This window comes from Xenorhabdus griffiniae, assembly GCF_015163655.1.
GTDB lineage: Bacteria > Pseudomonadota > Gammaproteobacteria > Enterobacterales > Enterobacteriaceae > Xenorhabdus > Xenorhabdus griffiniae.
In genome coordinates this window covers 1-50,245 of the sequence record NZ_JADEUF010000013.1, presented here as the reverse complement: position 1 = coordinate 50,245, position 50,245 = coordinate 1, and the positions used below count along the sequence as shown (strand labels likewise).

Below are 50,245 nucleotides of genomic sequence, written 5' to 3'. Positions count from 1 at the left end.
CAATATTCCCCACTGCTGCCTCCCGTAGGAGTCTGGGCCGTGTCTCAGTCCCAGTGTGGCTGGTCATCCTCTCAGACCAGCTAGGGATCGTCGCCTAGGTGAGCCATTACCTCACCTACTAGCTAATCCCATCTGGGTTCATCCGATGGCGTGAGGCCCGAAGGTCCCCCACTTTGCTCCTCAGAGATTATGCGGTATTAGCCACCGTTTCCAGTGGTTATCCCCCGCCCTCGGGCAGATCCCCAGACATTACTCACCCGTCCGCCGCTCGCCGGCAGGAAAGCAAGCTTTCCCCCGCTGCCGCTCGACTTGCATGTGTTAGGCCTGCCGCCAGCGTTCAATCTGAGCCATGATCAAACTCTTCAATTAAAAGTTTGATGCTCAAAGAATTTCACTGTTAGTTCGTAATGAATTAACTGCTTAGTCACTCTTTAAGACTTTAATCTTTTTGCCTTGCGGCGATTCGATAGTCTCTTGCGAGTGCCCACACAGATTGTCTGATTAACTTGTTAAAGAGCGTTGGCAACCGGAAGCGTCTTCCGGGTTGCGAGGCTGCGTATCTTACGCTTTCCTCTTACCGTGTCAAGCCTTATTTTTCAGGGCTTTTCACGTTGTCATCCCGACCGGTTTGTGTGTTTGTCGTGACAACGGAAGCGCATTATAGGGAGTTTTACGGCGCTGACAATAGTTTTTTTTAAATTTCTTTCTGTTCGTGGTTTTTTTCCTCAAAACGAGGTAATAACCAGCAGAAAGACTGTTTTTAAGGCGTTTTATCACACGTTATTTGCAAAAATTTCTCAGAAAAATGATCTACCTGTTCCCAATCGGTGTATTCGACTTCTTTCGTCGTATCTGTTTCTCCTCCGGTCATTCGCATAATGAACTGAATCATGATGCGATCCAACCAACGATAACGTGGATAAAGTAGCGCTCCCGCAAAAACTTCGCATAAATCAGGTTGCCACGGACTTTTTATTAAAAACTTACGTACATAAGCGTTCGTTTCTGGCGTTCTTTTTTCTGGCTTTCTCGCCGTTAAGTTGACGCCAAAGAAAGCTGCTGGCATTTGGTTCAATTGTTGTTGATGGCGAATGACAAAATCATACAATACAGAATTGAAACGGCCATAACGTATCGACGCACCTACCATTACTTTTTGGTAAGGCGTCAAATTGATTTGTTTCACGGTAGAAAGATCTCTTAATTCACACTTAATACCAGCACGACGAAGGTTCTCTGCGATACGGGTAATAATTTTTTTAGTCTGTCCATCTTGGGTAGAATAAAGCAGCAAATAACTCATAGATACGCCCTTATTAAACAGAGAATCACATATAAAAATTCAATCGTTCACTATTCACGCCAAAAAGTCGGTGTAAACAACACCAATAATGTGAACACTTCCAAACGTCCAAATAACATAGTGACAACCAATATCCATTTAGCCGCCGGATTCATGGTTGTAAAGTTATCAGCAACCACTCCCAAACCGGGTCCCAGGTTATTCAGTGTTGCGGCGATGGCAGAAAAAGCAGAAAATTCGTCAACACCCGTTGCGATCAATAACAACATACTGACAACGAAAACCAGTGCATAAGCAGAGAAAAAACCCCAAACTGCTTCAATAATTCGTTCCGGTAATGCTCGCCGTCCCAATTTAATGGTATACACCGCATTCGGGTGCACTAATCGCTTTAATTCACGTGATCCTTGCAAGAATAGCAACAAAATGCGGATAACTTTGAGACCGCCTCCCGTTGAACCCGCACATCCCCCTATAAATGCAGAACATAGCAGCAGAAAAGGCAGAAAAAGAGGCCAATTGGCAAAAGAGTCCGTTGTAAATCCGGCTGTTGTCGCCATGGAGACAACTTGAAAAAAAGCGTGATTCAATGCTTCCCATTCTGATTCATAAACAGAATGTTGCCATAATATCAGCATACAGATTGCCAATAGTGCCAACTGGATAGTAATGAACATCCGAAATTCTGGATCACGCCAATACACGTTCAAGCTTCGTCCAGAAAGAACCGCGAAATGCAAACCAAAATTACAGCCCGAAATCAATAAGAAAATGGCAATAATCGTGTTGATGGCTGGGCTATTGAAAAAACCGATACTGGCATCATGGGTAGAAAATCCACCAATAGCGATGGTAGAAAAACTATGAGAAATCGCATCGAACACCGGCATCCCCGCAGCCCACAATGCCAGGGCACAGGCAATGGTCAACAAGACATAAATCAGCCAAAGCGTTTTTGCCGTTTCTGCAATACGAGGACGCATTTTATTGTCTTTCAATGGCCCTGGCATTTCTGCACGATAAAGCTGCATTCCCCCCACACCAAGCAGAGGTAAGATCGCCACAGCCAAAACGATAATCCCCATCCCCCCCAACCATTGCAACATTTGTCGGTAGAACAAAATAGCCTTGGGAAGGGAATCGAGGCCAACAAGCGTCGTCGCGCCAGTAGTCGTTAGGCCAGAAAATGATTCAAAAAAGGCATCGGTGACTGAAAGATTGGGTTTTTCAGAGAAAATGAATGGCAATGCCCCCACGCTTCCCAACACAGTCCAAAATAGGACAACAATCAAAAAGCCCTCTTTCGGCTTGAGCTCAGATTTTTGTTCGCGATTAGGTACCCACAATATTAAACCAATGACGAGAGCAAAAATGAATGTCTGGCTAAATGCCCTGCCTGCGCCATCGCGATAGATCAATGCGACCAGCCCCGGAATAATCATTGTGACAGAAAAAAGAATGACAAGTAGTCCAACAATACGGGTTATGGCGCGAAAATGCATTCGGCTGGTTCCTTAGAAATCCGATATGAAGAATAGTTATGATTTTGGTGTTAAAAACAAAGCACCACGGCTCAAGTCCCGTAATTTATCACCTATCTCACCAACAAGGGTAGCTGGCAGCGAGACTTGCAACGTGACATTTTCAGCATAATCACTGGCGATCACCTGCCCAGAAAATTGGTGTAGCAACTGTTCTACCATTGAAATATGCGAATACTCACACTGTAACTGGTATAACTTCTGCGGTACTTTGTATTCGGTTTGCAACAACTTCAGAGCTTGTTGTACCCCATTGCCATAGGCTTTGACCAAACCACCCGTACCAAGTTTTATGCCACCAAAATAGCGAACAGATACAGCGGTAATTTCCCCCAGACCACTTCCGATTAATTGGGCAATCATCGGCTTGCCAGCGGTTCCAGTAGGTTCGCCATCATCAGAAAACCCTAACTGTTGGGAATCATCCGGCGCCCCTGCCACAAAAGCCCAACAATGATGCCGAGCATCAGGATATTGCTCTTTAATACTTTGGATAAATAACTTAGCCTCATCCACCCCGCTGGTATGCTCCAGCAGGGTAATGAAACGACTCTTTTTTATTTCTTCAGTAAAGCTGACTGAAGCCGCAGGAATTAAATAAGGCTTCATTACGATAATTGTAATTCTCTGGTCATATTTTCAATTTTTCCATCGTGAATAACGATGTTATCTTCAATACGAATACCACCATAAAGCTTCAACATTTCGATTTTTTTCCAATCAAAATGTTGACGATATTCGCTTTCACGCCACTGCGCTAATAATGTTTCAATGAAATAGATCCCAGGCTCAATGGTCAAAACCATTCTTGGCTCCAGAATACGGGTGCAGCGCAAATAAGGATGCTTCTCCGGTGCTGCCAGATGAGTTCCGCCATCATCTTGCATAAACCCAGCCGCATCATGCACTTGCAAACCTAAAGGGTGGCCGAGTCCATGTGGGAAAAACGGCGTCGTCAATCCTGTCTCAACCATACCTTCTTCACTGATCCCATGAACAATATCATGTTTTTTCAGTATCCTGGCTATACGTTGATGCATATTAATATGGTAGTCGGTATATCGAACTCCCGTTTTAATTGTGCCAATGAGCGCCTGTTGTTCTTCATTCAAATCCTTTATCAGTGAAGCGAAATCGTTATGAGATTTTGCTGCATAGGTTCTGGTGATATCCGCGGCATAACCATGATATTCCGCTCCCGCATCAATCAAGAAACTGCGTATTTCCGAAGGCACTCTCTGCTGTAATTTGTTGTAGTGCAAAACAGCCGTGTTTTCATTCAGAGCAACAATATTATCATAAGGAACATCGGTATCACGGTGCCCTGTTGCCATCAAATAGAACATATTGATTTCGAATTCGCTCACACCAGACAAAAATGCATCATAGGCTGCCAGATGACCATTAACAGCGGTTTTCTGGGCCTCACGCATACAAGCCAATTCATAATCTGTTTTATATGAACGATGATAATGCAAGTAGTCCAAGACAGCTTTTGGGTTGATATTGTGCTCAAGAATACCCAAGGATTTAGCACGCTCCGTTTGTTCACCAATATAAGCAGCGTTCTGTTTTGATAATCCATTCAGTTTAATGCTGATATCTTCAGCTTTTGCCAAATGAATCATTTCTATGTCTTCAGTCCAATAGCCACTAGGTAGTGGCTCTACACTGTGCCAGTAGTCTACCGGTGAATAAAACCAGAGCTTAGGTTTATTGACACCATCAATCCACAACCAGCAATTAGGCACTTTGGTCACAGGTACCCAAGCCTTAAAGTGTGCATTTACCTTAAACGGATAATGGCTGTCATCCAGAAAAACCCGTAATGATTCGCCCGAATGAATAAGCAAGGCGTCAAACTGAGTTCGTTCTAAGATTTCTCGGGCACGTTTTTGTAAAATTTTAATATGTTCTTGGTACAGAGATGCCAACTTTTCCATCTTAATTAGCCTTTTGATTTTTTGGCAGGAGCTTAAATATTACCACAATTCATTATCGTCGGAGCTATCACGTAAAAAACGTACTCTCTACAACCAAACCAATATGGTTATATTTTTCAAAGCATTAACAAAATATATTGTTCTCTGCCATAAATCTTACCTGTGATCCGCCCTACAAAAAATTAATCATCAGTTTGCATTAAATTAACACAGTAATCACAATCAACTGCATCTGGTCATACCAGAAGGTATGCGCTCATTGAGGAGAATGACATGCTCTACCTAAGTGAAACTATTCAAGTAAAATGGCTAAAAGATGGCATTGCTGAACTCATTTTCAATGCACCGGCTGCAATTAATAAATTAGACTCAAAAACGGTCACTTCACTGGATAAAGCCGTTGCGACCCTTGAGCAAGAGACTAAACTAAAAGGGTTACTGTTACGCTCTGAAAAACAAGCTTTTATTGTTGGTGCTGATATCACAGAATTTTTATCGCTATTCAGTTCACCAGCAGAAAAACTGCATGAATTACTGAATCTCGCTAACAATATCTTTAACCGTATAGAAGATCTCCCTGTTCCGACTATTTCGGCTATCAATGGCTATGCCCTTGGCGGTGGCTGTGAATTGGTACTTTCAACAGATTTTCGTATCGCATCCCCCGATCTTCGCATTGGATTACCAGAAACTAAATTGGGCATTATGCCGGGATTTGGGGGTTCTGTTCGCCTGCCACGCTTGATTGGCACAGATAATGCTCTCGAAATCATCTCCGCAGGAAAAGATATTGGTGCTGAAGAAGCGCTGAAAAATGGCTTGGTAGATGCCGTCGTTTCTGCTGAAAAACTGGTTGATTCTGCCGTTTCAGTTCTGGAACAAGCCATTCGAGGAGATTTAGATTGGCAAGCCGCCCGTCAGCCTAAATTGTTGCCTCTGACTCTCAATGAGATCGAACGTACCATGAGTTTCACCGTAGCAAAAGGTATGGTAATGAAGGTTGCTGGCCCGCATTATCCAGCACCAATCACAGCGGTAAAAACCATTGAAAAAGCCGCTACACTCGGTCGCGAGGAAGCCTTAAAACTGGAATCAGCCAGTTTTGTATCATTAGCGCACACCTCTGTCGCTCATGCGTTAGTCGGCATCTTCCTGAATGAGCAATATGTTAAAGGGCTGGCGAAGAAACATCTGCAAACCGTTACAACCCCTGAACATGCGACTGTACTGGGTGCCGGTATCATGGGGGGCGGTATTGCCTATCAATCAGCGCGCAAGGGTATTCCTGTCTTGATGAAAGATATTAATCAAAAAGCGCTGGATTTAGGTATCAATGAAGCGGCCAAATTGCTGAATAAACAGTTTGAACGGGGACGTTTAGATGCCATGAAGATGGCCAAAATTCTGGCATCCATCCAACCAACCCTGAATTATGCTGGTATTGAACAATCCCAAGTTGTTGTTGAAGCTGTAGTTGAAAATCCCAAGATTAAAGCTGCGGTTTTGGTAGAAACAGAATCACATATCAGCGATGACTGCATTCTGACTTCCAATACCTCCACTATCCCAATCACTGAATTAGCAAAATCGCTAAAACGCCCGGAAAATTTCTGTGGTATGCATTTCTTCAACCCAGTACATCGTATGCCGTTGGTTGAAGTCATCCGTGGAGAAAAAACTTCAGAGAAGACTATTGCAAGCGTTGTCGCCTATGCCAGTAAAATGGGTAAAACACCAATCGTTGTTAACGACTGTCCTGGCTTCTTTGTAAACCGCGTATTGTTCCCTTATCTGGCTGGTTTTGGCATGTTGCTACGGGATGGCGGCGATTTCCGCCAAATCGACAAAATCATGGAAAAAGAATTTGGCTGGCCAATGGGCCCTGCATATCTCATCGATGTTGTCGGTATTGATACTGCTCACCATGCACAAGCTGTCATGGCTCAAGGTTTCCCTGACCGCATGAGCCGCGATTATCGGGATGCCATTGATGTACTATTTGAAAATCAGCGTTATGGTCAGAAAAATGGCGTTGGTTTCTATAAATATACTCAAGATAAAAAAGGTAAACCGAAAAAAGAGCTGGATGAAACTACCGATCAGTTACTGGCAAGCATCAGCAAACCGAAACATACTTTCTCTGGTGAAGAGATCATTGCCCGAACCATGATCCCAATGATTAACGAAGTTGTTCGCTGCTTAGAAGAAGGTGTCATTGCCAGCCCAGCAGAAGCAGACATGGCACTGGTATATGGTTTAGGCTTCCCTCCATTCCATGGTGGCGTTTTCCGTTACCTGGATACCATGGGAACCGCAGCCTATGTGAAGATGGCAGAAAGTTATGCTCATTTGGGCGCACTCTATCACATACCCGCTGGCCTGAAAGCAAAATCCGAAAGCAATGAAAGTTACTACCCTGCACCAGCAGAACTTGCTGTTAATCCAGGTGAAAAAGCGTGAGGTCTGAAAACATGGAAAACGTAGTTATTATTGATGGTATCCGTACCCCAATGGGGCGCTCAAAAGGTGGTGTATTCCGTCAGGTCCGTGCCGAAGATCTCTCCGCACATCTGATGAAGTCAATACTCAAGCGCAATCCTGCCGTTAAGCCTGAAGATATTGATGATATCTCGTGGGGATGCGTGCAACAAACACTGGAACAAGGGTTCAATATTGCCCGCAATTCTGCTTTACTGGCGGGCATTCCTCACTCAGTCCCCGCGGTAACCGTTAACCGCCTCTGTGGTTCTTCAATGCAATCACTGCACGACGGTGCCCGCATGATCATGACCGGTGATGCCAGTGTTGTTATGGTCGGCGGTGTTGAACATATGGGACATGTTCCCATGACACACGGTGTCGACTTTCATTCCAAATTAAGCCGTAACGTTGCTAAGGCAGCAGGTGTGATGGGATTGACGGCAGAAATGCTGGCTAAAATGCACAATATTAGTCGCGAAATGCAAGATGAGTTTGCCCTGCGTTCTCATCAACGGGCAGCACAAGCGACTGAATCCAAAGCTTTCGCTAACGAAATCGTTCCTATATATGGACATGATGCTGATGGGAATATGAAACTCGTCGATTTTGATGAGGTGATCCGCACAGATGCTAATCTCAAAGGTTTGGCTGCACTGCGTCCCGTTTTTGATCCTGTCACTGGAAGTGTGACTGCGGGTAACTCCTCAGCGCTTTCCGATGGCGCCTCTGCCATGCTGATCATGAGCGAAAGCAAAGCTAAAGCGTTAGGATTAAAACCTCGCGCCCGTATTCGCTCAATGGCAGTGGTTGGTTGTGATCCTTCGATCATGGGTTATGGCCCTGTGCCGGCCACACAAATGGCCTTGAAAAAAGCCGGCTTAAGCCTGACGGATATTGGCGTCATGGAATTGAACGAAGCATTCGCTGCACAATCCTTGGCCTGCGTAAAAGGGTTGAATCTGCTGGATAGTATGGATGACAGAATCAACCTGAACGGTGGTGCTATTGCTCTCGGTCACCCATTGGGATGCTCTGGTACTCGCATTACAACCACCTTGCTTAACTTGATGGAAAGTAAAGATGTTCAGTTCGGGCTATCAACCATGTGCATCGGGTTAGGCCAGGGTATAGCCACGATTATTGAAAGAGTATAGTCATGAAAATTTGGCTATAAAGCATAGCTGATGATTAACATTGATGACTTTTAAAAATTAACGTTTTTCCCTTGTCTGTCTTATCTATTGCATCACTCTAGTAAGTTGTTGCCATAGTTTCCCGCCTGTCAGGGGCGGGTTTTTTTATTCTTGCGTCTTATCTTTTATCGGCAAATGGCTCAAATAAACTCAAATGCATCCCCATACATGCGTTCGATAGATGCATCACGCTCACTACAGAACCGTTCACGGGCAATTTTAGCCATCTCAAAGCGACCAGCAATGTAGATATCATGGTTTGCCAAACTGCCGAAATCTTCCAAAACCGCACTCAGAACTGTCCCCGTTCTTCCGCGCCAGTGTTCATCAACCTGTTCAACTACCGGTACAATGGTCAAATTAGGATAGTGCTCACTTAATGATTGCAACTCCCCCAAATCATACAGATGTTGCAGCTCTCGTCCTCCCCAGTAAATGGAGATTTCGCGATTAGGATTTTGTTCCAATGCAGACAATAAGATAGAGCGTGTATATGAGAATCCTGTTCCACCAGCAATCAATAACATCGGGTTTTTGCTGTCTTCACGAAACCAGGCCTGGCCATGTGGAATATCAATATCAATGACTTTCTGATCCAGAATTCTATCCATTACCGCCATCGCATAGAGATTTAGCTCAGAAGTACCAATATGCAACTCAATGATCTGTTTTTCTGATGGTGGTGATGCCATGGAGAAAGGACGCTTATCCCTCTCATCCATAATCACCATTAAATATTGCCCCGCACGGAAAGAAAAAGGCGAATCAGGTAATAAACGAACCCGATAAACTGTATCTGTAATGGAGTCAACCGATGTTACTTTACAGCTTAATATTGTCATGCGTTCCCTCTTATCGCTTCAAAATATCTAATTGATCCCAAATTTCATCGACACGGGCCCGAATCTCATCGCTCATCACAATCGGACGCCCCCATTCCCTTTGTGTCTCTCCTGGCCATTTATTCGTTGCATCTAATCCCATTTTTGAACCTAACCCAGAAACAGGGGATGCAAAATCGAGATAGTCAATGGGTGTATTTTCCATTAAGACAGTATCTCTCTGCGGGTCCATTCGCGTTGTTATCGCCCAGATGACATCATTCCAATCTCGCGCATTGATATCATCATCACAAACGATAACAAATTTTGTGTACATAAATTGTCTCAGATATGACCAAACTCCCATCATTACTCGCTTGGCATGGCCTGCATACTGTTTTTTGATTGTAACGATAGCGAGTCGATAAGAGCAGCCCTCTGGCGGCAAGTAAAAATCCACAATTTCAGGAAATTGTTTTTGCAATATTGGCACCAATACTTCATTCAACGCAACCCCTAACACCGCAGGTTCATCCGGTGGACGTCCGGTGTAAGTAGAATGATAGATAGCGTCACTGCGTTGGCTAATATGGGTTACCGTAAATACCGGGAACGTATCTACTTCGTTGTAATAGCCGGTATGATCACCATATGGCCCTTCTGGGGCCATTTCGCCTGGCTCAATATAGCCTTCAAGGATAATTTCAGCACTGGCCGGCACTTCCAGATCATTAGATATACATTTAACGACTTCCGTTTTATGTCCTCGTAATAATCCAGCAAACGCATATTCAGACAAAGTATCAGGAATTGGGGTAACCGCCCCCAATATCGTGGCAGGATCGGCGCCCAAGGCAACGGACACGGGAAAACGTTCCCCCGGATGTGCCTGACACCACTCCTGAAAATCAAGCGCACCTCCACGATGTGATAACCAGCGCATAATCAGTTTGTTTTTTCCCAATACCTGTTGGCGGTAGATCCCCAAGTTCTGGCGCTCTTTATTAGGCCCCTTAGTCACCGTCAACCCCCAGGTAATCAAAGGGGCGGCATCTTCTGGCCAACAATGCATGACTGGAATACGGGTAAGATCCACCTCATCCCCTGCCCAAATTTGTTCCTGACAAGGCGCAGAGCTAAGGCGTTTGGTTGGCATATTCAAGACCTGTTTGAACTTAGGCAGTTTATCGACCAAATCACGAAAGCCTTTTGGCGGCTCAGGCTCTTTAAGGAAAGCCAATAGCTTCCCAACATCATGCAGTGCCTTAACATCATCCTGCCCCATCCCCATGGCAACACGCTTAGGTGTACCAAACAAGTTGCACAAGACAGGCATCGAATATCCCTTAGGATTTTCAAATAATAAGGCGGGACCACCGGCACGAAGAGTACGATCTGCGATTTCAGTCATTTCCAGGTATGGATCAACTTCCATACGAATTCGTTTTAATTCACCTGATTGTTCCAACAAGGAAAGAAAGTCTCTTAGATCGCGATATTTCATAGTGTTCATTCGTGCCGATTTTCAAGGAGGGAAAGCCATTATAATCCCTCCCATGAGGGTTACAAGGAAAACTCATAACCTGCTAAAAAGCAATGAATTTAAGGCAATAATTAATACATATACCAATCGCCTTTCAAGATGCGTCTTATATCTCCCGCTAGGCGGGGAGATATAAACCATCACATTGATGTGCAAGCTGCAACTTGAAGTTGGATTGGCATAAACTTTGACTGAAAATAAGCACGGTAAGAGATAAAAATACGGCTCACACTTTAAATAACTTCTATCTTTATTGATGACCCCTTAGCACTGGTTTTGTTATGCTAAACATTCTACGCAATGGAGTCGAAATATGATGGGAAATTGGTATCTTCTTTACTGTAAACGTGGGCAAGTCTCTCGGGCAATAGAGAACTTAGAGCGACAGGACGTGATTTGCTTAACACCTACAGCCAAAATTGAAAAAATCATTCGAGGTAAACGATCCATCGTTACTGAACCTCTGTTTCCCAATTACCTGTTTGTCCATTTTGATCCCGAAATTATTCATACTACAACCGTTAACTCAACCCGAGGCGTCAATAATTTCGTTCGATTCAGCACTTATCCTGCCATTGTTCCACAAACATTAATTGATGAATTAATGTCTGTTACTGAGCAAGAATATATTGCACCTGAAACCCCAATTACGGGTGATACTGTCCTGATCACTGAGGGAATTTTCGAAGGCATTCAGGCAATTTATAATGAACCGGATGGGGAAACTCGTTCCATTCTCTTGCTAAATATTCTCAACAAAGAAGTTTCTAAAGTTTTAGACAATAAATATTTCATCAAAATTTAATCAGAAGACGGGCAAAATTGCCCGCCTTTATATCCCCTGGCTATTACAATAATCAGTATCTTTGTTCATGCAGCCATTGCGCTACACGCTTGGCAAAATAGGTCAGAACACCATCTGCTCCCGCCCGTTTGAAGCATAATAATGATTCCATAATCACGGGCTGCTCTTTCAACCAACCATTTTGAATGGCCGCCATATGCATGGCATATTCACCCGAAACCTGATAGGCAAATGTTGGTACACCGAAAGTATCTTTTACCCTGCGAATCACATCCAAATACGGCATACCAGGTTTAACCATAACGCTATCTGCACCTTCCTGTAAATCCTGCGCAATTTCCTGCAACGCTTCATCACTGTTCGCAGGATCCATTTGATAGGTCATCTTATTGCCACCTTTCAAGTTACCGCTGGTACCAATCGCATCTCTAAATGGCCCATAGTAACAAGAGGCGTATTTCGCAGAATAAGCCATGATTTGGGTATTCACATAACCAGCCATCTCAAGCTGCTCACGAATAGCACCAATACGGCCATCCATCATATCGCTTGGTGCGACAATCTCAGCCCCAGCTTCAGCATGGGATAATGCCTGCTTGACCAAAATATCTTTGGTCACGTCATTGATAACATAGCCATCCTGATCAATAACACCATCTTGACCATGGGTAGTGAATGGATCGAGTGCTACATCCGTCAAAAGCCCCAATTCAGGAACAGCATCTTTCAGGGCTCGCACAGCACGCTGGATCAAGCCATCTGGATTATAAGCTTCTTTCGCATCCAACGATTTCTTATCCGCTTCAATGGCTGGAAACAGGGACAAAACAGGAATACCCAGTCGGGCAATCTCTTCTGCTTCTTTCAGCAAAAGATCGATTGTCAGACGATACACTCCTGGCATTGAAGACACTTCCTGACGCTGATTTGTTCCTTCCATAACAAATACAGGATAAATCAGATCATTAACAGTAAGTTGATTTTCAGCAACTAAGCGGCGGGAAAAATCATGACGGCGCACACGGCGCATACGACGACCGGGAAACGCCCCCGGAAATACATAGCTCATATTGTTCTCCTAATGTAAAACCCAGCGACAAAGCGCTGGGTTAATAGCCATCGTTTCATGATAATGATATTAACACCATCAATCAGTTCACGATAATTATGAATGCCTGACATCAGATTATTTTTTAAAATTGTCACCAATATCACTGTCTGCTTTATCTTCTGGATTAATAAAATTACGCCGTTCCCATTTACCAGCATAGAACTGCGAAAGCAGAATCCCCAGTTCAAATAGCAAATACATAGGAATAGCCAGCAGAGTCTGGGAGAAAACATCAGGAGGTGTTAACAACATCCCAACCACAAACGCCCCAACTAAAATATAAGGACGTTTTCTCTTTAGTGATTCTGGTGTCACTACCCCGCTCCAGCACAGCAAAATAATGGCAATAGGTATTTCGAATGAAACCCCAAAAGCCATAAATAGCGCCATGACAAAGCTTAAATAATTGCTGATATCCGTCGATATTACGACCCCAGCGGGCACGGTATTGATAAAGAAACCAAACGCAATGGGAAAAACAATAAAATATGCGAATGCCATTCCCAGATAAAACAATATGCTACTGGAAAACAGTAAGGGCATAATCAAACGACGTTCGTGCTTATACAGTGCCGGTGCAATAAATGCCCATACTTGATAGAGGATCATCGGTGCCGAAACAAAAATAGACACCATAATGGTCAGTTTAATTGGGGTAAAAAAAGGTGATGCAACATCTGTTGCAATCATATTGGCGCCTTTAGGCAATTGTTCCATTAAAGGCGCTGCAATAAGCCGATAAATGTCATTGGAAAAATAAACTAATGCCAGAAAGACTACCAGCACAGTAATTAGACTATTTAAAATCCGCTTACGCAGTTCAATTAGATGACTGATAAGAGGTTGGGTATTATCCACAGACATGTTTCAGTGTTCGCCATTTGCTTGTTCAGGAAGTTTTCTTTTCTGCTGCTCTGGTATTGTGCTCGATTGCTCTGCAATCACGGGTTCCAGACTGGCCTGTTCTGAATTCGAGTGCCTTGCAACCGATGGGGACCCAGAAGAATGAAAATGCGTTTCGTCTTCCTCCAACTCCCTCATTTCATCCGGTTTCAACTGATAGGTATTTTTCAATGATTCAGCCGCTTCCTTCAACTCCTCCATTGAGGCTTTCAGTTCTGGCGAAAGTGATTGCAGGTCGGCTTTTTCTTCCATTTTTTTCAATGTGTCCTGAAGCTCTTGCAATTTTAGTTCCTGAGCAAGTTCATTCTGAACATTAGCCGCCAGCGAGCGCAATACTCGAATCCATCCAACCACTGTTTTGACCGCAATAGGCAAACGTTCCGGCCCCAAAACAACCAAGCCAATGATCATCACTAACAGTAGCTCACTAAAACCAATGTCAAACACGGTTTATACCTGCTCTTTGTCTTTACTTTTACTCTCTGATTTTTCAGATTGCGCAGCCGTGGACTTTTCAGTCAGGTTTTTAGTTTCGAACTCGGCATCCTGACTCATTTTTTCCGGCTGCTGTGACTTGTCATCATCACTCATTGCCTTTTTAAAGCCCTTTATTGATTCGCCCAAGTCCGAACCCAAGGTACGAAGCTTATTAGTACCAAATAACAGTACGACAATGACGGCAATGATGAGCAATTGCCAAATACTTATACCACCCATACTGACCTACCTCTATTCATCAGAATATTACTCGTGATTTATACGCATCAAACTTCAAGTCGCAATTTACAACACGCTATGAAACCTGATTACTCCCCGCTTTGCGGGGAGCAATCACACGCATCTTGAAGTGAGATTGGTATAATTATAAACGACGAACTTGATGTTCAAAAATAATGCAATTATATCAAGGTTCGTGGCAAAATTACCTTCATTTAATATTCATCATTACTGAATTATTGAAGTTTACTTAAATGACGCCAGCCCAATCCCCATGATGCAATGCCGGCCCCTATCATTCCCCATGCCAAGTGTTTCTGCTCTATAATGAAAAACAAACTACCACAGATAAAGAGAGTTGCACCAATCCCCAATAAATAAAGAGATTTGCGTTGTCTGAGCTGTTGTTGCCTGAATTGTTGCGATATTTGATCAATGCTGCTCTGCAAACGTCGGTGCTGCTGAAGCGAGCCATATACCAGCTCTGGAAGCTCTGGTAACTTTTCCGCCCAATAAGGCGCTTTTTCTTTAAAGGCACGCACAATAGCGGGAAGCCCAACCTGATCATGCAGCCAATCTTCCAGAAAAGGTTTTGCTGTTTTCCATAGATCAAGCTGAGGATAAAGTTGACGCCCCAAGCCTTCAACATACAACAGCGTTTTTTGCAGCAAAACCAGCTGGGGCTGAACTGTCATATTAAAACGACGAGCGGTATTGAAAAGGTTTAGCAGAACATGCCCAAATGAAATTTCAGCCAGTGGTTTTTCAAAAATGGGTTCACACACGGTACGGATAGCAAATTCGAAATCCTCCACATTGGTATCTGCCGGCACCCAACCAGAATCGACATGCAGTTCAGCGACCCGACGATAATCACGATTGAAGAAAGCAATGAAATTTTCGGCCAGATAGCGTTTATCATCTTTATTCAAAGAGCCAACAATACCGTAATCGATACCGATATAAGTAGGATCTTCTGGTTTGTCATAACTGACGAAAATATTACCGGGATGCATATCTGCGTGGAAAAAACTATCGCGAAATACTTGGGTGAAGAACACCTGAACACCACGCTCAGCCAACAATTTCATATTGGTGTTCTGCGCCTCTAACGCTGCAACGTCTGACACAGGAATGCCATAAATGCGCTCCATCACCAAAACATTTTCTCGGCAATAGTTGGGATAGACCTCTGGCACATAGAGCATAGGACTATCTTCAAAATTGCGCCGCAATTGAATCGCGTTTGCAGTTTCACGCAATAAATTCAGCTCATCAAGCAGGGTTTTTTCATATTCTCTGACAACTTCACGCGGACGAAGACGACGACCATCAGGTAAAAGGGGAACCAAATTTGCCAGACGATACATTAACCGCACGTCAGCTTTAATTACAGGCAGAATATCCGGGCGGATCACCTTTAGGACAACCTCTTTGCCATTCTCCTTCAACCGAGCAGTATGTACCTGGGCAATAGAAGCGGAAGCCAATGGTTGTGGATCAAAATCCTCAAACCACGTTTCCAGTGCTCCCTCTAACGCCGTTTCAATTGATTTTCGTGCCACTGCACCGTCAAAGGGAACCACCCGATCTTGTAACATCGAAAGTTGATCTGCGATGGCAGGTGGGAACAAGTCACGACGCGTGGAGAGCATCTGGCCAAATTTGATCCACACTGGGCCGAGTTCTTGTAATGCTAAACGCAAACGCTCGCCGAGAGGTTTATCCTTATGCTTATTAGGTATCCAAAACAGGAAATAACGCCCAAAACGTAACGGCCAAGTCAAACGAATATTCGGGATGAGTTCATCCAACCCGTAAGAAAGAAAGACCCGGATGATAAAGTAAAGTCGTCTAATTTCACTGGGTGTCATGTTTTCCCTCCAGGGCCGCCAACCGTTTTTCGAGTTGGTTTATCTGATTGGCAACGGCATTAACTTCTTCACTGAAATAAGCCACTTCCAGCGCACTGGGAACCATTTCCCATTCTTCCGTCAATGATTCGGTGAAATGCGTTTTCTTCCTTGCAATGGTATTGCTGGCAAATTCAAAACTTTTCTTCACCATCCGGGTAATGCCTTCCGCAGCAATATCACCAACATAAGGGGAGAGGTAATGCGCAGGATCCCACTCTGACATATCCAACAAAGCAGACCATTGTTGAATCACCTGCATGTCCCCTTCAATGATAATTTCACCGCGGTTAATCAGGGCTGAAAGGCACTGGCGATCCCGTAGCTTAAGTAATGCAGGGAGCGTTGTTTTCATCGAGCAATCCACTGGCTCTGACCATTGACTCAAAACATCCACTCGTTTCTCACTGAATATCAGTATCAAGGGGGAAGCGATTTCTTTCAGTTTGATAGACAGTATCTTACCGGCCAATCTTAAGCGGGCAGGTTTTAATACAGCTTCTCGATATAAAAGATGATTCAAGGTTGTTTCCAGAAAGGCCGTTACTACCGGAAACAACACTTTTTCATTTGAGATCGCAAAAGCCATATTATGGCTTGATGAGGGTATTTCCATCTCAGAATTTGAACCCTTTGTGCAATGCAACAACGCCACCAGTCATATTGGTGTAGTAAACCTGGTCAAAGCCCGCTTCTTCCATCATGCCTTTCAAGGTTTCCTGATCAGGGTGCATACGGATGGATTCTGTCAAATAGCGGTAACTGTCCGCATCATTCACAACGACCTGACCGATTCGGGGCAGAACGTGGAATGAATAAACATCATAAATCTTACTTAACGGTGCCAGTACAGGTTTGGAAAACTCCAGCACCAACAAGCGGCCACCAGGCTTAAGTACCCGATACATGGAGCGTAGCGCTTTTTCTTTGTCCGTGACATTACGCAAGCCAAAAGAAATGGTAATACAGTCAAAATGGTTATCCGGGAAAGGCAGTTCTTCGGCATTGGCTTGAACATAACTGACGTTGCCTACGATACCGATATCGCGTAATTTTTCGCGGCCAACTTTCAACATTGAGTCGTTGATATCCGCCAAAACAACCTGCCCTTTTTCCCCCACAATTCGGGAGAATTTTGCGGTTAGATCGCCTGTCCCACCAGCAAGATCAAGCACCTTATGACCACGGCGGACACCACTTGACTCAATTGTGAAACGTTTCCAGATACGGTGAATGCCAAATGACATCAAGTCATTCATTAAGTCATATTTCGAGGCCACAGAGTGAAACACCTCTGCCACCATCTCTTTTTTTTGTTCTTTGGCTACAGTGCGGAAACCAAAATCAGTGGTTTCTTTTGATTGATCTGCCATATTATTTGTCCGCTTTTTATTCAAAAAAATTTATAGTCAGTGTATCAGCCTTTCCAACAAAACCCTATTCCAGACTTCACTCATTCACCTGCAACGATTGGAAAGATTTATCAATCAACTGTGAATCAATAGGACACTTCACATCCACGCCTAAATCACGAAATCCTTCGGCCTGACTAATTAAATTACCTCTGCCCTCAACAAGCTTTTTCATTGCGAAATGGTAACTCGTCTGTGCTTTGTTAAGACTTTGCCCTAATCCTTGCATATCATCCACAAACAATCGCATTTTGTCATACATTCTGGCGGCTTTATCAGCAATCAAACGGGCATTTTGACTTTGATATTCATAACGCCACAAGTTATTGATAGTACGAACGGCAACCAGCAAAGTTGATGGGCTAACCAGCATAATATTATGTTTCCATGCTTCATCAAGTAATTCTGGCGCCTGATTGAGTGCAACCAAATAAGCGGGTTCCACAGGAATAAACATCAAAACATAATCCAGTGATCGCAATCCGGGTAATTGTTGATAATCTTTTCGGCTCAGGCCGCGGATATGTCCTCTGATAGAGTTGATATGTTCCTGTAATGCTGGCGCCTGTTGTTCTTCACTATCACTGTTGAAATAACGTTCATAAGCGACCAGGGACATTTTGGCATCAATAATGACATCTTTTCCTTGTGGCAGATGCACGATCACATCAGGTTGAAAACGTTCATTGTTTTCAGCCTTAATATTGACCTGTGTATCGAATTCATATCCCTCACGCAAGCCAGAAGCTTCCAAAATTCGAGCCAATATCATTTCTCCCCAATTTCCCTGTATTTTATTGTCTCCTTTCAGGGCTTTTGTAAGATTAATAGCTTCTTTCGCCATCTGTGCATTAAGTTGCTGAAGATTGCGAATTTCATGAGTCAAGGTATGGCGCTCACGAGCTTCTAGCCCAAAACTGTCTTGTACCTGACGGCGAAATCCCTCAAGTTGTTCACGAAATGGCATCAGAAGATGATTGAGATTTTGGCGATGATATTCATCGGTCCGGAGTCGATTCTGTTCAAAGATACGATTGGCAAGATTTTCAAATTGGGTACTTAATCGCTGCTCACTGCTGAGCAATAAACGCTGCTTTTCCTCCGCAGCTAGTCTGGTTTCTTCAAGCCGGGTGCTCAATTCGCGCAACTCAGCTTCCTGCACACTGCTAATTTCGCGTTGCGCCAGTAACTCTTGGTTTAATTGATCGCATTCAGTACGCCAATAGTGGGTTTGCTCCAGTTTTTCATGGCTGACAGCCAGTTGGCTATATAATTCACGCAACTCCTGCTCTTTTTGCTGGAGCCTCTGCTGGACAGAAAGCCAGACGAAGATCCCTCCGCCCAGCAATCCACCCAAGCTACCGATCAGCATGTATAACCACTGGATATCCACCTATACACCCTCACTAACTCTATTATTTTTTATTGGCACGATTACCGATAAATTTCAGACAACTTTTGTGAGTCATTAGCCTCAATGTAAGTTAAATAGAGGCTGTATAGATGTCCAGAGTATTCAATGGCTTTCTTTCAGTTTGCAAAGTAGCTCGCAATTATCCCATCCACTCTGCCAACCAACGCAAGCCAAATGCCCCTGGTGCTAAAATACCGAATGCCCAAATCGATGCAGAAGCTAGGTTAGCAAGCTGAAAATGGCGTTTTGGCATAGCACAGATTCCGGCTACCAGCGGTACAACGGCTCTCAAGGGACCAAAAAAACGCCCAATGAAAACACCCCATACGCCCCATCGTTCAAAAAAACGATGTCCGCGAACCAACGTTTGAGGATGGCGAGAAAGCGGCCACATCTTGCCAACATCTTCTTTGTAATGGCAACCAAACCAGTAAGAAACCCAATCACCAAAGAAAGCACCGGCGGCTGCGGCTATCCATATTGGCCAGAAAGTTAACCCACTTTCACCAATTAACGCTCCTAACCCCAACAAAATGATCGTTGCTGGTAACAATAGGGAAATAAATGCCAACGATTCACCAAATGCCAATAGGAAAATGATGGGAATTGCCCAAACCTCATGGGCTTTTACGAAGTTTATGACCGATTCGATAATTTCATGCAGGCTCACATTAATCTTTCCTGTATTATCAGTGGGAGGTTATAAGGTCAGTCCTGGACAATCTGCCCAATGCTAACCTGATATTTTCATTCAAGAAAATAAGCTTGTAGTTTTTCACGCGCAGCGATATTGAGTCCAATATCTTTTTCCAGCCAAATATCTATGCTGCCATAATGCTGGTTGATGCTATCCAGTGCGGTCAGTAAAAACTCTTCCCGCACTGAATAAACATAGGCAAATTTTTCGACTACACTTTCGCTCATAATTTTTGCGTGTTCATTCAATAAATAGTCGCGGTATGGAGCCAGCGTGACATTGGTCAACAAATAATCTTCCATCACCGTATCCAGATCAGCACCCAATGCGAATAAAACCAGTGCCGAACCCACTCCTGTCCTGTCTTTACCAACCGCGCAATGTTGCACAATGCCGCCTTTCTCTGGTTGCAGCAATAATGTCGCTAACGTCTTATACGCTGGATTATTAATGGGTAACAATTCATATAAGCGAGACATAAATGTTTTCGCGTCGAATTGCTCCAGTATTTTCATGTCTAACTTATCCAGATTAGCATCCACTTCTTTGGAAAGAGGATTGGCAGGAGCATGGTGATAATGCGCCCCATTCCATACTCGATCTGGTTTATCCATAATTTCGCTGCTATCACGATAATCAATGATCTGCAAAAGGTTTTGATCCACTAAAAAAGCCTGATCGTTTTCTGTCAGCCTGTCTAATGAGCCGGAACGAAATAACACGCCTGGTTTTATCCTGACGCCGTTGCTTAGTGTCTTATTACCTAAATCACGAAAATTAATGCCGCCATTCAAAGGAAGTAGTGAAGGATGGGATAGAAATGTTGTGGTCATAGTCACTCTTGTTAGATTAAAAATAGTTAATAGAACACACTATCTATTAGTACAAAGTGCTATGACATTAGCAAATTTTGCAATGAAAGGAAGAGAATATCGCACAAACGATAGGGCCAGAATCATCTGACCCTTGATGAAAGGCATTACAGCAGACGACGAGCTGCCTCCACAACTATCCCCAGCGCATTGCTTTCTGTTTTCTTCAGCAGCTCAACATCTGGGATTTCCTGTTGGGTACGGTTAACAATCACGCCAGCAACCATACCGGCACGCAGTCCCTGACTGGCACACATGGTCAGCAATGTTGCTGATTCCATCTCAAAATTCATTACGCCCATTTCTTGCCATTCTTTCATCGAACCCTGGAAACGACGAACGACACGGCCAGAATAAGTGTCGTAACGTTCCTGGCCGGGATAGAAGGTATCGGAAGATGCCGTAATACCAACATGGGTAGCAGAACCAGAGGCTTTTGCTGCTTCATACAGGGCATTCGTACACTCAAAATCAGCAACCGCAGGGAACTCCATTGGGGCAAAATGCAGGCTGGCGCCGTCCAAACGAACCGCCGCAGTCGTCACCAATACATCCCCTACATTAATATGTGGCTGAATTGCCCCCGTTGTTCCGATACGCAGGAAAGTACGTACTCCCAACTGTGCCAGTTCCTCTACAGCAATCGACGTTGAGGGGCCTCCAATGCCTGTAGAGCAGACAACCACAGCTTTTCCGTTAACTTCTGCACGCCAGGTTGTAAATTCACGGTGGGAAGCCAAATGTATTGGGTTATCCATCAGTCGCGCAATTTTCTCAACACGGTTAGGATCGCCGGGTACAATCGCCAGAGTTGCGCCTTGCAGGTCGCTTTTGGTGATACCTAAGTGAAACACATCAGACATATCAGACTCCTCAACGGACAAAAATATGAATACCTACACCAATCTCACTTCAAGATGCGTGTGATCTCTCCCCGCTTCGCGGGGAGAGATCAGATTTCATATTGTGTTGTAAATTGCAACTTGAAGTTTAATGCGTATAAATTTAGTCAATACTCTGACATTTTTTAGTGATTGAAATCATCTTTAATTGAGACAAGAAAGAAACACATACATGAATTTGTGATAAAAATCACATTTAAAAGGTAGCGCCCGTTACAGAGCACTATCACTATTCACATAAGCCATTCACATGACGAGATTAAGAAGCAGTACACCACACAATCCAATCCCCCATGCAATTGTGGTAGGAATCGACCAAACGATAATCTGCTGCCTTGCACTTTTAATCCCCATCATCCGGTTAACTACCCAGAAAAAACAGTCATTGAAGTAACTGAAAAACAGTGTGCCCATCATCGCAGCTTGAGCCGCCACCAACAGATTAACATCCGGTATCTGTTTGATAACTGGTGCAGAAATAGACGCCGCAGTTATCATTGCCACTGTGCCAGAGCCTTGAATTATGCGTATCAGTGTCGCAATGATAAATGGGATCAAAACAGGTGTTATGGGCAGGCTGGCAATATAGTGCGCCAATATCGTCCCTGTTGCGCCTTCGTTCAACACTGCACCTAATGCCCCTCCCGCTCCTGACACCAATAAAATAATGCCAACAGTTTTTAACCCTGTTTCCAGATGTTCAATTACTTCATGCTTACTGACGTTTGGCATTAAGGTATAAACCGCCAGTAATACACTGATTGCTAGCGCGATAATGGGGGAGCCTAGAAAATCAAAAATCTGAAAATAGAAAGCATTCTCCTTACCGGCAAACTCATCAGTTTTCAGTATCATTCCATTAATTACGCCAATAAAAATCAGAATAATTGGCACGACGATGGGTAAAAGAGAAAGAAATAGGCTTGGAAGTGATTTTTGCTCTTTCTCTTCCAGATAACGCTGATGAACTAGTGATAAGTTTTCTGTTCTTTCTTCTGTATCACCAAGTTGATATTCAGGATATTTAGTCTCCAGCCACTTTGCATAACAGGTAATACCAATAACACAGGGTACCGCCAGTATCATACCTGTCAGCATCATTTTGCCGATACTCACCCCAAATATTCCGGCGACACCAAGCGGCCCTGGCGTTGGCGGAACGATATGGTGAGTGACCACTAACCCTCCTGCCAAAGCAACCCCAAGGGACAATACATTGCGCTTACCTTTCTTCGCCAATGCCTTCACCAGGGGATAGAGGATCACAAAAGCTGAATTTACAAATATGGGGATACTGACAATATAACCGGTAATCGCCAAAGCCCACTCTTCGCGCCTTTTACCTAACCATTTAATCAGGCTATAAGCGATCTGCTCTGTTGCTCCCGATACTTCCAATATTCGCCCCATCATGCATCCCAATCCAATCACAATACCGATGTTGCCTAATGTCGAACCAAATCCTTTAGCGATCACTTCAACGACATTATTCATAGTCAAACCGCCTGATATTCCAGCGATTATCGCTGCAATTAGCATAGCAATCAGGACATGAACACGAGTCCGCAAAACCAGAAAAACCAGCGTAAATACCGCCACTCCCAACCCAATAATTGGAATATAAAACTCCATCACAAAACCTCATCAAAAATGGACAAACTGGAACATGCCATATTTGTTATGCTTTTCGCTATCAGAAATCGATATGGGTAGTTGAAAAACTCAGTGATAAGGAATGAAAATCGCAATTGAAAAAGGAGATTGTTTGAAAATAGTCTGACAATTACCTGAGTAAACTGGAATTATGCATTGAATAATTCCAAATCGGAAGAATTGCATGACAAAGTGATAGGGATGTTTATTGAGCGCATCTAACTATCCAATACATGACCAACTTTTCTACCCGCCATATTGCACTAACTGTAGCGGGCAGTTTTATCACTTATTAAGTTTAAATTAAACAAATAAACCCTTACGCATTAAACTTTAAGTTGCAATTTACAGCATGATATAAAACCTGATTTCTCCCCACTTCGCAGGGAGAAATCACACGCATCTTGAAGTTAGATTGGTATAAGTTAACTATTTAATGAGGAGCGCAAGCGTTTTGCCGCTTCAACCATGTTTGCCAACGCTTGTCTGGTTTCTGTCCAACCACGAGTTTTCAATCCGCAGTCTGGGTTCACCCACAAACGCTCGACTGGAATACGATCAGCCGCTTTGCGTAACAATGCCTCAATCCATTCAACGCTGGGGACGTTTGGTGAGTGAATGTCATACACACCAGGCCCTATCTCATTCGGATAAGAGAAATCTTCGAATGAATCCAGCAATTCCATATCCGAGCGCGAGGTTTCAATGGTGATCACATCCGCATCCAGCGCTGCAATCGACGGCATGATGTCATTGAACTCGCAATAACACATATGAGTGTGGATTTGGGTATCATCTTTCGCAATGGCTGCGCTCAGTTTGAAAGCATCCACCGCCCACTCCAGATATTCCTGCCACTCTTCTCTGCGCAGTGGCAAACCTTCACGCAATGCAGGTTCATCAATCTGGATAATGCCAATGCCTGCCTTCTGCAAATCATCAACTTCATCACGCAAAGCCAGTGCGATCTGTTTAGCAATGGTTTCACGACTAATATCTTCCCTTGGGAATGACCAGCAGAGAATGGTCACAGGCCCGGTCAACATGCCTTTGACTGGCTTATCAGTCAAGGATTGCGCATAGGTCGCCCAGTTTACTGTTATCGCCTCTGGACGGCTAATATCGCCAATGATGACCGGTGGTTTCACGCAACGGGAGCCATAACTCTGTACCCAACCATTTTGGGTAAAGACATAACCGTCAAAGTGTTCGCCGAAATATTCCACCATGTCGTTACGTTCAGCTTCACCGTGTACCAAGACATCCAACCCCAAACGCTCCTGCTCTTGGATCGCCTGTTTAATATGTTCATTGATATTGGTTCGATAGTGCGTACTATCCACCCGACCTTTTTTGAAATCGAGACGTAGGCTACGAATTTCCGTCGTTTGTGGGAATGAACCTATGGTTGTTGTTGGCCACAGCGGTAAATTGTAACGTTGACGCTGGAGCTTAGCACGTTCAGGATATACCTGCTGACGTTCACTGTCCTGTGGCTTAATTGCTGCAATACGCCCAGCGACCGCGGGATTATTCACTCTTGTGGAACTGCGACGGGCGCGAATGGGAGCACTATAGGCATCCAGCTCGGCTTGTTTATTGCCTTCTGGCACATTCAATGCTTGCGACAACAAAGAAAGTTCCGCACATTTTTGTAATGCAAAGGCAAACCAGCTTTTCACTTCTTCATCCAACCCAGTTTCATCATTCAGGTCAATAGGGCTATGCAGCAGTGAACAGGAAGTGCCAATCCACACATTTCTCTTACCAACCCATGGTGCAACAAGCTGATATTTCTCACTCAAATCGGCTCGCCAAACATTACGGCCGTTAATCACTCCCAATGAAAGCAACCAATCTTTCGGCAGAGATTTATCCAAATTCTCAAGTGAATCCCTTCCCGCAACCAAATCAACATGCAACCCCTGCACTGGCAACGATTTGATTGTCTCCAGATTGTGCCCGACGCTATCGAAATAGGTCGTCAGCAACAATTTCACCTGCCCCTCAAGTGCTTGATAAGCCGTTGAGAATGCTGCCAGCCACGTTTCTGGTAATTCCAGTACCAGAGCCGGTTCATCAATCTGTACCCATTCAATGCCACGTTTTGCCAGTTCTGCCAGTACTTGCTGGTATACCGGCAGGATATCTTTTAATAGAGACAGGCGATCAAAAACTTTGCCTTTTACCTTACCAAGCCATAAATAGGTCACCGGTCCCAAAAGTACAGGTTTTACGTTGTGCCCCAGTGCCAGAGCTTCATCAACTTCGTCCAACAACTGAGTCCAACCCAGCTTAAATGCCTGCCCTTCCTGAAATTCAGGCACAATATAATGATAATTTGTATTAAACCATTTAGTCATTTCCGAAGCAGCCGCAGGTGTACCAGTTGGTGCCCGGCCGCGGGCAATACGGAACAGTGTATCCAGATCAATATTGCCATCTTCATTTTGATGACGTGGCGGAACATTGCCCAATAACAGGCTTGTGGTCAATACTTGGTCATACCAGGCAAAATCACCAACGGGGACTAAATCAACGCCCGCTTCTTTTTGTTGTTGCCAGTGACGTGCACGTAATTCACGACCTATCTCCAGCAATTCCTGTTGAGAAATTTTGCCCGCCCAATAGTTCTCTTGCGCCTTTTTTAGTTCTCTTTTCAATCCGATACGTGGAAAACCTAATGTATGATTCAAAACCGTCATGTCGTCACCCGTAATTTTTTAGCCGTCTAGATGTTTACACTTCTATAATCAACAGGTAATGTATAAACCACAAGCGCAAATTATTCATTATCATCTTGAAGGTTTTTCATGATCGAACTAAAACACTTAAAAACACTACAAGCACTGAACCATTGTGGCTCACTCGCAGCGGCGGCAAATTATTTGCATCAAACGCAATCTGCGCTCTCTCATCAGTTCAGTGAATTAGAACATCGGCTGGGATTTAAGTTATTCATTCGGAAAAGCCAACCCCTGAAGTTAACGCCTCAAGGAGAAGTGTTATTAAAATTAGCAGAGCAAGTTTTACCCTTGGTGACAGCTTCCTTACGTCAATGTCATGAACCACAAGAAACAAACTTACGCATTGCTATTGAATGCCATAGCTGTATTCAATGGCTGACACCCGCACTGAAGCGTTTTCGTGAAAGCTGGCCGCAGGTTAATGTGGACTTTAAATCTGGTGTGACATTTGATCCTCAACCTGCTCTGCAAAAACGTGAGCTGGATATTGTCCTGACATCTGACATTATTGCAGACAGTAACCTGCACTATACGCCGCTGTTTGATTATGAAGTGAAGCTGGTGATCGCACCAGATCATCCACTGGCAAATACACGCGATATTCGCCCACAAGATCTCGCTGCTGAAACTTTGCTGATTTATCCGGTCCAGCGCCAACGGCTTGATATCTGGCGACGCTTTCTCCAACCCGCGGAAATTACGCCGACATTAAAAACAGTTGACAATACGCTATTGCTGATTCAGATGGTTGCCGCCCGATTGGGTATTGCCGCGTTACCACACTGGGCCGTGGAAACATTCGAACGACAAGGGTTAGTTGTAACCCAAACGTTAGGAGAGGGATTATGGAGCAGATTGTACGCTGCCAGCCGAGAAGGGGAGCAGCGCCAACCCGCTATCGATACTTTTATTCGTTCTGCGCGCCAGCACGCGGTGGACAATTTGCCGTTGGTGAAACGGGTCTCAGTATCCAACGGTGATGCACCCAAAGTGACGCAACAATCAGGCTGCCTCCAATGGTAAAGCTCAGCCAGTTAGGATGCTGCTGCCAAATTGCAAAATTGACCAATAACCCCGCCGGAACCAACATATTATTCATAATTGCCAGTGTTCCGGCATCCACTTGGGTGGCACCATAGTTCCACATAAAGTAGCCAATCCCCGATGCCCCAACACCCAGCCAAACCAAAACACCCCACTGAAGCTGAGTTGTGGGCAATTTTTGCGGATCACCAAACATTAGCCAGCCGATGATGGCGACGGCACAAGCGCCCAGATAGAACCATGAAAATGCCACTCGTTGTGGAATGGGATGGATCTCCATTAAGCGCTTATAACCGACCTGACCGATCGCAAAGAAAATATTTGCCAGTTGCACTAACAATAAGCCAATCCAGAAAGATTCACTCAATCGGTCATAACGAATAATCGCTGCACCAGCCACTGCCAATAAAGAACTCAAGGCATAACCCCAGCGCAATCGCTGACGCCCCATCAGATCATAAATTAATGTGACATAAAGTGGCGTCATAATGGTAAACAGCAAAAATTCTGCCACAGTCAGATAATGATAGGCATGAAAAACAAACAAATACATCACACCAAGCTGACAGGCACCAACAGCCATATACAGTGAAATAACTTTCAGTGATAACCCACGCCAGCGCAAAAATGGTAAAAATACCATTGCTGCCAACATTACCCTGACAAGAACCGAAAACCAGCTATCAACCTGACCAGCGAGATAAGCGCCAATCAGGCTAAATGAGGCGGCCCACAAAAATGTTGTGATCGTTAACAGCCACATAATTTATTGGTCTTTCACCTTTTATTGATCTTTCTCCACTAAAAGCGCTTCTAACAAATCAAGATCATGTAGCAACGTTTGTAGTGTTTCATTACTAATCTTACGGGTTGCACGCAGGTGATATAACTCCCCGCGTTCAGCCCTCAATGCCGTCAAGCGGAAACGGCGTTCCAAATCTTCAACCATCAGATTATGCTCGATTTCATCCGTTCCCGCGGTACGACGCCGCAAATAACCGGTCACGCGAGACGCAACCTCACTAATGACTTCTGCATCCAATTTTTCTTCAGTACTGGCTGACAGACGCTCTTCCATCTTATTCATACTGACAATAGCAACTTCAGCCATTGCCGATTTTGCCATTCTGATTTCAGTGAGATCTGCCTGCTTATCGCCAACTTTCATGCCACGTAGCAGCAAAGGTAAACCGATAACCCCGACAAAGAGGGAGAACAGAATCACGCCCGCAGCAATGAAAATCAACTGATAACGTGCCGGAAATGGGTCACCATCCGGCAGGAACAGTGGTACAGACAAAGCACCTGCCAGCGTAATTGCCCCACGGACACCCGCAAATGAAGCCAACCACAACTCACGTGTCGTATAGGAAGCAAACTGAAGCGGTCTTTTCTTTATCAGCACCTTGCTGATATTTTTCATCAGCCATAACCAACTGAATCGCAGTAATACCAGCGCAACGTAAATGATGCCAACGGCAGCGAACAGCATCCAGGTTTCAACATTTGGATCAAGCTCAGCCTGATCTACCGATGTTTCCCAAATGCCCGGCAATTGCAGCCCTAGCATGATAAACACCAGGCCATTGAAGACAAAGGCCAGCATTCCCCATACATTATCGGCACGCAGACGCATATCCAGCGGTGCGTTACGGATCACTCCTGCTTTACTGATAGTCATACCTGCGGAAACCGCAGCCAAAATCCCTGATACACCGATATGCTCAGCAATCATATAGGAAGCGAACGGTAACAACATCATAAACATGATTTGAGTTGCAGGATCATCCCCGCTCCAACGACTCATTAAGCGCAATGATTTGCTGTATAACCATGTGATGGCGATGCCCGACAACAAACCACCAATCGCAACCTTGAAAAACTCCACCGTTGCGCCAGTGACAGTAAATACCATCGTGCCCATGGCAATCGCCACCGCAAATTTCAGAGCCACCAGACCGGAAGCATCATTCATTAATGCTTCCCCTTCCAGCACGCTCATCATATTTTTAGGAATACGTCCTTTTCCAACAATTGATGACAACGCCACCGCATCTGTTGGGGACAATACCGCCGCCAGTGCAAAGGCAGCGATAAGAGGGATACTTGGCAATAACCAATAGATCAAATAACCAATGCCAATAACCGTCACCAGTACCAATACTAAAACTAAAATGACGATTTCACGCCCATGCTGGAAAAACTCTCTGGTTGGTGTTTTCCAACCATCAACAAATAACAAAGGAGGGATAAGTAATACGAGGAAGAGTTCAGGATCGAAAGTAACGTGTAAACCAAAATGAGGCCAGGCCAGCAACGCTCCCATTGCTATTTGCACTATCGGCAAGGGGATACGGAACGGAATCATTTTAGTAAGAACACCAGAAACTGACACCACCAAAATCAAGATCAAGATAGTAAAGAATATTTCCATGTTACCCTTACAAATTGCCAAAAATCCGTCAGTGGAAAGATTGTGACTGTTTTTCACTGTTAATAATAGCGCTAATAACCATAAATATTGCAGTTATTAAAGAAAATCAAAAAGCAATCACATTGTGAATCAATGTTTATTGATTCATTTTTCTATTTTATGCTTATTAGCTTGAGTGTGTTGGAAAATTAACGCATTTTAGAATATATCTGGCGGTCACAATATGATTAACCGTGGAATGGAAGGGATGCGCAACGCCTTGTCGTTTACGCATCCTATTTTAATTAGATAGCCCAATTGCCGGCATAAAAGACCACTAATACAATGGCAAGTATAACCGTACCAATATTCAATTTACGCCATTCACCCGAAAAAATACGCCCAACAACCAGTGTACTGAAACCCAGCATAATGCCTGTGACGATATTACAAGTCAGCACAATAAATACAGCACACAGTAAACCTGACATTGCATCAACAAAATCATCAAAATTCAGCTTTCGCACATTGCTCAGCATCAGTAATCCGACATACATCAAGGCAGGAGCCGTAGCATAGCCGGGAACTAAATACGACAGCGGGGATAGGAATAAAATCAACAGGAATAAAATACCGACAATGGAAGCTGTTAAACCCGTCTTACCTCCAGCAGCGGTTCCTGCGGCAGACTCAATATAAACCGCTGCGGGAGAAGAGCCGATAATCCCAGCAAAAATACTACTGACAGAATCGGCTGTCAGCGCCTTGCCGCCATTGATAATCTGGCCTCTCTTATCCAATAAATTAGCTTGCCCCGCCACAGCCCGGATCGTACCCGTTGCATCAAATATAGCTGTCATGACCAGAGCCAAAACACTGGGTAATACAATAGGCTGTAAAGCGCCCATAATATCCATACTGAACATCAGGGACAGACCATCTTCCCCCAATGTAGGAAATTTAAAGAATCCTTGATATTTAACGGCCGGATCAAAAATTAAGCCGATAATAGAAATTACGATAATCATCAGCAAGATACCGCCCGGCACCTTCTTGCGTTCCAGACCGATAATACCCGCCAGCCCCAATAACGTCATCACCACGGGAAATGACGTCAATGAACCAAAGGACACAGGCAAGCCAGCGTTTGGGTTCTTTACCACCAGACCTACGCCATTGGCTGCAATCAACAATAAAAACAAACCGATGCCAATACCCGTTCCATGTGCAATACCCATTGGCATATTACGCAAAATCCACGCTCGCACGCCCGTTACTGAAATTAACGTAAACAAACATCCCATCAGGAAAACCGCACCGAGGGCCACGGGAATGCTGACCTGTTGCCCTAATACCAGGCTAAATGCGGTAAACGCTGTCAACGAGATCGCACAACCAATCGCCATTGGCAAATTAACCCACAACCCCATCAATAACGAACCGATACCGGTCACTAAACAAACAGAAATAAACACGGCAGTATGAGGAAATCCGGCTTGCCCAAGCATCCCTGGTACCACAATAACGGAATAGACCATCGCCAAAAATGTCGTTAATCCAGCGAGAACTTCCTGACGTATTGTCGATCCGCGTTCAGTAATCTTAAAATACCTATCGAGTTTGCATTGAGTTGGTGCCTGCATACCAGACATGTTTTTCCCCTGCTTCTGTTAACTATATCGCTTTAAAAGTTCTCTCCCTATTTCTTCACCTCTTCAAACGAAAACGATTACGCCACAAGATAATAAAAATCAGCGCTGCATCATTGGCTCAACCATTCGTTTGCGCAATCGTTTGGCCTACTGGATAAAGAAACAATGAGAAAATTTGAAGCCAACGATTATCCAGTGAATCAGGGATAAGAATCAAGCAATAATCACATCGAAGGTGATAAAACTCATACTCTGTATTCTGTATATTTACAGGGTTATTGGTTAACAAAGATGTTTTGCTTTCCGAAGCCGAATCGCAGGCCAAATTTACCGTGATAATCCATCTGCTCAAGCGATAACGTGGGCATCAAAACAACATGGTGATAAGGCAATCATGCTATTCGGTGATCGGCTTAAAGAAAATCAACTGTCAGTCTCTATTGAATCACAGCCACTCTGGTCTTCTAACTCAGTTATCAAAGCCGTAGATTTGCTGGCAGATGAAATGGGCCTTATAACCTATAATAATCAAGATATTATCTGATTCCCTCACCATATCGACACATTTTTATGCGGCCTTTAAGCCTGACCTTGTGTAAAATCCCCTCAATTCGACTTTTGACTGCTTCATTAGGATTTCTGTAAGAATTAAGGAGATAAACCATGACAACTTATGCCCTGGTAGGTGATATCGGCGGTACAAATGCACGTCTGGCATTATGTGATGTAGATACCGGGCAATTGAGCGCGGTCGAATTCTATCCCTGTGCACATTATGAATCGCTTGAGATTGTTATCCGCCAATATTTGAAACAGCAGAATTGTGAAGTCAAATATGGCAGTATCGCTATTGCCTGTCCGGTGACGGATGATGTAATCAGCATGACTAACCACAGTTGGCGTTTTTCTGTTAGCCAAATGAAAGCCTCTTTGGGATGGGAACGTTTTGAGGTGATTAACGATTTTACCGCCGTTTCCCTCGCCATTCCGGTTCTGGGAACAGATGATGCAATTCAGATTGGTGGAAAGCAACCTCAAACTAAACGCCCTATTGCGGTTTATGGTGCAGGGACTGGATTAGGAGTCGCGCATCTTGTTCACACAGGCAGCCAATGGATGAGCTTACCTGGTGAAGGTGGTCACGTAGAGTTCGCGCCAGATAGTGCGGAAGAAGATCATATGCTAAGCGTACTGCGCGAAGAATATGGGCATGTCTCCGCTGAACGAGTCCTTTCCGGCCCTGGTTTAGTGAATATTTATCGTTCCCTGATGAAACTCAACGGGCAAGTCGCCGAAGATCTTACCCCTCGCGAAGTTTCTGACCGTGCACTGAATGGAAATTGCTCTATCTGCAAACAAGCGTTAGAACTCTTCTGTACCGCGTTAGGACGTTTTGGTGGGAATTTAGCGCTGAATATGGGTGCATTTGGCGGTGTTTACATTGCAGGTGGGATCGTCCCACGTTTCTTTGATTTCTTCCAAAAATCAGGTTTCCGACAAGGATTTGAAAACAAAGGCAGATTTACGGACTATTTAAAAGATATTCCCGTGTATCTGATTACTCATGACAACCCGGGGTTATTAGGCGCAGGATCTTATATTCGCCAATTGCTGGGTAAAGCGATTGGTTAAATAGAACCAAGATATTTATATATACGCATTAAACTTCAAGTTGCAATTTACAACATGATATGAAATCTGATTTCTCCCCGCTTTGCGGGGGAGAAATTACACTCATCTTGAAGTGAGATTGGTATATGCTCATGCTGTTTGTTTGCTTTGCTGGTGATAATTTTGAGCAATATTATTTAGCATGAATATTTTATGAGTGAGCTAATTAATGACTATTCCTTCCGAAGCAAAGCAAGCATTGTTTATCGTTCAGAAGCGATTAGCCGAATCGCTGGTCGCGGTCTACCTTCATGGTTCGGCTGCGGTTGGTGGTCTTCGCCCCCGCAGCGATGTAGATTTGCTCGTGGTTATTGACCAACCGATGACATCTGAGGTTCGGACATCTCTCGTTGCCGATTTAATGATGATATCAGGCCGATATCCTTTTGATCCTGATGGGCGTCGCCCTATTGAACTGATTGTTTTCTTGGTCGCCGATCTCAGTGCATCGTTTTATCCTGCCCGAAGTGAATTTATTTACGGCGAGTGGCTACGCCATGAATATGAGGTGGGAAATATTCCCAAGTCGGTTTGTGATCCAGAACTTACCTTAGTGTTGGCTCAAGCACGGCAGGAAGCAATACCGCTGCTCGGCCCCAACACAAGCAGTCTTCTAGCCGCTATTCCAAGTTCGGACATTCATCGGGCTATTAAGGATGTCCTGCCGAATTTAATTGAGACGCTACAGGGAGATGAACGTAATGTCCTTCTAACGCTGGCGCGTATGTGGCGGACATTAGTGACGGGAGAGTTTGTTTCTAAGGATGTTGCTGCCGATTGGGCGGCTGCGCGTCTTCCTGCCACACAGGCCGCAGTCTTAGCCGATGTGCGGGAAACCTATTTGAAAGGACATGAAGAAGATTGGCAAAATCGCCAGCAAGAACTTCAAATTACGGTAAGTTCGCTGCACGATTGTGTGCTAACAAATCTAAGTGTGAAACTTAAGACTTGATCTGACAATTATCGAAACAAAAAACAATTGCCAGATCAAAGTTAAACGACTACAGATCGCAAAATCTGTGACTGGTCCTGACCAGAATCAAGCTACTTTTTCAATTCACTCAGAAAGGAATGTCGTCATCGAAATCCATCGGCGGCTCATTGCTCTGTGGCATAGGCGACTGCGCTGGACGAGATGGAGCACCGCCACTGAATTGCTGAGAGGCTTGTGGCTGTTGTGGTTGCCCCCAACCGCCTTGCGCTGGCGCATCCTGTGCTGCACCACTACGGCTACCCAGCATCTGCATTACCCCACCGACAGGATTCACGACAATTTCCGTGGTATAACGGTCTTGGCCGTTCTGATCCTGCCATTTACGAGTCTGCAAAGAACCTTCAATATAAACCTGAGAACCTTTGCGCAAATATTCACCGGCGACTTCGGCTAATTTGCCGAAAAACACGACACGATGCCATTCGGTTTTCTCTCTCATCTCACCGGTTTGTTTATCACGCCAGCTCTCAGACGTTGCCAGGGTAATGTTGGTCACTGCACCGCCATTCGGCATATAGCGAACTTCTGGGTCCTGTCCCAAATTACCCACTAAAATAACTTTGTTTATGCCTCTGCTGGCCATTGGGAATACTCCTGATGAAATGAATTTTGCTAAAAACGGATTTCTCTAATTATAAGCAATGTAGTTTACCATGCGAGGGATAAGTTTAAACAGAGAGCCGTTATATTATACTTTGCGAAGCGCATCGTACTTTACATTGTCATGGTGACAGCATGATTGCCCGTTAAATACTGTATATCCATTCAGCAATGTTTGTGCAATAATAACGCGTTTGTGAGTTTTGCTCTATCAATAATCTGGGAAGTGGTATATGGATAACATCGAAGTTCGGGGCGCCCGCACCCATAATCTTAAGAATATCAATTTAATAATTCCCCGTGACAAGCTGATAGTCATTACTGGGCTATCGGGTTCCGGTAAGTCATCTTTGGCTTTCGATACTCTGTATGCGGAAGGGCAACGTCGCTATGTTGAATCCCTCTCTGCGTATGCGCGCCAGTTTTTGTCACTGATGGAAAAACCGGATGTCGATCATATTGAAGGGCTATCCCCGGCCATTTCCATTGAGCAAAAGTCTACTTCCCATAACCCACGTTCTACGGTCGGCACGATAACTGAAATTCACGATTATCTCCGTCTGCTATTTGCGCGAGTGGGTGAACCACGTTGCCCTGAGCATGATATCACGCTGGCGGCACAAACAATCAGCCAGATGGTAGATAATGTCTTGGCACTACCAGAAGGCCAACGCCTGATGTTACTGGCTCCTGTCGTCAAAGAACGTAAAGGCGAACATACCAAGCTGCTGGATAATCTCGCTGCACAAGGCTATATCCGCGCCCGTATTGATGGCGAAGTGTGTGACCTTTCCGATCCACCAAAACTCGAATTACAGAAAAAACATACCATTGAAGTCGTCATTGACCGCTTTAAAGTGCGTGCTGATCTCGCCCAGCGATTAGCGGAATCATTCGAAACTGCATTAGAACTTTCCGGTGGTACTGCCGTCATTGCCAATATGGATGATACACAGGCCGAAGAACTGATCTTCTCCGCCAATTTTGCTTGTCCAATCTGTGGCTATAGTATGAGCGAGTTAGAACCTCGCTTGTTTTCCTTCAACAATCCCGCAGGGGCTTGCCCTACTTGTGATGGATTAGGGGTTCAGCAATTTTTTGATCCCGAACGCGTTGTCCAAAATGAAGGTATCTCCCTTGCCGGAGGTGCGATCCGTGGTTGGGATCGCCGTAACTTCTATTACTTTCAGATGCTAAGATCACTGGCAGAACATTACAAATTCGATATCGAAACACCGTTTAATCAGTTAAGCCCAACCATTCAGAAAGTGGTTTTATACGGTTCCGGTAAAGAATCCATCGAATTTAAATACACCAATGATCGTGGTGATGTGACTGTTCGCCACCATCCGTTCGAAGGTGTTCTGCACAATATGGAACGCCGCTATAAAGAGACGGAATCCACCGCCGTACGGGAAGAGTTAGCAAAATATATCAGCAACCGATCTTGCGTTTCCTGCGATGGAACACGACTACGTAAGGAAGCGCGTTATGTCTTTATTGAAGATACTACGCTGCCACAAATTTCGGATTTCAGCATCGGTCATGCGATGGCGTTTTTCCAAAATATCAAGCTGAGTGGACAACGCGCCCAAATTGCCGAAAAAGTCCTGAAAGAGATCCGTGATCGCCTGAAATTCTTGGTTAATGTTGGATTAAATTACCTGACGCTCTCCCGTTCAGCAGAAACGCTTTCCGGTGGGGAAGCTCAGCGTATCCGTTTGGCGAGCCAGATTGGTGCAGGGCTCGTCGGTGTGATGTATGTGCTGGATGAGCCTTCCATTGGCCTGCATCAGAGGGATAATGAGCGTTTGCTGGAAACCTTACTTCACCTGCGCAATTTGGGTAACACGGTTATCGTTGTCGAACATGACGAAGATGCCATCCGTGCGGCTGACCATATTATTGACATCGGGCCGGGTGCGGGTGTACATGGCGGCGAGATTGTTGCCGAAGGAACGATTACCGCTATCATGGCAAGCCCAAAATCACTCACAGGAAAATTCCTCAGTGGTGAACGTCAAATTGCTATTCCAGAGCAGCGCGTGTCTGTTAATCCAGATAAGATGCTGAAATTGATTGGCGCAAAAGGCAATAACCTGAAAAAGGTGACATTAAATCTCCCCGTCGGCCTGTTCACTTGTATCACAGGCGTTTCTGGTTCCGGTAAATCAACGTTGATCAACGATACGTTATTTCCTATTGCACAGCGTCAGTTAAACGGAGCAACAAATATTAGTCCTGCCCCTTATATTGATATCCAGGGTCTTGAGCATTTTGATAAGGTGATCGATATAGACCAAAGCCCGATTGGCAGAACCCCACGTTCAAATCCTGCCACTTATACGGGTATATTTACGCCTGTCAGAGAGTTATTCTCAGGCGTTCCTGAATCCCGTACCCGTGGCTATACACCGGGGCGTTTCAGTTTCAACGTTAAAGGTGGACGTTGTGAAGCTTGTCAGGGCGATGGCGTAATTAAAGTTGAGATGCATTTCTTACCTGATGTTTATGTGCCTTGCGATCAATGTAAGGGCAAGCGTTACAATCGAGAAACGCTGGAAATCAAATATAAGGGCAAGAATATTAATGAAGTGCTGAATATGACCATCGAAGAGGCTCGTGAGTTTTTTGACGCAGTCCCTGCGCTTTCCCGCAAGTTGCAAACTTTGATAGATGTCGGCCTTTCCTATATTCGCCTGGGGCAATCCGCAACAACACTTTCTGGCGGGGAAGCGCAGCGGGTAAAACTGGCACGGGAATTGTCTAAACGGGGTACAGGCCAGACACTGTATATCCTTGACGAGCCAACAACCGGCCTGCATTTTGCGGATATTCAGCAACTATTATCCGTTCTGCATCAATTGCGGGATCAAGGAAATACAATTGTCGTCATCGAACATAATCTGGATGTAATCAAAACGGCTGACTGGATTGTCGATCTTGGCCCTGAAGGTGGTAGCGGCGGTGGTGAAATATTGGTTTCAGGAACACCCGAAGAAGTTATTCAATGTGAAAAATCTCATACTGCTCGTTTTTTGAAGCCATTAATTCAATATAAGTTAGGATAATATTACTATTTTGATGCTATTATCTCCTTGGGAGGAGATTGAAATTTAGTCACATCATCCAGTTTTTTCCCCGCTACCATGTGCGGGGATAAACCAACAGAATGTTTATCTTTATGGTGAGAAACCAAATGTTCCCCGTGTAAACGGGGATAAGATTTGTGGCCTTTCTTCTAATTCAAGAATAATAAAGACAGACTGTTTCTCTTTGTTGTTAAAAGATTTAACAAATATATTATATAATTATTTTAATGTTTAACCATACTGTCTAATAGCGCTAAAAATCATATTGAGGTGAAATTTCCGATGACAAAAAAATATATCTCACACTTTCAAAGAAATCGCCACAAAAAATTAAAAATAACATTTAAAATCATGGAGATAAATATTAAAATTCACGTTATACAGTTAAAAAATGAGGAGAAACAACTAAATAGGAAGATAATTCAATTAACAAATTATTGGTAGTCCCAAGACTTAACTAATTACATTATAATTTCAATCTGAGCCTATCATGATAATGAACTAAAATTGAAAGAAATTTATGTTAAATTATTCCTTATATTTATTATTTAATGAACACTCAACACAGTCTTCTACAAAATTGAAATTTTCCTAGCTATTTATTACGTTTATTCCTGAAAATAAGTTCATTTTTCACTCAAAAACCAGCTTCCTATAAGACAAAAGGATGAATAAAAAAGGATGAATAAATAACCGATCAAAATAATTTTTTGGTGATCTCATAATGTATTGTTGATCTAATATTATTAATACTCACATTGCCGAAGCATTAGTGCCATAATGGCATAACATATGCTTAAAATTTATAATGGAGATTAAACATGTATATGTTTTTACCGTTCTTAATTGCGCTAATTATCATCGTCACAGTTGTTACCGATAAGAAAAAGCTGACGTATACCCTGTGGTTTGCTTTATTCATCATCACGGTATTTTGGTTTAAATATCATGCAACTGATGCATTGAACCTTTCTTTCTAATCGGAGGCCGTAATGAATAATACAATGTCAGCACCGCGTAATATTAATCTTGCAATGGCCTTAAATATTCTGGGGCTGTTCGGTATTAGTGTGGTTTTGATCGTCGCGTTTTATTATCAATTAGCACGCTTTGAACTTCCCTGCCCGTTATGTTTATTGCAGCGAGCAGGCATTATCATGATTGGTTTTGGCTTTTTGTTTAATCTTTATTTCGGCATAAAAAATGCCCATTATAGCCTTTCACTGCTTGGCTGTATTATAACTGGTTTCATTGCCATGCGTCAGGTGTCTCTCCATATCATGCCGGGCGATACGGGGTATGGTTCAGCTTTCTTCGGTCTGCATTTTTATACCTGGGCTGCCATTCTATCTATTCTGACTATTATTGCCATCGCCGCTATCATGCCCCTGAAAGCAGGCAATGTTGATTCAGCAAGATACACACCACCAACTTCAGGCAAAATTGTCATGGGCTTATTCGCATTTTTGATTGCAGCTAATCTGGTTTCCACCCTATTAGAGTGTGGTGGCGGACAATGTGATGATAACCCAACGTTCTATCAGTTATTGCAAAAGTAATCTTTATTTATATTGAAACTATTAAAACAGAAGGCTGCATAATTCCAGCAACCTTCTGTTTTTACAACGGAATGTTTTTAAGCCGGTTTTTTCACCAAAATCCCCAGCAACATATTTGGCAGTTATCGATTTAACATCTCCGAATCAACGAAATAACCGACTTCATGCGCCTCTTCAGGTGTCGGCACCTCTAACTTACCCAGCATCCGATCCATCACCTTATCCGGTACTGCATATTGACGATCCCTGTTCTGTCGACGCCAGCGTTGATAGTCTTGTTCAATATAAACAAGCCTGACTCTGGCTCCATAACTCACAAACAAGTTGATCAGTTGCTGGCGCATCTGTCTTGTCAAATTTGTGGCATTCCAAATAAAATCTTGCCTGCTACGCAATTTATCTTTGGCCTGCTGCTTTGCTTGCTGTACAACCCAACCATTGGCTTTCTTATCTTCTGGGCTAATTTGATGATCACGACGAATCGTATCCAGACTAATCACGGGCATACCTTGACCATGCCGCTGGATAAAATGGTCTTTGCCCATACCCGGTAATCCACACAACAAAGTTACCTGACTGCCATAATTATCATAAGGCTGATAATTAGGTTGTTCACTCTCCGTAGAAAAGTAATGGAAACAGGCATCGCTGGAAGAAAATCCCCGTGGCTCCCTCCAGCAGCCTTGCTCACGACAGTAAAGTTCAAATAATTCAATACGTCCCAGTAATTCCTGTGCATCATGGCAGATGCGCCCCAATACATCTGCTTTTGCCAATAAGGCCAGTAAATAAGTATCGACACGCAATGATGCTGCCAATAATGCCTTTTGTGGGTTAGGTTTTTCCATTAACCACAATGGTAAGCCGTGAAAACGTACAAGTGCAGCTATTTGTTCCCGTATTGCAAATGGGGTTGGTATTTGCTGAAACAAAATTTGCCTGGTTGTTAACTCTCCCTTGCGCGCATGTCCCGGAGAAATAATGCGCCCATCCCAATCTACCCGCGTCGTATTACGTTTTTCTACATCGTGTAACAATGCTGCCGCCCAAAGAATTTCCTGTTCTTCTGGAACCAATAATGAATATTCAGGCAATTGCTCCAATGCAGCCAATACCATTTGAGTGTGGATCGCAACATCACCTTCGGCATGATGAATAGGATCTTGTTGAACCCCCGCCATATCAGCGATAAAAGAGAAAGTTGAAGATAAATAATCCCATGATTTATGGTGGCTAAATACCCAATCCATTCCCTTTCTCCTTTTGCTCGAAATATAAAGGTGCCCTTTGCCAGTTCCGCTTCCAATGAATATCCGTCTTGACGTGATTCTTTCGTACATATTTAAAAACATGATGCGGAAAATCAGTCACCAAATATTCACCAGCGTCTCGACTGACAATGCCTTCCATTGAGCATGGCTTCCCGGTTTGTGTATCCCACGAAGAAAAACAACTCCTCTGCTTTGCCGTTTCAATCATATTTTGCATAAATGCAGATTCATTCTGTATTTCAGGAAAGTTGATTTCAGGCACTGTCGGAAAATCAAATAATTCCGCATAAAATTTGACTTCTTCCCAACTGAGCCAGCAATCTTTAATACGCACTGCAAACACAAAGAAATATTCTTCAATATGAAGATATTCAATGGAGTGAATGGCGTAAAGATTTTCACCAAAGATCTCAATATCACCTAAATCATCTTTAATTAACTGCCAACGCTGACGAATTTGTTGTGTCCATGCCGATTGTGTTGGTGCAACATGTGAACGGGAAAATACACCATAGCGATTCAAACAATTGTTCTCACCATCCAATTTTTCGGTATGAATAAGCTGCTTAATTTTTTTCATATCGTGCCACCAATGATGATTAATACGATCATCACTGGTCGTGCCTGGCGAGAACGGGTAATGGAACGTTCTACCGTACTTTCTTGATTGCATATCCATAATACTTTGACTCTTTTGATAATTATTCCAATAAAAACAATAGTGCTTTTACAGATTAATGTTCATCTGAATAACCGATGAAAGAGCTCAAGAGTTAGTATTACATTTTCTTTATTTCCATTCAGTTAACCTTTTCATAGGAAAAAGTTAAGTTAAATATTCGATTAGGTTTTTGATATTGAAGTCAAAGGAGAGTATTGAATTTTCAGGCAGTTACTGTATATGAATCTGTCATAAATTGACACAACGAACAGGTTTAGACCACAAATAACCAACAAACATCTTCTATTTTTGGCTACAGTAGGCATAACTATAATATGGCACACCACTTTAACTCATTATACGAGATATTCTATAAAGCCGCTCAGTGAACGGCTTGGAATGGTTATCAATCGTTTTTCTAATTTTCTTGGCGGCAAACAATAAAAATTATTAACTCACCGCAGCAAACGCTTCTGCAATGCGTTGCACGTTATGATGATTCACGCCAGCCATACAAACACGGCCAGAACCGACCAAATAAACGCCAAATTCTTCACGTAATCTATCCACTTGTGTCTGACTGAATCCGGTATAACTGAACATTCCACGCTGTTGCAGTAAATGGTCAAAGTTTTTTTCTGGTAGTGCTTGTTGCAGGGCATTGACCAATACTGTCCGCATTTCCAGAATACGCAAACGCATCCGTTCAACTTCGTCCAACCACTGGTTTTTTAATTCAGGGTGACTCAATACTCTGGCTACAATCTGCGCACCAAAATTTGGTGGGCTGGAGTAAATACGACGCACCGTCGCTTTCAATTGTCCCAAGACATGTTCAGCCGCTTTTACATCGTCACAGATAACTGATAATCCACCAACACGCTCACCATACAATGAGAAAATTTTCGAAAATGAGTTGCTGACCAGGCAAGGCAACCCCGCATTGGCCATTGCGCGGATAGCGTAGGCATCTTCCTTCATACCATCGGCAAATCCCTGATAAGCGATATCAAGGAAAGGCAGCAATCCCCGCTCTTTAGTCACCTGAACCACCTGATCCCATTGGTCATTGGTGAGATCGGAACCTGTTGGATTATGGCAACAAGGATGCATCAAAATAATACTTTTTGCCGGCAATTGCTTGAATGTTGCCAGCATTTCGTCAAACTTTACCCCTTTGGTTTTATCATCAAAATAAGGGTAATAGTTCACTTTGATGCCTGCTCCGGCAAAAATAGTGGCATGGTTTTCCCACGTCGGATCACTGCACCATACTTCAGAAGCAGGAAAATAACGATGTAAAAAATCAGCCCCTACTTTTAATGCGCCTGAACCACCCAGTGTTTGGATCGTGGCAATACGTTGTTGGCTTAATAATGGGTGATCTTTGCCAAACAGTAATTCCTGAATGGCTGTGCGATAGGCAAACAACCCTTCCATTGGGAGGTAAAGGGAAGCAGACTGTGGCAAGGCGTTTATTTGTTTTTCAGCAGTTGCAACAGCCTGTAATTTTGGCGTTATACCCTGTTCATCGTAATACAACCCGATGCTGAGATTTATTTTTTCTGCGCGGGGATCGTTTTTGAATTCTTCCATTAACGACAGGATAGGATCGCCCGCATACGCATCAACATTCTGGAACATTACGTTATACTCCCTGCTATTGAATTATTTATTAAAAGTGCAATAACAGACAATATAACTTACCCGGATTATTCGTCTAGATATTCCATCGCAACACGTGAAGTCAGTTTCGTAATTAGCTCATAAGCGCTGATCCCCGAATGCGCTGCAATTTTTTCAACGGGCAGGGCATTCCCCCAAAGGATAACTTCATCTCCAACTTTATCCTGGCATGTTGGTCCCAAATCCACAGTAATCATATCCATAGATACACGGCCAACAAGTGGCACTTCTCGACCATTAATAAATACTGGCGTACCGACAGGTGCACTGCGGGGATAGCCATCACCATATCCCATTGCTACAACGCCAAGATAGGTGTCTTGTTCACTGCTCCACGTACCTCCATATCCTACTGCTTCACCCGCTTTGTGTTTACGGACGGCGATTAAGCTGGATTTAAGTGTCATGGCAGGGAGTAAATTAAAATCGGCAGCGGTCTTATCTGCCATCGGCGAAGCACCATACATCATGATGCCGGGACGAACCCAGTCCAAATGCGCCTTTGGCCATAATAAGATCCCCCCTGATGCAGAAATGGATTTTTCGCCAGATTTATCCCCAATAAATGCCATAAAACGCTCAATTTGTTGCTGAGTCGTTTCAACTGTGGGTTCATCTGCACGGCTAAAATGGCTAATGATATTAACGGGTTGCTCAACATGACGACAGCGGCTGAGACGTTGATAAAATGCGTCTGCTTCATCGATCCTGACTCCCAGACGATGCATACCTGTATCGAGTTTCATCCACACTTTAATGGGATGGGATAAATCCGCCTGTTCCAATGCTTCAAGCTGTTCAATGCTATGCACCACAGTTTCAATATGATTGACGACTAAAACGGGGAGATCTGCCGCTTCAAAAAAACCTTCTAATAGCAAGATTGGCTTGACGATCCCACCACTGCGCAAAGCCAGCGCTTCCCCAATACGGGCAACACCGAAACAATCAGCATCTTCCATTGTGTAAGCAGTTTCTAATAAACCATGTCCATAGGCGTTTGCTTTCACAACTGCAATTAACTTACTGTCAGGAGCTTGTACTCTCACCTGTTGCAGATTGTGTCGCAGAGCGCGGCGGTCGATAACAGCAGTTGCCGCTTTCATTCCATCCCCTTTTATCATTTTTCAGTCAGGTTTGATAATAACAGCCTATCTTCGATATTGATGATTGAAGCTATTTGAACACGAACGATAGGCACTTGGATTTATTCGTCACTGTAACTTGGTCCAGCATAATTATCGAATCGTGACCATTGGCCATTAAATGTCAGCCTTACTGTGCCGATAGGGCCGTTACGCTGTTTACCAAGAATAATTTCTGCCACGCCTTTCAGTTCACTATTATCGTGATAAACCTCGTCACGATAGATAAACATGATCAAGTCAGCATCCTGTTCGATAGAACCTGATTCACGCAGATCGGAGTTAACCGGACGCTTATCGGCTCGCTGTTCCAAGCTACGGTTAAGCTGGGAGAGTGCAACAACCGGCACTTGAAGCTCTTTTGCCAATGCTTTTAATGAGCGGGATATTTCCGCAATCTCCAGCGTTCGGTTGTCAGATAATGAAGGTACTCGCATCAATTGCAGGTAGTCGATCATAATCAAACTGAGTCCACCGTGTTCGCGGAAAATACGTCGCGCACGGGAACGCACTTCTGTTGGCGTCAAACCAGATGAGTCATCGATATACATATTGCGTTTTTCCAGCAAGATCCCCATCGTACTGGAAATGCGCGCCCAATCCTCATCATCAAGTTGACCGGTACGAATACGTGTTTGGTCTACGCGGGACAGGGAGGCTAGCATACGCATCATGATCTGGTTGCCGGGCATCTCAAGGCTGAAAATTAAGACAGGCTTATCCTGCATCATGGCCGCGTTTTCACACAGGTTCATCGCAAAAGTCGTTTTACCCATTGAAGGACGCGCCGCCACGATGATTAAATCTGATTTTTGCAATCCTGCAGTTTTTTTATCCAGATCTTGGTAACCGGTAGAAACGCCTGTTACGCCATCATGTGGGCGCTGATAGAGCTGTTCAATCCGTTCAACGGTTTCTTCCAGGATCTGTTCAATGCCTTTCGGACCTTCATCTTTATTTGCCCGATTTTCTGCGATCTGGAATACTCGTGATTCTGCCAAATCCAACAGTTCTTCGCTGGTTCGTCCTTGTGGATCATAGCCTGCATCGGCAATTTCATTGGCTACCGCGATCATATCGCGTACTACTGCACGTTCGCGGACAATATCGGCGTAAGCATTGATATTCGCCGCGCTTGGGGTATTTTTCGACAATTCAGCAAGATAGGCAAACCCACCGACATTATCGAGTTCGCCATTCTGTTCAAGAGATTCCGATAACGTGATCAGGTCGATAGGTTTGCCCGTTTCGAGCAAACGCTGCATTTCAGCGAAAATACGTCTGTGTGGTCGGCTAAAAAAGTCATTGCTAGTAACCCGTTCGGATACATTATCCCAACGTTCATTATCCAGCATCAAACCGCCTAACACGGATTGCTCTGCTTCCAAAGAGTGTGGTGGAAGTTTCAGCCCTTCCACTTGGCGATCTTTTGGTTCAGCCATACTGTTGTTAGTTGGTTTTTTTCCAGCCATGTATACCGCATCAATCCACTAAACAAAAAACGAAATAGGGTATCAGTATACGCCATGAAAACAGCCTTGAGTAATTATATATATACCAATCTAATTTCAAGATGCGTGTGATTTCTCCCCGCAAATCGGGGGAAATCCGGTTTCATATCGTGTTGTAAATTGCAACTTGAAGTTTAATGCGTATAGTCTGTAATGATTTCAGATACATTAACGTTATTTGCAGTTATTTCATTGCAAACGTGCGAAGCTGTTCCCAGTATTTCTAATATAATGAGAGCGTTACCATGGCAAAACACATCGAATTATCCGCCACTGGCGGCCCAGAAGTACTCCGATATTGTGAATTTACACCTGCTGACCTTGCTCCCGATGAAGTACAAGTCGAAAACAAAGCTATCGGTATTAATTATATTGATACCTACATACGCAGTGGGTTATATCCACCAGCTAGCCTGCCTTGTGGCCTGGGAACGGAAGCCGCAGGCATTGTCACGAAAGTTGGCTCCAGTGTGACATCAATTAAAGTCGGTGATCGTGTGGCTTATGCTCAGTCAGCCTTAGGTGCTTACAGTGAAATACACAACGTTCCTGAAAGCAAAGTCGCGCTGTTACCGAATGAAATTTCGTTCGAACAAGCGGCTGCATCATTTTTAAAAGGACTGACTGTTTACTATCTGTTCAATTTAACTCATAAGCTCCAGACAGGCGAAACAATTCTATTTCATGCTGCCGCCGGTGGTGTTGGTTTGATTGCCTGCCAATGGGCAAAAGCACTGGGTGCGAAATTGATTGGTACAGTAGGCTCAGACGAAAAAGCGGCACTCGCCAAGGCAGCAGGGGCATGGCAAACCATCAACTATCGTCGCGAAAATATTGCAGAACGTGTCTTGGCCATTACTGGCGGGGAAAAAGTTGGTGTCGTATACGATTCTGTTGGCAAAGAAACTTGGCTGGATTCACTGGATTGCCTGAAACGACAAGGCTTGATGGTCAGTTTCGGTAACGCTTCAGGCCCCGTAACTGGCGTTAATTTGGGTATCCTCAATCAGAAAGGTTCACTGTTCCTCACCCGCCCTTCCCTTAATGGCTATATCACTACTCGCGAAGAGTTAGCTGAAGCCAGCAAAACATTATTTGCTTTAATTGCCAGCGGCAAAATTAATGTGGATGTACCAGAAAACCAGAAATTTCCACTGAGAGAAGCAGTAAGAGCACACCAGACGCTGGAAAACCGCGCAACCCACGGTTCCAGCTTATTAATTCCATAATTTCAGACAAAACTTCTGAGCGGATTTACATCCGCTCCGTCACCATTTCCAACGCTTGTTCAACAACCATAATATCAGCGCCCGACTTATGGGCGTTTTCACTTAAATGGCGACGCCACTGACGTGCCCCAGGGATCCCCTGGAAAATGCCTAAAATATGGCGGGTGATATGTCCTAAATAAGTGCCTTTAGACAGCTCTTGTTCGATATAAGGATAAAGCGCTTTAACGGCCTCAACCGTATTGGTCACTGGAACTGTTTGGTCAAACAATTCACGATCCACATGTGCCAGAATGGATGGATTTTGGTAGGCTTCTCGTCCAACCATCACACCATCCATATACTGTAAATGCTGTTTGGCTTCTTCCAACGATTTAATGCCGCCATTAATTGAAAGCGTCAGTTGAGGAAAATCCCGTTTCAATTGATAGACTCGCGGGTAATCCAAAGGTGGAATTTCACGGTTTTCTTTCGGGCTTAAACCCGACAGCCACGCTTTACGTGCATGGATAATAAAATTATCGCAATCGCTGTTTTTCACGACAATATCTATGAAATCACACAAAAACTCGTAGCTATCCTGTTCATCAATTCCGATGCGAGTTTTAACGGTAACAGGAATATCCACGACATCCTGCATTGCCTTAATACAATCAGCTACCAGCACTGATTCTCCCATCAGGCAAGCACCGAAACGCCCATTCTGCACACGATCAGAAGGACAACCCACATTCAGATTGATCTCATCATAGCCTCTTTCCTGTGCGATCCTGGCACATTGCGCTAATGCCTGTGGATCACTTCCCCCCAATTGCAGTGCGACTGGATGTTCTTGCTCGTTATAGGCCAGATAATCCCCTTTGCCATGAATAATCGCCCCCGTTGTAACCATTTCCGTGTAAAGCAGCGCTTCCTTGCTTAATAAACGATGAAAGTAACGGCAATGGCGGTCAGTCCAGTCTAACATGGGCGCAACGGAAAAGCGGGATGATGGGTGCATATCACAAACCTCGTTTAAAAATCAAAAAGATAGCGCCGATATCGCCACTTTGTATTCTGGTTCATTTCGGCTTATTCAGCCATTAGGAAATATTAATGGGGGGAGCACAAACTCCCCTAAATTATCCAAGGCGGGCGATTATACAGAGCGAAAAGGATCGCTTCAAACTCAACCAAAAATGAATACTTGAATTAGCTCCATTTAAAGCGTAGTGACGAGAATTTCTCATGGATTTCATCAATAAATCGAGTTGTGCTAGAAAGGCTCCAATTTCTAGCGATGTAATACTCCTCACCTTGATAAGCAAACTCAGGCTCTAACTGTGTACGATACTTTTTGTATTTGTCTTCAGTTCCTTTAATTTCTTCATATTTTTTCAGCAACTGAAACGAACAAGTTTTATTATTTCGGAGATAGTGAAAACCAGACTCATCAATTAATTTATGCTCTTCAAGTGCCTTAACTGTATAAAAACCAATATCTGACTTACGGAAACCTTGCTGGTAAAGAATTCCATTAACATACAGATTAAGTGATGAGTGATCTTTTTCATTGCTCACAACTCTCTTTTCCCGATTTTTATGGCGTACCTCTATCTGGTAATCTACCGCTTCGGGAAGAGGAATAATTTGCTCAACATTCAATAAAAGTTTTTCATTGACTCGAAAAGGTTGAAGACGAACACAAGTTATATCCAGCCCTATATCATTCAGCCATAAAACCGATGTTGTGATCTCTTTAGAAAAACTAAAAGCAGCTAAAACGATACGCGTTTCTTTGGCAAAATCATTATGTTGCGGAGAGTCCCAAGCCAGAAAATCCAACAACGAACTTTCAGCATCAATATCCTGTCCCATTCGACTCAAAAATTCTCGGTAGGCACTAACAGCCTGCTCCCACGTTAGATTTGAAACCATGGCGGCGTACCGAATCGCCTGAAGTTCCATATGACCACCGTCGTCATCCCGCTTAAGCTCTATGACGACGAGATTGGCAGACTTATCGATACCAAGTAAATCAACGCGGCGATTAGAGCCAACAAAATGACTATATTCTTCTGCAATCACTAATGTATCTGGGCTAATAGCTCCAATTTGTGATTTTAAAAGACGCTGAATGTCTTGTCGTTCCTTTAGCTTCTCTGCCTCAAATGAAGTCATTTTAACTTCTATTAACGTATCCTGTGTTAATTCATATATTGCCATGTTTGTACTTATATTACTTTTTTGTCATTGTCCCTTGGTGCCATATAGTATACATCAGGCTGTTAGTGCAAAACGCGGATTTCAGTATGGCTATATTCCTCATCCATGACTTCGTCGTCGTCGAGTGGATCTTCCATTTGTTGATCGCGTAACATAGAATTGACCACATCAGCAAAACCCTCTTTCATATATTGCTCCATAAAGATACCTTTCGGGTTTGGCCAGGGTAATTGAGCCATCGGCCAGTCACAATGTTCCTTGTAAAACAAAAACGCTTTCAGGCGTCCTTTCGTTGTGTCAAAATCCCGACTCCAATAGGCATTACCTAACCGATAATTCGTATAGAATTCATCGAAGCTGCCAAAAATTTCATAAACATAATCAGCTGTTTTTAGTATATTTTTCCACGCCGTTTCTTCACTAATATAGCCCGCCGCAAAACAATTTCGGCTCAAAACAATCGCGCGCCAGAGATCGAATCCCCAAAGTAAAGCGGGCGGGCGTCCATTAATTGAGCGAGAACATTGCTGTACATATTCTTCTGGCTCTTCAATTAAACTGCCAAGTATCTTAAACATTTCGCCATCAGTAAAAACCGCATCAACTGCAAAACGTTCTGAGTGTATTCCTGCCCATAAATCATGCACTACTTTCCAATAATCTTTTTCATTAAGTATTCCCCAATCTGTGTAGACTTGGGACTGATGAGGCTCTGCATCAGATAAGGGCAAGATACGGTATTGGTAATTATCGTGAGAAACTCGGCTTTTTAAAGGGTAATGTTCTAATGTTTCTGTCCAAAAACCCTCGTAATAACAGTTAACGATATGCAAACGCAATGCCTGACGCTTTTCTTCCGGTAAAACAGAATACTTTGCCTGTAAGTAATAACGTTTTTGTTCGGTAATAGGGAGATTTTTGATACGTTGGAAAGTATAAGTGGAGAGATATATACCAAGTAAGCTCAAGCCAATCATACTAGCCCAAAGTATATATCCCTTTGAAGGTACGTTATTAGCATCAAAGATCAGTATCGTTATTCCGACCGATAATACCCCTAAAAAAAGTGTCACAATCCAAAGAGCACTTAAGCCAATTACCTGAATAGGCTTGAGAAATGCCACGCCTCTTCTTTCCTTGAGGATATTTTTGATTATCCTAAAACCATTAACAGGAAATCTTCTATTATTCGGGTGGTTTTGCAATAATTCTTTCATTTTTAGTCCATGAATTAAGTAAGATGTATTTATACGCATTAAACTTCAAGTTGCAATTTACAACACGATATGGAACCTGATTTCCCCCGCTTCGTGGGGAGAAATCACACGCATCTTGCAGTTAGATTGCTATAGAATTTTTTAATGTTGAGATCTCTTTCTTCCCTAAGTGGAACTATTAGAATAAACAGATTTTATTATTAAACATCTCTAATAAGTCCTCAAGAGAAATTAACTGCAAATTGGTGACCATAGCCTGCTAATAATGTATTAATTTCATCTTCCATGGTCTCCTGAGTCCAGGTAATAAAACGTTGCCAATGG

At 43.7% G+C, this 50,245-nt stretch carries 41 protein-coding genes and 1 rRNA gene; 10 read left to right on the top strand and 32 right to left on the bottom strand.

Going from position 1 to position 50,245, the window contains the following annotated elements; genetic code table 11:
- The 5 genes from IQ211_RS04005 to pepQ all read right to left on the bottom strand — a co-directional run.
- Window positions 1-369 (bottom strand): 16S ribosomal RNA (locus IQ211_RS04005); the annotation flags it as partial.
- A 391-nt stretch (window positions 370-760) separates the two neighbouring features.
- Entirely contained in the window at window positions 761-1,303 is a 543-nt protein-coding gene (hemG, locus tag IQ211_RS04000; RefSeq protein ID WP_189759031.1) for a menaquinone-dependent protoporphyrinogen IX dehydrogenase, read from the bottom strand.
- 50 nt (window positions 1,304-1,353) lie between these two features.
- Window positions 1,354-2,805, bottom strand: coding sequence for a Trk system potassium transporter TrkH (trkH, locus tag IQ211_RS03995; RefSeq protein WP_189759032.1), 1,452 nt, complete (start codon window positions 2,803-2,805; stop codon window positions 1,354-1,356).
- A 36-nt stretch (window positions 2,806-2,841) separates the two neighbouring features.
- Window positions 2,842-3,453 (bottom strand): IMPACT family protein, encoded by a 612-nt coding sequence (locus IQ211_RS03990; protein WP_099131520.1) that lies wholly within the window; start codon window positions 3,451-3,453, stop codon window positions 2,842-2,844.
- Window positions 3,453-4,787 (bottom strand): Xaa-Pro dipeptidase, encoded by a 1,335-nt coding sequence (pepQ, locus tag IQ211_RS03985; RefSeq protein ID WP_189759033.1) that lies wholly within the window; start codon window positions 4,785-4,787, stop codon window positions 3,453-3,455. Before pepQ ends, IQ211_RS03990 begins: the two co-directional genes overlap by 1 nt.
- A 273-nt stretch (window positions 4,788-5,060) precedes the next feature.
- Between pepQ and fadB the strand changes: the two genes are divergently transcribed.
- The gene (fadB, locus tag IQ211_RS03980) at window positions 5,061-7,247 is read left to right on the top strand and encodes a fatty acid oxidation complex subunit alpha FadB (protein ID WP_189759034.1); all 2,187 of its coding nucleotides are present in this window, start codon (window positions 5,061-5,063) and stop codon (window positions 7,245-7,247) included.
- 11 nt (window positions 7,248-7,258) lie between these two features.
- On the top strand, window positions 7,259-8,422 hold the full coding sequence (gene fadA, locus IQ211_RS03975; RefSeq protein ID WP_189759035.1) for an acetyl-CoA C-acyltransferase FadA: 1,164 nt from the start codon (window positions 7,259-7,261) through the stop codon (window positions 8,420-8,422).
- 179 nt (window positions 8,423-8,601) lie between these two features.
- Here fadA and fre read toward each other — a convergent pair whose 3' ends face one another.
- Window positions 8,602-9,303 carry an NAD(P)H-flavin reductase gene (gene fre / locus IQ211_RS03970; protein ID WP_189759036.1) on the bottom strand — a complete coding sequence of 234 codons (702 nt, stop codon included), beginning with the start codon at window positions 9,301-9,303 and terminating at the stop codon, window positions 8,602-8,604.
- 10 nt (window positions 9,304-9,313) lie between these two features.
- Window positions 9,314-10,786 carry a 4-hydroxy-3-polyprenylbenzoate decarboxylase gene (gene ubiD / locus IQ211_RS03965; protein ID WP_189759067.1) on the bottom strand — a complete coding sequence of 491 codons (1,473 nt, stop codon included), beginning with the start codon at window positions 10,784-10,786 and terminating at the stop codon, window positions 9,314-9,316.
- Window positions 10,787-11,141: 355 nt separating this feature from the next.
- Here ubiD and rfaH point away from each other — a divergent pair, with 355 nt between their 5' ends.
- Window positions 11,142-11,630 (top strand): transcription/translation regulatory transformer protein RfaH, encoded by a 489-nt coding sequence (gene rfaH / locus IQ211_RS03960; protein WP_189759068.1) that lies wholly within the window; start codon window positions 11,142-11,144, stop codon window positions 11,628-11,630.
- Between the two features lie 52 nt (window positions 11,631-11,682).
- On the opposite strand, the gene hemB is transcribed toward rfaH, so the two are convergent.
- The 13 genes from hemB to metE form a co-directional block, all read right to left on the bottom strand.
- On the bottom strand, window positions 11,683-12,699 hold the full coding sequence (gene hemB / locus IQ211_RS03955; protein ID WP_189759037.1) for a porphobilinogen synthase: 1,017 nt from the start codon (window positions 12,697-12,699) through the stop codon (window positions 11,683-11,685).
- A gap of 117 nt (window positions 12,700-12,816) precedes the next feature.
- Window positions 12,817-13,605: a Sec-independent protein translocase subunit TatC gene (gene tatC / locus IQ211_RS03950; protein WP_189759038.1), complete on the bottom strand. Its 789-nt coding sequence runs from the start codon at window positions 13,603-13,605 to the stop codon at window positions 12,817-12,819.
- Window positions 13,606-13,608: 3 nt separating this feature from the next.
- Complete coding sequence (tatB, locus tag IQ211_RS03945) at window positions 13,609-14,091, bottom strand: Sec-independent protein translocase protein TatB (RefSeq protein ID WP_189759039.1); 483 nt, start codon at window positions 14,089-14,091, stop codon at window positions 13,609-13,611.
- A 3-nt stretch (window positions 14,092-14,094) separates the two neighbouring features.
- Window positions 14,095-14,361 (bottom strand): Sec-independent protein translocase subunit TatA, encoded by a 267-nt coding sequence (gene tatA / locus IQ211_RS03940; protein WP_189759040.1) that lies wholly within the window; start codon window positions 14,359-14,361, stop codon window positions 14,095-14,097.
- Window positions 14,362-14,597: 236 nt separating this feature from the next.
- The gene (gene ubiB, locus IQ211_RS03935) at window positions 14,598-16,235 is read right to left on the bottom strand and encodes a ubiquinone biosynthesis regulatory protein kinase UbiB (protein ID WP_189759041.1); all 1,638 of its coding nucleotides are present in this window, start codon (window positions 16,233-16,235) and stop codon (window positions 14,598-14,600) included.
- Window positions 16,222-16,890, bottom strand: coding sequence for a ubiquinone biosynthesis protein UbiJ (gene ubiJ, locus IQ211_RS03930; protein WP_223281638.1), 669 nt, complete (start codon window positions 16,888-16,890; stop codon window positions 16,222-16,224). Before ubiJ ends, ubiB begins: the two co-directional genes overlap by 14 nt.
- A gap of 1 nt (window position 16,891) precedes the next feature.
- Complete coding sequence (gene ubiE / locus IQ211_RS03925; protein ID WP_189759042.1) at window positions 16,892-17,647, bottom strand: bifunctional demethylmenaquinone methyltransferase/2-methoxy-6-polyprenyl-1,4-benzoquinol methylase UbiE; 756 nt, start codon at window positions 17,645-17,647, stop codon at window positions 16,892-16,894.
- Window positions 17,648-17,723: 76 nt separating this feature from the next.
- On the bottom strand, window positions 17,724-19,079 hold the full coding sequence (gene rmuC / locus IQ211_RS03920; protein ID WP_189759043.1) for a DNA recombination protein RmuC: 1,356 nt from the start codon (window positions 19,077-19,079) through the stop codon (window positions 17,724-17,726).
- 160 nt (window positions 19,080-19,239) lie between these two features.
- The gene (locus IQ211_RS03915; protein ID WP_189759044.1) at window positions 19,240-19,770 is read right to left on the bottom strand and encodes a DedA family protein; all 531 of its coding nucleotides are present in this window, start codon (window positions 19,768-19,770) and stop codon (window positions 19,240-19,242) included.
- A 77-nt stretch (window positions 19,771-19,847) separates the two neighbouring features.
- Window positions 19,848-20,630, bottom strand: coding sequence for a tyrosine-protein phosphatase (locus tag IQ211_RS03910; RefSeq protein ID WP_189759045.1), 783 nt, complete (start codon window positions 20,628-20,630; stop codon window positions 19,848-19,850).
- Between the two features lie 146 nt (window positions 20,631-20,776).
- The gene (gene udp / locus IQ211_RS03905) at window positions 20,777-21,532 is read right to left on the bottom strand and encodes a uridine phosphorylase (RefSeq protein ID WP_189759046.1); all 756 of its coding nucleotides are present in this window, start codon (window positions 21,530-21,532) and stop codon (window positions 20,777-20,779) included.
- Between the two features lie 285 nt (window positions 21,533-21,817).
- Complete coding sequence (locus IQ211_RS03900; protein WP_189759070.1) at window positions 21,818-23,203, bottom strand: GntP family permease; 1,386 nt, start codon at window positions 23,201-23,203, stop codon at window positions 21,818-21,820.
- 446 nt (window positions 23,204-23,649) lie between these two features.
- On the bottom strand, window positions 23,650-25,929 hold the full coding sequence (gene metE, locus IQ211_RS03895; RefSeq protein ID WP_189759047.1) for a 5-methyltetrahydropteroyltriglutamate--homocysteine S-methyltransferase: 2,280 nt from the start codon (window positions 25,927-25,929) through the stop codon (window positions 23,650-23,652).
- Window positions 25,930-26,037: 108 nt separating this feature from the next.
- Here metE and metR point away from each other — a divergent pair, with 108 nt between their 5' ends.
- A complete protein-coding gene (gene metR / locus IQ211_RS03890; RefSeq protein WP_189759048.1) occupies window positions 26,038-26,994 on the top strand; it encodes an HTH-type transcriptional regulator MetR in 957 nt (318 codons plus the stop codon).
- Here metR and IQ211_RS03885 read toward each other — a convergent pair.
- From IQ211_RS03885 to IQ211_RS03875, 3 genes are all read right to left on the bottom strand, one after another.
- Complete coding sequence (locus IQ211_RS03885) at window positions 26,879-27,778, bottom strand: carboxylate/amino acid/amine transporter (protein WP_189759049.1); 900 nt, start codon at window positions 27,776-27,778, stop codon at window positions 26,879-26,881. The two genes, metR and IQ211_RS03885, sit on opposite strands and share 116 nt — an antisense overlap.
- A gap of 21 nt (window positions 27,779-27,799) precedes the next feature.
- Window positions 27,800-29,449 carry a Na+/H+ antiporter gene (locus IQ211_RS03880; RefSeq protein ID WP_189759050.1) on the bottom strand — a complete coding sequence of 550 codons (1,650 nt, stop codon included), beginning with the start codon at window positions 29,447-29,449 and terminating at the stop codon, window positions 27,800-27,802.
- A gap of 284 nt (window positions 29,450-29,733) precedes the next feature.
- Complete coding sequence (locus IQ211_RS03875; RefSeq protein WP_189759051.1) at window positions 29,734-31,080, bottom strand: NCS2 family permease; 1,347 nt, start codon at window positions 31,078-31,080, stop codon at window positions 29,734-29,736.
- Window positions 31,081-31,743: 663 nt separating this feature from the next.
- Here IQ211_RS03875 and glk point away from each other — a divergent pair.
- On the top strand, window positions 31,744-32,712 hold the full coding sequence (glk, locus tag IQ211_RS03870) for a glucokinase (RefSeq protein ID WP_189759052.1): 969 nt from the start codon (window positions 31,744-31,746) through the stop codon (window positions 32,710-32,712).
- A gap of 208 nt (window positions 32,713-32,920) precedes the next feature.
- On the top strand, window positions 32,921-33,703 hold the full coding sequence (locus IQ211_RS03865; RefSeq protein WP_189759053.1) for an aminoglycoside adenylyltransferase family protein: 783 nt from the start codon (window positions 32,921-32,923) through the stop codon (window positions 33,701-33,703).
- Between the two features lie 109 nt (window positions 33,704-33,812).
- Here IQ211_RS03865 and IQ211_RS03860 read toward each other — a convergent pair whose 3' ends face one another.
- Window positions 33,813-34,328 (bottom strand): single-stranded DNA-binding protein, encoded by a 516-nt coding sequence (locus tag IQ211_RS03860; RefSeq protein ID WP_189759054.1) that lies wholly within the window; start codon window positions 34,326-34,328, stop codon window positions 33,813-33,815.
- Window positions 34,329-34,578: 250 nt separating this feature from the next.
- On the opposite strand from IQ211_RS03860, the gene uvrA reads away from it, so the two are divergent.
- From uvrA to IQ211_RS03845, 3 genes are all read left to right on the top strand, one after another.
- A complete protein-coding gene (gene uvrA, locus IQ211_RS03855; protein WP_189759055.1) occupies window positions 34,579-37,416 on the top strand; it encodes an excinuclease ABC subunit UvrA in 2,838 nt (945 codons plus the stop codon).
- A gap of 842 nt (window positions 37,417-38,258) precedes the next feature.
- A complete protein-coding gene (locus IQ211_RS03850; protein WP_189759056.1) occupies window positions 38,259-38,417 on the top strand; it encodes a DUF5993 family protein in 159 nt (52 codons plus the stop codon).
- A gap of 12 nt (window positions 38,418-38,429) precedes the next feature.
- A complete protein-coding gene (locus IQ211_RS03845) occupies window positions 38,430-38,996 on the top strand; it encodes a disulfide bond formation protein B (RefSeq protein WP_189759057.1) in 567 nt (188 codons plus the stop codon).
- 122 nt (window positions 38,997-39,118) lie between these two features.
- On the opposite strand, the gene IQ211_RS03840 is transcribed toward IQ211_RS03845, so the two are convergent.
- The 5 genes from IQ211_RS03840 to dnaB all read right to left on the bottom strand — a co-directional run bounded on the left by IQ211_RS03840 (window position 39,119) and on the right by dnaB (window position 45,231).
- Entirely contained in the window at window positions 39,119-40,246 is a 1,128-nt protein-coding gene (locus tag IQ211_RS03840; protein ID WP_189759058.1) for an AAA family ATPase, read from the bottom strand.
- The gene (locus IQ211_RS03835) at window positions 40,230-40,946 is read right to left on the bottom strand and encodes an RNA ligase family protein (RefSeq protein WP_189759059.1); all 717 of its coding nucleotides are present in this window, start codon (window positions 40,944-40,946) and stop codon (window positions 40,230-40,232) included. Before IQ211_RS03835 ends, IQ211_RS03840 begins: the two co-directional genes overlap by 17 nt.
- 432 nt (window positions 40,947-41,378) lie before the next feature.
- Entirely contained in the window at window positions 41,379-42,572 is a 1,194-nt protein-coding gene (locus tag IQ211_RS03830) for an amino acid aminotransferase (protein ID WP_189759060.1), read from the bottom strand.
- A 68-nt stretch (window positions 42,573-42,640) separates the two neighbouring features.
- Window positions 42,641-43,720 carry an alanine racemase gene (gene alr / locus IQ211_RS03825; RefSeq protein WP_189759061.1) on the bottom strand — a complete coding sequence of 360 codons (1,080 nt, stop codon included), beginning with the start codon at window positions 43,718-43,720 and terminating at the stop codon, window positions 42,641-42,643.
- Between the two features lie 101 nt (window positions 43,721-43,821).
- A complete protein-coding gene (gene dnaB, locus IQ211_RS03820) occupies window positions 43,822-45,231 on the bottom strand; it encodes a replicative DNA helicase (RefSeq protein WP_189759062.1) in 1,410 nt (469 codons plus the stop codon).
- Window positions 45,232-45,515: 284 nt separating this feature from the next.
- Here dnaB and IQ211_RS03815 point away from each other — a divergent pair, with 284 nt between their 5' ends.
- Window positions 45,516-46,499: a quinone oxidoreductase gene (locus tag IQ211_RS03815; RefSeq protein WP_189759063.1), complete on the top strand. Its 984-nt coding sequence runs from the start codon at window positions 45,516-45,518 to the stop codon at window positions 46,497-46,499.
- A 25-nt stretch (window positions 46,500-46,524) separates the two neighbouring features.
- Here the strand turns inward: IQ211_RS03815 and dusA are convergent, their stop codons facing one another.
- From dusA to IQ211_RS03800, 3 genes are all read right to left on the bottom strand, one after another.
- Complete coding sequence (gene dusA, locus IQ211_RS03810) at window positions 46,525-47,499, bottom strand: tRNA dihydrouridine(20/20a) synthase DusA (protein ID WP_189759064.1); 975 nt, start codon at window positions 47,497-47,499, stop codon at window positions 46,525-46,527.
- Between the two features lie 191 nt (window positions 47,500-47,690).
- On the bottom strand, window positions 47,691-48,704 hold the full coding sequence (locus IQ211_RS03805; protein ID WP_189759065.1) for a PDDEXK family nuclease: 1,014 nt from the start codon (window positions 48,702-48,704) through the stop codon (window positions 47,691-47,693).
- Window positions 48,705-48,766: 62 nt separating this feature from the next.
- Window positions 48,767-49,828 (bottom strand): DUF1266 domain-containing protein, encoded by a 1,062-nt coding sequence (locus IQ211_RS03800; RefSeq protein ID WP_282885525.1) that lies wholly within the window; start codon window positions 49,826-49,828, stop codon window positions 48,767-48,769.
- Window positions 49,829-50,245: the final 417 nt, after the last annotated feature.

Coding starts and splice junctions, on each gene's coding strand:
- metE (WP_189759047.1), bottom strand. CDS start 25,929: ATGACGGTTTTGAATCATACATTAGGTTTTCCACGTATCGGATTGAAA.
- uvrA (WP_189759055.1), top strand. CDS start 34,579: ATGGATAACATCGAAGTTCGGGGCGCCCGCACCCATAATCTTAAGAAT.
- hemB (WP_189759037.1), bottom strand. CDS start 12,699: ATGAGCTATGTATTTCCGGGGGCGTTTCCCGGTCGTCGTATGCGCCGT.
- IQ211_RS03845 (WP_189759057.1), top strand. CDS start 38,430: ATGAATAATACAATGTCAGCACCGCGTAATATTAATCTTGCAATGGCC.
- IQ211_RS03860 (WP_189759054.1), bottom strand. CDS start 34,328: ATGGCCAGCAGAGGCATAAACAAAGTTATTTTAGTGGGTAATTTGGGA.
- hemG (WP_189759031.1), bottom strand. CDS start 1,303: ATGAGTTATTTGCTGCTTTATTCTACCCAAGATGGACAGACTAAAAAA.
- IQ211_RS03885 (WP_189759049.1), bottom strand. CDS start 27,778: ATGTGGCTGTTAACGATCACAACATTTTTGTGGGCCGCCTCATTTAGC.
- pepQ (WP_189759033.1), bottom strand. CDS start 4,787: ATGGAAAAGTTGGCATCTCTGTACCAAGAACATATTAAAATTTTACAA.
- IQ211_RS03805 (WP_189759065.1), bottom strand. CDS start 48,704: ATGGCAATATATGAATTAACACAGGATACGTTAATAGAAGTTAAAATG.
- IQ211_RS03880 (WP_189759050.1), bottom strand. CDS start 29,449: ATGGAAATATTCTTTACTATCTTGATCTTGATTTTGGTGGTGTCAGTT.
- IQ211_RS03815 (WP_189759063.1), top strand. CDS start 45,516: ATGGCAAAACACATCGAATTATCCGCCACTGGCGGCCCAGAAGTACTC.
- IQ211_RS03910 (WP_189759045.1), bottom strand. CDS start 20,630: ATGACCACAACATTTCTATCCCATCCTTCACTACTTCCTTTGAATGGC.
- trkH (WP_189759032.1), bottom strand. CDS start 2,805: ATGCATTTTCGCGCCATAACCCGTATTGTTGGACTACTTGTCATTCTT.
- ubiJ (WP_223281638.1), bottom strand. CDS start 16,890: ATGGAAATACCCTCATCAAGCCATAATATGGCTTTTGCGATCTCAAAT.
- IQ211_RS03900 (WP_189759070.1), bottom strand. CDS start 23,203: ATGGAGTTTTATATTCCAATTATTGGGTTGGGAGTGGCGGTATTTACG.
- IQ211_RS03840 (WP_189759058.1), bottom strand. CDS start 40,246: ATGGATTGGGTATTTAGCCACCATAAATCATGGGATTATTTATCTTCA.
- rfaH (WP_189759068.1), top strand. CDS start 11,142: ATGGGAAATTGGTATCTTCTTTACTGTAAACGTGGGCAAGTCTCTCGG.
- IQ211_RS03830 (WP_189759060.1), bottom strand. CDS start 42,572: ATGTTCCAGAATGTTGATGCGTATGCGGGCGATCCTATCCTGTCGTTA.
- ubiE (WP_189759042.1), bottom strand. CDS start 17,647: ATGGCAGATCAATCAAAAGAAACCACTGATTTTGGTTTCCGCACTGTA.
- udp (WP_189759046.1), bottom strand. CDS start 21,532: ATGTCTGATGTGTTTCACTTAGGTATCACCAAAAGCGACCTGCAAGGC.
- IQ211_RS03875 (WP_189759051.1), bottom strand. CDS start 31,080: ATGTCTGGTATGCAGGCACCAACTCAATGCAAACTCGATAGGTATTTT.
- ubiB (WP_189759041.1), bottom strand. CDS start 16,235: ATGACACCCAGTGAAATTAGACGACTTTACTTTATCATCCGGGTCTTT.
- fre (WP_189759036.1), bottom strand. CDS start 9,303: ATGACAATATTAAGCTGTAAAGTAACATCGGTTGACTCCATTACAGAT.
- IQ211_RS03850 (WP_189759056.1), top strand. CDS start 38,259: ATGTATATGTTTTTACCGTTCTTAATTGCGCTAATTATCATCGTCACA.
- fadA (WP_189759035.1), top strand. CDS start 7,259: ATGGAAAACGTAGTTATTATTGATGGTATCCGTACCCCAATGGGGCGC.
- metR (WP_189759048.1), top strand. CDS start 26,038: ATGATCGAACTAAAACACTTAAAAACACTACAAGCACTGAACCATTGT.
- IQ211_RS03865 (WP_189759053.1), top strand. CDS start 32,921: ATGACTATTCCTTCCGAAGCAAAGCAAGCATTGTTTATCGTTCAGAAG.
- dusA (WP_189759064.1), bottom strand. CDS start 47,499: ATGCACCCATCATCCCGCTTTTCCGTTGCGCCCATGTTAGACTGGACT.
- ubiD (WP_189759067.1), bottom strand. CDS start 10,786: ATGAAATATCGCGATCTAAGAGACTTTCTTTCCTTGTTGGAACAATCA.
- tatA (WP_189759040.1), bottom strand. CDS start 14,361: ATGGGTGGTATAAGTATTTGGCAATTGCTCATCATTGCCGTCATTGTC.
- fadB (WP_189759034.1), top strand. CDS start 5,061: ATGCTCTACCTAAGTGAAACTATTCAAGTAAAATGGCTAAAAGATGGC.
- IQ211_RS03990 (WP_099131520.1), bottom strand. CDS start 3,453: ATGAAGCCTTATTTAATTCCTGCGGCTTCAGTCAGCTTTACTGAAGAA.
- glk (WP_189759052.1), top strand. CDS start 31,744: ATGACAACTTATGCCCTGGTAGGTGATATCGGCGGTACAAATGCACGT.
- alr (WP_189759061.1), bottom strand. CDS start 43,720: ATGAAAGCGGCAACTGCTGTTATCGACCGCCGCGCTCTGCGACACAAT.
- tatC (WP_189759038.1), bottom strand. CDS start 13,605: ATGTCTGTGGATAATACCCAACCTCTTATCAGTCATCTAATTGAACTG.
- dnaB (WP_189759062.1), bottom strand. CDS start 45,231: ATGGCTGGAAAAAAACCAACTAACAACAGTATGGCTGAACCAAAAGAT.
- IQ211_RS03835 (WP_189759059.1), bottom strand. CDS start 40,946: ATGGATATGCAATCAAGAAAGTACGGTAGAACGTTCCATTACCCGTTC.